Origin of the sequence: Nocardia yamanashiensis NBRC 100130, assembly GCF_001613325.1 — a bacterium.
Classification (GTDB): Bacteria; Actinomycetota; Actinomycetes; order Mycobacteriales; family Mycobacteriaceae; genus Nocardia; species Nocardia yamanashiensis.
This window is the reverse complement of record NZ_BDCD01000029.1, coordinates 56,018-113,688: the sequence shown is the minus strand read 5'-3', so window position 1 is coordinate 113,688 and position 57,671 is coordinate 56,018. Positions and strand designations below refer to the sequence as shown.

Annotated in this window: 46 protein-coding genes (1 of these 46 cut by a window edge); 25 read left to right on the top strand and 21 right to left on the bottom strand. The window is 69.1% G+C overall.

Annotation, left to right across the window (positions count from 1 at the left end; translation table 11 throughout):
- Both NY1_RS31525 and NY1_RS31520 read right to left on the bottom strand, forming a co-directional pair.
- A protein-coding gene (locus tag NY1_RS31525; protein WP_084535698.1) for a GGDEF domain-containing protein crosses the window boundary here: on the bottom strand, positions 1-138 show its 5' end (the start). It extends 960 nt beyond the left edge of the window; 138 of the gene's 1,098 nt are visible here — the first part of the coding sequence; the start codon lies at positions 136-138; its stop codon lies beyond the left edge, outside the window.
- A gap of 281 nt (positions 139-419) precedes the next feature.
- Positions 420-998, bottom strand: a complete 579-nt coding sequence (locus NY1_RS31520) for an RBBP9/YdeN family alpha/beta hydrolase (RefSeq protein ID WP_067720774.1) — start codon at positions 996-998, stop codon at positions 420-422.
- Positions 999-1,085: 87 nt separating this feature from the next.
- Between NY1_RS31520 and NY1_RS31515 the strand changes: the two genes are divergently transcribed.
- Positions 1,086-1,679: a TetR/AcrR family transcriptional regulator gene (locus NY1_RS31515; protein WP_084535696.1), complete on the top strand. Its 594-nt coding sequence runs from the start codon at positions 1,086-1,088 to the stop codon at positions 1,677-1,679.
- Here NY1_RS31515 and NY1_RS31510 read toward each other — a convergent pair.
- Complete coding sequence (locus NY1_RS31510; RefSeq protein WP_233434575.1) at positions 1,666-3,411, bottom strand: VanW family protein; 1,746 nt, start codon at positions 3,409-3,411, stop codon at positions 1,666-1,668. The genes NY1_RS31515 and NY1_RS31510 overlap by 14 nt on opposite strands.
- A gap of 338 nt (positions 3,412-3,749) precedes the next feature.
- Between NY1_RS31510 and gnd the strand changes: the two genes are divergently transcribed.
- From gnd to NY1_RS31490, 4 genes are all read left to right on the top strand, one after another.
- Positions 3,750-4,778 carry a phosphogluconate dehydrogenase (NAD(+)-dependent, decarboxylating) gene (gene gnd, locus NY1_RS31505; RefSeq protein WP_067720815.1) on the top strand — a complete coding sequence of 343 codons (1,029 nt, stop codon included), beginning with the start codon at positions 3,750-3,752 and terminating at the stop codon, positions 4,776-4,778.
- 139 nt (positions 4,779-4,917) lie between these two features.
- On the top strand, positions 4,918-6,087 hold the full coding sequence (locus NY1_RS31500; protein WP_067720772.1) for a glycoside hydrolase family 3 N-terminal domain-containing protein: 1,170 nt from the start codon (positions 4,918-4,920) through the stop codon (positions 6,085-6,087).
- 133 nt (positions 6,088-6,220) lie between these two features.
- On the top strand, positions 6,221-6,826 hold the full coding sequence (locus tag NY1_RS31495) for a TetR/AcrR family transcriptional regulator (protein ID WP_067720771.1): 606 nt from the start codon (positions 6,221-6,223) through the stop codon (positions 6,824-6,826).
- A gap of 114 nt (positions 6,827-6,940) precedes the next feature.
- Positions 6,941-8,116: a DUF5685 family protein gene (locus NY1_RS31490; protein WP_067720770.1), complete on the top strand. Its 1,176-nt coding sequence runs from the start codon at positions 6,941-6,943 to the stop codon at positions 8,114-8,116.
- Positions 8,117-8,330: 214 nt separating this feature from the next.
- Here NY1_RS31490 and NY1_RS31485 read toward each other — a convergent pair whose 3' ends face one another.
- On the bottom strand, positions 8,331-9,197 hold the full coding sequence (locus NY1_RS31485) for a MaoC family dehydratase (RefSeq protein ID WP_084535694.1): 867 nt from the start codon (positions 9,195-9,197) through the stop codon (positions 8,331-8,333).
- A complete protein-coding gene (locus tag NY1_RS31480; protein WP_067720768.1) occupies positions 9,197-10,552 on the bottom strand; it encodes a 3-oxoacyl-ACP reductase in 1,356 nt (451 codons plus the stop codon). Before NY1_RS31480 ends, NY1_RS31485 begins: the two co-directional genes overlap by 1 nt.
- A gap of 227 nt (positions 10,553-10,779) precedes the next feature.
- Between NY1_RS31480 and NY1_RS31475 the strand changes: the two genes are divergently transcribed.
- On the top strand, positions 10,780-12,102 hold the full coding sequence (locus tag NY1_RS31475; RefSeq protein ID WP_067720767.1) for an acetyl-CoA C-acetyltransferase: 1,323 nt from the start codon (positions 10,780-10,782) through the stop codon (positions 12,100-12,102).
- 78 nt (positions 12,103-12,180) lie between these two features.
- Here NY1_RS31475 and NY1_RS31470 read toward each other — a convergent pair whose 3' ends face one another.
- Both NY1_RS31470 and NY1_RS31465 read right to left on the bottom strand, forming a co-directional pair.
- Positions 12,181-13,575 carry an ADP-ribosylglycohydrolase family protein gene (locus NY1_RS31470; protein WP_218028482.1) on the bottom strand — a complete coding sequence of 465 codons (1,395 nt, stop codon included), beginning with the start codon at positions 13,573-13,575 and terminating at the stop codon, positions 12,181-12,183.
- A gap of 7 nt (positions 13,576-13,582) precedes the next feature.
- Positions 13,583-14,023, bottom strand: a complete 441-nt coding sequence (locus NY1_RS31465) for a hypothetical protein (protein WP_157762578.1) — start codon at positions 14,021-14,023, stop codon at positions 13,583-13,585.
- A 254-nt stretch (positions 14,024-14,277) separates the two neighbouring features.
- Here NY1_RS31465 and NY1_RS31460 point away from each other — a divergent pair, with 254 nt between their 5' ends.
- From NY1_RS31460 to NY1_RS31450, 4 genes are all read left to right on the top strand, one after another.
- A complete protein-coding gene (locus NY1_RS31460; protein ID WP_067720765.1) occupies positions 14,278-14,763 on the top strand; it encodes a universal stress protein in 486 nt (161 codons plus the stop codon).
- Positions 14,764-14,872: 109 nt separating this feature from the next.
- Positions 14,873-15,961 (top strand): isochorismate synthase, encoded by a 1,089-nt coding sequence (locus NY1_RS31455; RefSeq protein ID WP_067720764.1) that lies wholly within the window; start codon positions 14,873-14,875, stop codon positions 15,959-15,961.
- Positions 15,962-16,341: 380 nt separating this feature from the next.
- Entirely contained in the window at positions 16,342-16,512 is a 171-nt protein-coding gene (locus tag NY1_RS42265; RefSeq protein ID WP_084535691.1) for a DUF2613 domain-containing protein, read from the top strand.
- 1 nt (position 16,513) lies between these two features.
- Positions 16,514-21,034 (top strand): alpha-(1->3)-arabinofuranosyltransferase domain-containing protein, encoded by a 4,521-nt coding sequence (locus NY1_RS31450; RefSeq protein ID WP_439956054.1) that lies wholly within the window; start codon positions 16,514-16,516, stop codon positions 21,032-21,034.
- 1 nt (position 21,035) lies between these two features.
- On the opposite strand, the gene NY1_RS31445 is transcribed toward NY1_RS31450, so the two are convergent.
- Entirely contained in the window at positions 21,036-22,289 is a 1,254-nt protein-coding gene (locus NY1_RS31445; protein ID WP_084535714.1) for an acyltransferase family protein, read from the bottom strand.
- Between the two features lie 189 nt (positions 22,290-22,478).
- Here NY1_RS31445 and pgfA point away from each other — a divergent pair, with 189 nt between their 5' ends.
- From pgfA to NY1_RS31425, 3 genes are all read left to right on the top strand, one after another.
- Entirely contained in the window at positions 22,479-23,651 is a 1,173-nt protein-coding gene (pgfA, locus tag NY1_RS31440) for a cell envelope lipid trafficking protein PgfA (RefSeq protein WP_067720763.1), read from the top strand.
- A 217-nt stretch (positions 23,652-23,868) separates the two neighbouring features.
- Positions 23,869-25,266, top strand: coding sequence for a polysaccharide biosynthesis protein (locus NY1_RS44830; protein WP_233434577.1), 1,398 nt, complete (start codon positions 23,869-23,871; stop codon positions 25,264-25,266).
- Between the two features lie 9 nt (positions 25,267-25,275).
- Positions 25,276-27,267, top strand: coding sequence for an MmpA family trehalose lipid delivery protein (locus NY1_RS31425; protein WP_067720762.1), 1,992 nt, complete (start codon positions 25,276-25,278; stop codon positions 27,265-27,267).
- Positions 27,268-27,364: 97 nt separating this feature from the next.
- Here the strand turns inward: NY1_RS31425 and NY1_RS31420 are convergent, their stop codons facing one another.
- Positions 27,365-28,543 (bottom strand): glycosyltransferase family 4 protein, encoded by a 1,179-nt coding sequence (locus tag NY1_RS31420; RefSeq protein ID WP_067720761.1) that lies wholly within the window; start codon positions 28,541-28,543, stop codon positions 27,365-27,367.
- Between the two features lie 305 nt (positions 28,544-28,848).
- On the opposite strand from NY1_RS31420, the gene NY1_RS31415 reads away from it, so the two are divergent.
- Positions 28,849-29,706 carry a class I SAM-dependent methyltransferase gene (locus NY1_RS31415; RefSeq protein WP_233434574.1) on the top strand — a complete coding sequence of 286 codons (858 nt, stop codon included), beginning with the start codon at positions 28,849-28,851 and terminating at the stop codon, positions 29,704-29,706.
- On the opposite strand, the gene NY1_RS31410 is transcribed toward NY1_RS31415, so the two are convergent.
- Positions 29,668-29,970 (bottom strand): hypothetical protein, encoded by a 303-nt coding sequence (locus NY1_RS31410; protein WP_067720759.1) that lies wholly within the window; start codon positions 29,968-29,970, stop codon positions 29,668-29,670. The genes NY1_RS31415 and NY1_RS31410 overlap by 39 nt on opposite strands.
- A 212-nt stretch (positions 29,971-30,182) precedes the next feature.
- Complete coding sequence (locus NY1_RS31405; RefSeq protein ID WP_067720758.1) at positions 30,183-30,386, bottom strand: hypothetical protein; 204 nt, start codon at positions 30,384-30,386, stop codon at positions 30,183-30,185.
- A 269-nt stretch (positions 30,387-30,655) separates the two neighbouring features.
- On the opposite strand from NY1_RS31405, the gene NY1_RS31400 reads away from it, so the two are divergent.
- Both NY1_RS31400 and NY1_RS31395 read left to right on the top strand, forming a co-directional pair.
- A complete protein-coding gene (locus tag NY1_RS31400) occupies positions 30,656-32,086 on the top strand; it encodes an aldehyde dehydrogenase (RefSeq protein ID WP_067720757.1) in 1,431 nt (476 codons plus the stop codon).
- Between the two features lie 59 nt (positions 32,087-32,145).
- The gene (locus NY1_RS31395) at positions 32,146-32,445 is read left to right on the top strand and encodes a DUF4190 domain-containing protein (protein WP_067720756.1); all 300 of its coding nucleotides are present in this window, start codon (positions 32,146-32,148) and stop codon (positions 32,443-32,445) included.
- A 63-nt stretch (positions 32,446-32,508) separates the two neighbouring features.
- Here NY1_RS31395 and NY1_RS31390 read toward each other — a convergent pair whose 3' ends face one another.
- The 3 genes from NY1_RS31390 to NY1_RS31380 all read right to left on the bottom strand — a co-directional run bounded on the left by NY1_RS31390 (position 32,509) and on the right by NY1_RS31380 (position 37,216).
- Complete coding sequence (locus tag NY1_RS31390; RefSeq protein ID WP_067720755.1) at positions 32,509-34,335, bottom strand: phosphoenolpyruvate carboxykinase (GTP); 1,827 nt, start codon at positions 34,333-34,335, stop codon at positions 32,509-32,511.
- 244 nt (positions 34,336-34,579) lie between these two features.
- The gene (locus NY1_RS31385) at positions 34,580-36,511 is read right to left on the bottom strand and encodes a hypothetical protein (protein WP_084535685.1); all 1,932 of its coding nucleotides are present in this window, start codon (positions 36,509-36,511) and stop codon (positions 34,580-34,582) included.
- A gap of 6 nt (positions 36,512-36,517) precedes the next feature.
- The gene (locus NY1_RS31380; protein WP_067720754.1) at positions 36,518-37,216 is read right to left on the bottom strand and encodes a hypothetical protein; all 699 of its coding nucleotides are present in this window, start codon (positions 37,214-37,216) and stop codon (positions 36,518-36,520) included.
- Between the two features lie 259 nt (positions 37,217-37,475).
- Here NY1_RS31380 and NY1_RS31375 point away from each other — a divergent pair, with 259 nt between their 5' ends.
- The 4 genes from NY1_RS31375 to NY1_RS31360 are packed head-to-tail and all read left to right on the top strand — an operon-like array spanning position 37,476 to position 44,093.
- Positions 37,476-38,966: a lipase family protein gene (locus NY1_RS31375; RefSeq protein ID WP_084535683.1), complete on the top strand. Its 1,491-nt coding sequence runs from the start codon at positions 37,476-37,478 to the stop codon at positions 38,964-38,966.
- Positions 38,967-39,025: 59 nt separating this feature from the next.
- Positions 39,026-39,829 (top strand): tRNA (guanosine(46)-N7)-methyltransferase TrmB, encoded by an 804-nt coding sequence (trmB, locus tag NY1_RS31370; RefSeq protein WP_067720753.1) that lies wholly within the window; start codon positions 39,026-39,028, stop codon positions 39,827-39,829.
- Positions 39,826-40,575 (top strand): NYN domain-containing protein, encoded by a 750-nt coding sequence (locus NY1_RS31365; protein WP_084535681.1) that lies wholly within the window; start codon positions 39,826-39,828, stop codon positions 40,573-40,575. Before trmB ends, NY1_RS31365 begins: the two co-directional genes overlap by 4 nt.
- Positions 40,575-44,093 (top strand): MMPL family transporter, encoded by a 3,519-nt coding sequence (locus NY1_RS31360; protein WP_067720752.1) that lies wholly within the window; start codon positions 40,575-40,577, stop codon positions 44,091-44,093. The genes NY1_RS31365 and NY1_RS31360 overlap by 1 nt, the downstream gene beginning before the upstream one ends.
- 179 nt (positions 44,094-44,272) lie before the next feature.
- On the opposite strand, the gene NY1_RS31355 is transcribed toward NY1_RS31360, so the two are convergent.
- The 6 genes from NY1_RS31355 to NY1_RS31330 form a co-directional block, all read right to left on the bottom strand.
- Complete coding sequence (locus NY1_RS31355) at positions 44,273-46,489, bottom strand: DUF2339 domain-containing protein (protein ID WP_233434573.1); 2,217 nt, start codon at positions 46,487-46,489, stop codon at positions 44,273-44,275.
- A gap of 95 nt (positions 46,490-46,584) precedes the next feature.
- Positions 46,585-47,403: an alpha/beta fold hydrolase gene (locus tag NY1_RS31350; RefSeq protein ID WP_067720808.1), complete on the bottom strand. Its 819-nt coding sequence runs from the start codon at positions 47,401-47,403 to the stop codon at positions 46,585-46,587.
- 116 nt (positions 47,404-47,519) lie between these two features.
- Positions 47,520-48,143, bottom strand: a complete 624-nt coding sequence (locus NY1_RS31345; protein WP_157762580.1) for a DUF1707 SHOCT-like domain-containing protein — start codon at positions 48,141-48,143, stop codon at positions 47,520-47,522.
- A gap of 109 nt (positions 48,144-48,252) precedes the next feature.
- Positions 48,253-48,915, bottom strand: coding sequence for a response regulator (locus tag NY1_RS31340; protein ID WP_067720750.1), 663 nt, complete (start codon positions 48,913-48,915; stop codon positions 48,253-48,255).
- A gap of 64 nt (positions 48,916-48,979) precedes the next feature.
- A complete protein-coding gene (gene macS, locus NY1_RS31335) occupies positions 48,980-50,164 on the bottom strand; it encodes a MacS family sensor histidine kinase (RefSeq protein WP_067720749.1) in 1,185 nt (394 codons plus the stop codon).
- Positions 50,148-51,509: an AI-2E family transporter gene (locus NY1_RS31330; RefSeq protein ID WP_233434572.1), complete on the bottom strand. Its 1,362-nt coding sequence runs from the start codon at positions 51,507-51,509 to the stop codon at positions 50,148-50,150. The genes macS and NY1_RS31330 overlap by 17 nt, the downstream gene beginning before the upstream one ends.
- A 146-nt stretch (positions 51,510-51,655) precedes the next feature.
- Between NY1_RS31330 and NY1_RS31325 the strand changes: the two genes are divergently transcribed.
- The 5 genes from NY1_RS31325 (at position 51,656) to NY1_RS31305 (ending at position 55,981) form a co-directional block, all read left to right on the top strand.
- Entirely contained in the window at positions 51,656-52,285 is a 630-nt protein-coding gene (locus NY1_RS31325; RefSeq protein ID WP_157762576.1) for a VOC family protein, read from the top strand.
- A gap of 59 nt (positions 52,286-52,344) precedes the next feature.
- Positions 52,345-52,779: a YdeI/OmpD-associated family protein gene (locus NY1_RS31320; protein WP_067720748.1), complete on the top strand. Its 435-nt coding sequence runs from the start codon at positions 52,345-52,347 to the stop codon at positions 52,777-52,779.
- Positions 52,780-52,891: 112 nt separating this feature from the next.
- Positions 52,892-54,409, top strand: a complete 1,518-nt coding sequence (locus NY1_RS31315; protein WP_067720806.1) for an adenylate/guanylate cyclase domain-containing protein — start codon at positions 52,892-52,894, stop codon at positions 54,407-54,409.
- A 4-nt stretch (positions 54,410-54,413) separates the two neighbouring features.
- The gene (locus NY1_RS31310; protein WP_067720747.1) at positions 54,414-55,550 is read left to right on the top strand and encodes a lysylphosphatidylglycerol synthase transmembrane domain-containing protein; all 1,137 of its coding nucleotides are present in this window, start codon (positions 54,414-54,416) and stop codon (positions 55,548-55,550) included.
- Positions 55,551-55,603: 53 nt separating this feature from the next.
- Positions 55,604-55,981: a DUF3054 domain-containing protein gene (locus tag NY1_RS31305; protein WP_067720746.1), complete on the top strand. Its 378-nt coding sequence runs from the start codon at positions 55,604-55,606 to the stop codon at positions 55,979-55,981.
- On the opposite strand, the gene NY1_RS31300 is transcribed toward NY1_RS31305, so the two are convergent.
- Positions 55,978-57,528: an NTF2-like N-terminal transpeptidase domain-containing protein gene (locus NY1_RS31300; protein ID WP_233434571.1), complete on the bottom strand. Its 1,551-nt coding sequence runs from the start codon at positions 57,526-57,528 to the stop codon at positions 55,978-55,980. The genes NY1_RS31305 and NY1_RS31300 overlap by 4 nt on opposite strands.
- Between the last annotated feature and the right edge of the window lie 143 nt (positions 57,529-57,671).

Genomic DNA, 57,671 nt, shown 5'->3' with positions numbered 1-57,671 from the left:
GATGATCATCTTGACCGGGCCGAGCGTCCCGCGCGCGTCGAAAGTCCGCACCAGCCAGCGGTAGTCGACCGGGTCACGCCACCAGGCACGCACGAGCGCGCGCCGGTCACGTCCTTGTTCACCGCTAGCTGTCGACAATCGTGAGACCTTCTTCCCCAGGTTCTCCGGTCACCGCATACTCGAGGGATTTGCTGCCAGCAAGCCAAGTGTAGGCAAAGGGCGCAACTCCGGCAGCTCTCGTTTCCCCCGGTCGGCAGGCTATCCCCGGATTGCCCGCCGCGCCACCCCGGCATGCCGGAAGTTCGCTGATTCCCGCCGTCCCCGCGCGGAAATCTCGGTTCCACGAAGTATCCACAGCTGTCCCAAGATTTATCCCCCAATTGTGGATAGACAGCTCAGCTGTGGATAACCCCGAATACTCACCGGCCCAGCACTTCTCGCACCAGCCGCTCGGCCTCGGGCAGTTCGGTGCGGGTGTCCGGGGTGGTGGGGAAGTGCCCGCCGGTGGCGGTAACCGTTGCGGTGGCACCCAATTCGGTCACGAACTTCATGATGTGATCCGGGGTGGCCGCACCGGTGACCGGGTCGTCGGCGGCGTGCAGAATACGGAATTGCTTGGCGGCGGCCCGAATTCGCGGCCAGTCGAAGCCGCCTTCGAAGAACGCGGCCAGGGCGTCGTAGCCGACCTCGCCCGCCATGGAGGCGACCAGGACCACGCCCGCGAACTGCCCTTCGGACTCGGTGTCGTGCGCCTGCAGCAGTCGCAGCACGTTCACGCCGCCGAGGCTGTGACCGACCAGCACGGTGTCGGCCGCGGCATTGTCGCGGACCTCCTTCTGCAAGGCGGTGAGCCAGTCGGCCGCAACGGGATTCGCGGGATCGGGCAGCTGCGGGAGGCGGACCTCGTCGCCCGCGGCGCGGAACTGCCCGGCCAGGTGCGGGTACCAGTTCTCGGCCGGGGCCATGGCGTATCCGTGGTTCACGACGATGGTGCTCATTGGGATCTCCTCGGTGATGCGGTCGAACTGAATCGAAACGCTACGTCGCGTTTGAATTTATGTCAACCGCGCTGCTACCGTGGGCCCATGCCGATCACCGATCGTCCCGCCCGCACCGGCGGCCGGGTCCGCAGCCAGGACGCCCACGACGCCGTGCTCGCCGCGGCCGCCGAACTGGTCGAGGAGATCGGGTACCAGCGCGTCACCATCGAGGGCGTGGCGCAGCGGGCCGGGGTCGCCAAGAGCACCATCTACCGCTGGTGGAAATCGAAGGCCGAGCTGGTGATGGACGCCTACCGGCTGACGGTGGAAGAGCGCATGCCCGAACCCGATACCGGGGACGTGCGCGCGGACCTGATCGAATTCACCACCCGGCTGTACGGGATCAGCGCATATCCGGTGCGGGTCAAGGCACTTCGCGGGCTGATGGCCGAGGCGCAACTGGATGCCGGATTCGGAACGGCCTTCCGGGCCTGGGTGGACACCCGGCGGGCGGTGGTGGCGGGGCTGCTGGCGCGCGGGATCGAACGCGGGGAACTGGCGGCCGACATCGATCTCGACTACACGGCGGATCAGCTGTTCGGGGTGTTCTGGTACCGGCTGCTCACCGAACGAGAGCTGGCACCGGAACAGGCGGCCGACCATGTCGACCGCCTGCTCGAAGGGCTCACTCGCACTTGACGACCGGGACCGGATCGTATTTCACGGTCCGGGTCTTGCGGGAGATCTCCTTGCCGGTCTTGGCATCCCGGATGACCCGGGTATCGGAGGTGGTGAATCCGGGCGCGCCGTCGGAGGCGATGCAGTTCTTGCCCTTGGGCAGCGTCACCGTGGTCGGTTCGGTCGGCTTGGTGCGCTCGCCGCTGATCGATTCCACCTCGACGGTCTTGGTGCTCCACAACCGCACGGTGACCTCCGAATCGGTGGTCGAGGTCTCGATCAGCACGCCGTAGGGGCTGTTGTTGCGGAACTTCAGATCGATGGCGCCGTCGAACACGGTGGCCTCGCGCGCCGCCGGATAGCGCGAGATGTAGTAACTGTGCTCGGTGTGCCCGGCATCCTCCATGCCCGCGAAATACGAGGCGTTGTAGAGGGTGGTGGCGAACTGGCTGATGCCGCCGCCGACCGCGACGCCGGGGCGGCCGTGATCGATGATGCCGGACTCCACATAGCCCTGGTCGATACCGCGCGGACCGGTGTAGTCGTTGAGCGAGAAGGTGTCTCCGGGTTTCACCACCGCGCCGTCCACCTTCTTGGCCACCACGCGGATGTTCACGCCGGACGGGCCGCTGAAACCGGAGGTGGTGAAGGAACCGATCGGCTGCACCACGCCCAGCTTCTCGGCCTCGTCGGTGGCGAGCTTGGGCTTCACCTGCTCGTAGACGACGGCGCGGGTGCGGTCACCCGGCGAAACCAGCAGGGCGGCAAGCCCTTCGAAGGTCTTCTCCCAGTTGATGGTGTCGCCGGTGACCGCGGGCACCACGGTGGCGCGACCGCCGGACAATGCGAACGTCGCGTCCTTGGGCTCCACCTCGGTGCGCTTCAACTGCGGGTCCAGCGCGGCGATCAGGGCCTCGGTGTTGTACGAAAGGGTCAGTGCGCCTTGCCCGTCCGGTTGGAAGGTGAGCGCGCCGGCGATCTGGTCGGGTTCGAGCACCCCGTTGCCGCCCTTGCCGGTGAAGGTGACGGCGGAACGCACGGCGGGCTGCGCGGATTCGCGGATCGCCCGGTCCACCGCGTCCGCCCGCACCTGCGGTTGCTTCTCCACGGCGGGCAGGTCCAGCACCGAGCCGTCAGCCCAATGTTCGGCCAGCACAGCGCGGGCGGCGGTCACGTCGAGCACACGACCGGGCACCGGCTGTACCGGCACGGGTCTGGCCTGTTCGAAAACCACGCCGCCCTCGACGGGTTGGCGATCGTGGGCGGTCAGCGCCTGCAGCTGTTTGTCCATGGCGGCGGCATCGACGATGGGGGCGGGCTCCACGTCGCGGGTGCCGAAGAACGACCACAGCCGGGTGAACGGATTCACCGGCTGCCCGCCGACCCGGTCCCAGGTGCCGTCCCAGTCCACACCCAGGCCCGCGTCACGCGGCACCAGCGTGGTCTGCACATCACCGATCTCGACCGTCAGCGGTTGCGCCACACGCTGATTCAGCTCGGCTTCCAGGCGATTCTGCGCGACGGCGCGGTCCAGGCCGCCGATATCGATGCCCGCGACCTGCACGCCGCGCGGCACCTCGCCGGACGATAGCGACCAATCCAGCGCATAGGCGACCCCGCACGCGGCCATCAGCACACCCGCGGCGATCCCGGCTCGGCGGGCCGCGGTGGAGTTCAGGAACTGCCGTCCGGGCGTCGGTTCCTCGACGGGTCGGCGCGCATGCGCGTGACGTCCGGGACTACCGCTGGTCACGAACCATCCTCCCAATGGTCGACTGGCGAACCCGCACAGCGCGAATTCCCCGCCCACCATAGTGGGCCACACCGACATCGCGCGCTTTCCGGGTGCGACAGCAAACTTGCGGCAATGCTTCGGCCGGACATGAGAGAGCTCCGTGCGGTTGCCGGGTCGGGGGTCTGGCAACAGCACGGAGCCACCTCGTCTATCGGAGTGGGTTCGAGGGCGTTACACACCCGCGCGGCGCTGCCGGAAAAAACTTCCAGCGGGTAAGACTGGGACAATCGAGGCAAATGCCGTCAGGCGAAGCTCGAGGACCATGCCGCGGCTCCGGACTACTCGAGGAGATGAGCATGCAGCTCGGAATGATCGGGCTCGGCCGTATGGGCGCCAATATCGTGCGGCGGATCGCCGGGGACGGGCATACGGCCGTCGGCTACGAACGCAAGCAACCGCATATCGACGAGCTCTCGGCGGAGCTTGGTGACCGGTTCAGCGGGACCACGGATCTGCCGAAGTTCGTGGCGCTGCTCGCGAAGCCGCGGGTGGTGTGGGTGATGATTCCGGCGGGGGCGACCGGAGCGGTGATCGACGAATTGTCGGAACTGCTGGAGCCCGGGGACATCATCATCGATGGCGGGAACAGCCGGTACCACGAGGACATCAAGCGCGCTGCGATGTTGCTGCCCAAGGGGATTCACTATGTGGATATCGGGACCTCGGGTGGGGTGTTCGGGTTGAAACGGGGGTTCTGCTTGATGATCGGCGGGGAGGCGGACACGGTCTCGTATATCGAGCCGCTGCTGAAGTCCATCGCTCCCGGAGTCGATGCCGCGCCGCGCACGCCCGGTCGCACCGGTGAACCGTCCACCTCGGAACAGGGTTATCTGCATTGCGGGCCGGCGGGTGCGGGCCACTTCGTGAAGATGGTGCACAACGGCATCGAGTACGGGGCGATGGCGGCTTACGCCGAGGGGATGAACATCCTGCACCACGCCAATGTGGGGAAGCAGTCGGACGCGGAGCATTCCGCCGAGGTGACGCCGCTCGAGCATCCCGAGTATTACCGGTACGACATCGATCTACCCGAGGTCACCGAGGTCTGGCGGCGCGGATCGGTCGTCGCGTCCTGGTTGTTGGATCTGACCGCCGCCGAGCTCTACGCCGATCCCAACCTCGATTCCTTCGGCGGACGCGTCTCCGATTCGGGCGAGGGCCGTTGGACCGTCGACGCCGCCATCGACGAAGGCGTTCCGGCGCCGGTACTTTCGGCCGCGCTGTTCCAGCGCTTCGCTTCCCGGGGTGAGTCCCTGTACGCCGACAAGGTGCTCTCGGCCATGCGCCAGGCCTTCGGCGGACATCACGAACTGCCAGGGAAGTAACAACTCTCGCGGCGCTCGGGGGCAAGCTCCTGAAACCCCAGTGGAATTGATTCCCCCGGGCGTGCGACACGCGGCGTGGCGGTGCGCGAAGTTGGTGTCGGAGTGGGTTGCGCGCACATCGGCGGCTACCGTCGGACGCATGCGCCTTGCACCGGGGATCGTCCTCGCACTGACCGCCGTCGTGCTGACCGCCTGTTCGGGCAGCAACAGCGGCTCGTCCAGCGACTCCGCGTCCGGTTCGTCCACGTCCGGCAGCAGCAGTAGCGCCGTGCCGCCCACCACATCCGGGAAACAGGACTGCGCCGCAGGGTATTTGGCGCAGTTCACGCCGCGCCAGAAGCTGGCGCAGTTGCTCACGGTGGGTGTCACGGGGGCCGCGGACGCGGAGAACGTGATCAAGACCGAGCAGGTGGGCGGGATCTTCGTGGGCGGCTGGACCGACAAGTCCATCCTGACCGACCAGTCCTCGATGGCCAAGGTCAAGGCGGCGGCGCGGACCCCGCTCATGGTGACCATCGACGAGGAGGGCGGCCGGGTCTCGCGGGTCAAGGACCTCATCGGCCCGGCGCCCTCGGCCCGGGTCACCGCGCAGACCATGACCCCGGACGAGTTCTACAAGTTCAGCCTGGACCGGGCGCAGAAGCTGAAGGCGCTGGGCGTCACCGTGGATTTCGCGCCGGATGTGGACGTGAGCGCGCAGCCGGACGATTCGGTGATCGGCGACCGCTCCTTCTCCGATGACCCGGACGTGGTGGTCCAGTACGCCGATGCCCTCATCCGCGCCTATCACGAGGCCGGCATCGGCACCGTCATGAAGCATTTCCCGGGCCACGGCTCCGGGTCGGGCGACTCGCACACCGGTGCGGTGCGCACGCCGCCGCTGGCCGAACTCCAGGACAAGGACCTGGTGCCGTATCGCAAGCTGATCGACTCGGGGTCGGCGGTCATGGTCGGGCATCTGGACGTGCCGGGACTGACCGAGCCGAATGTCCCGGCCAGCATCAGCCCGCAGGCCATGGCGCTGCTGCGGCAGGGCACCGGCTACGATTCGGCACCCTTCACGGGTGTGATCTTCACCGATGATCTGGGCGGTATGGCGGCCATCACCGCGCGGATGAGCATCGCCGACGCGGTGGAAGCCGCCCTGGTCGCGGGGGCCGACAATGCCCTGTGGATCACCACCGACGCGGTGCCGCAGGTGCTGGATCGGCTGGAGCAGGCGGTGTCGAGTGGCCGGCTACCGGGAAGCCAGGTGGATGCCTCGGTGCTGCGCATGGCAAAGTTCAAGGGCACCGCGCCGCACTGCTGAGGGCCGCTCGATCACCCTCCTGGCAACTGATCCGGCGCGGTTTACCCGCCTGATCGGCGAATCACCGGCAATTCGGGGTCGCGGAACTTACCATGGAGTAAGATAAGGGCTTCGATATGTCCTAGGAGAGTGCATGGCTGGCGGAACGAAACGGCTTCCTCGCGCGGTGCGCGAGCAGCAGATGCTCGACGCCGCCGTGGAGGTCTTCTCCCGCAAGGGTTATCACGACACCTCCATGGACGCGATCGCCGCCGAGGCGAAGATCTCCAAGCCCATGCTGTACCTCTACTACGGCTCCAAGGACGAGCTCTTCCGGGCCTGCATCCACCGGGAGAGCATCCGGTTCATCGAAGCCGTCGCGGTGGCCGGCAACCCCAAGCTGACGCCGCACGAGCAATTGCGGGCGGGCCTGGAGGCCTTCCTGTCCTACGTCGACAACAACCGGCTGTCCTGGCAGGTGCTCTACCGGCAGGCGCTCGGCCAGGCGCCGTTCGCCTCGGAGATCGCCAACAGCCGGGACCGGATCATCGAGCTGACCGCGAAGCTGCTGGAATCCAGCGCCAAGTACGCCGAGCCCGGGACCAATTTCGAGGTGGTGTCGGTGGCCGTGATCGGCGCGGGCGAGGCCATCGCGGACCGGGTGGCGGCCGGGCAGATCGAAATGGCCGAGGCCGTGAACCTGCTCGACGATCTGGCCTGGCGCGGTCTGTCGGGCAAGAAGAAGGCCGAGACGGTCTGACCCGGGCCCGGCTGAACCGCCGGGTTGCCCGCGCCGTGGAACCCTGCGACAGTTCGCTCTGATCGTGTCGCTGGACCGCCCGGATCGGGTCGGGCGGGGAATGGGGAATTCGCTGTGTTCGGGCTGCTCAAACCGTGTACGCACAATGCCGGGAAGTACGGGCTCACCGTCTCGGACTTCCAGGCCCAGATGTGCGGGCTGTGCCTGGGACTGCGCGACGGTCACGGTCAGGTCGCCCGCGCAGCCACCAATACCGACGCGATTCTGCTCGGAATGCTCACCGAGGCACAGCAATCGGATCCGGCGGACCGGCGCACCGCCGGCCCCTGCCCCGCGCGCGGTATGCGCCGGGCGAGCGTGGCGGCCCCCGGCTCCCCCGGCGTGCGCCTCGCCGCGACGGCTTCACTCCTGTTGGGCGCGGCCAAGATTCGCGACCACATCGACGACGGCGACACCGGGAAGATGGCCGGGCTCCCGCTGGCCCGGGTCTCGAACCGCTGGCACAGCCGGGCGCGCGCGGCGGCGGGCGAGATCGGGCTGGATGTCGAACCGCTGATCGCCGCGATCGAATCGCAGGCGAGCCTGGAGAACACCCCCGGAACCACGCTCGACGCCCTGACCGCACCCACCCAGTTGTGCGCGGCGGAGTTGTTCGGGCACACCGCGATACTGGCTGATCGGCCCGAGAACGCCGACGCCCTGCGGGAAGTCGGCTGGCATTTCGGCCGGATCGCGCATCTGGCCGACGCGATCGAGGACCTCGAGGCGGATCGCGAGCACGGCCGGTTCAACCCGCTGACCGCGACCGGAACCTCCACCGCGGAAGCGTACGAGCTACTGCGGGAATCGAATTCGCTGCTGCGGGCGGCGCTGCTGCGTACCGGCTTGGAGAAAGCCGCCGAGGTGCGCTGGATGCTGCTCGATCCGCTGCGCAGCGTGGTGCGGCGGCTGGGGCAGGCGACCGGGTCGGTGCGAGCGTGCGGGATGCATGCTCAGCACGGCGTCGAACCGCCGCGAACTCCGTTCAGCCGCCCGAGGTTCTGGGAGGGCATCGGAATCGGGGTCACCCAGTACTGCACCGGTTACGCCTGCTGCGCCGAGCACACCAATCCGTGCACCGGTGAGCACAAGAAGTCGTGGCTCGAGCGGAATCTGCACGAGGTGTGCGATTGCGGCTGCGACGGCTGCTCGAACTGCTGCAGCTGCAATTGCGGCGATGGCGACGGCGGCTGCTGCGGTGATTGCGACTGCTGCGACTGTGATTGCTGCGGTTGCGATTGCAGCTGCTGACCCGCGACCCGCAACCAGCTCGGCGAACACGCCCCTGAAACCGAAAAACCGCGCACCGATTCGTGATCCGGATGTCGAAACCCCTGCGAGACGACATACGGTTCGCGAATCGGTGCGCGGCGGGCACTTCGCGGTGCCGATGCGGCGCCGCGGAGTGCGAACTCCCGGTGTCCGGGACGAGGTCTTGACGAACCCCGGGAGTTGGGCTCCTACCTTAGCGCAGGGTGGCGGTGAGGTGCGGGTAACCCTTCTTCGGGTTCCGCAGCGCCAGGTCCCAGCCGCCTTCGACGCGATCGGCGTACACGTTCACCGTGGACGGCAGGAAGATCGGCTTGCCGAACTTCACGTCGTAGGTGACCTGGCCGGGCACCCGCCCCTCGAGGTTCGAGAGGATGTTGGCCGCCGACCACATGCCGTGCGCGATCGGCTTCGGGAAACCGAAAGCCTTGGCGCCCAGCGCGGAAGTGTGGATCGGGTTGTGGTCACCCGACGCGGCGGCGTACCGGTTGATCATCTTCTGATCGACCCGGGTCTGCCGCAGCGGCGCGGGCGGTTCCTCCTCCGGCTTGGGCTCCGGCTTGGGGCCGCCCGAGAGCGAGGTGCGCTGCTGGTGCAGGAAGGTGGTGACCTGCCGCCACACCAGTTCCCGGCCCACGCTCACCTCGGTGATGGCATCGACCAGCAGGCCCTTGGGGTGCTCGCGCAGGTTCTCGATGTGGGTTTCGAAGTCCAGCGGCTCCGACACCGAGATGTCCCGGGTGCGTTCGATGGTGTTCTGCGCGTGCACCGCGCCGACCGCCACGAACGGGAAGTCCCGCGCCACCACCAGCTGCATGGCCAGCGGGAAGCTGAGCACGAACGGGTAGGTCAGCGGCAGGGCGTCGTCGAAGCGCAGCCCGGTGGCCCGGCAGTAGGCGGCCAGATGGTCGGGATCGACCTTCAGCCCCTCCAGCTTGATGACCCGGTCCGGCAGCTTGGACGGCCGCGCCGAAAGTCCCGGCACCGGCACCGCACCCAGCGCCGCCTTGACGAAAAGGCTGCTGTTCTTGGGGATTTCGCGCAGCGTGATGGTCTGGCTCATCATGCTCCGATCAGGGCCTGGCCGCAGACGCGAACGATATTGCCGGACACCGCGTTCGAGGCCGGGGAGGCGAAGTAGGCGATGGTCTCGGCGACGTCGACGGTCTGACCGCCCTGCAGCAGCGAGGACAGCAGGCGGCCGGCCTCGCGGGTGCCGAGCGGAATCGCGGCGGTCATGGCGGTCTCGATGAAGCCGGGGGCCACCGCGTTGATGGTGATGCCCTTCTCGGCCAGCTTCGGCGATTCGGCGTTCACCATGCCGATGACGCCGGCCTTGGACGCGCCGTAGTTGGTCTGGCCGCGGTTACCGGCGATACCGGCGATGGAGGACACGTCGATGACGCGGCCGCCGGACTTGAGCGCACCCGCGGCGACGAGGCCCTCGGTAATGCGGTGCGGCGCAGCCAGGTTCACGTTGATGACCGAGTTCCAGCGGCCGTCGTCCATGTTGGCGAGCAGCTTGTCCCGGGTGATGCCCGCGTTGTGCACGACGATGTCGATGCCGCCGAAGCGCTCGGTGGCGAAGGCGGCCAGCTTCTCGGCGGCGTCGGGGGCGGTGACGTCCAGCGCGAGGGCGGTGGCGCCGACCTTGTTGGCGGTCTCGGACAGCGCCTCACCGGCGGCCGGGATGTCGGCGACGATGACGGTCGCGCCGTCACGGGCGAAGACCTCGGCGATGGTGGCGCCGATGCCGCGGGCCGCGCCGGTCACCACGGCGACCTTGCCTTCCAGGGGCTTGTCCCAGGAGGCGGGGGCGGTGGAGTCGTCCTTGCCCACCTTGAAGACCTGGCCGTCGACGAAGGCCGACTTGCCGGAAAGGATGAAGCGCAGGGTGGATTCGAGGCCGGTGGCGCCCGCGGCGGCCTCCGGGTGCAGGTACACCAGGTTGGCGGTGGCGCCGCGCAGCAGCTCCTTGCCGACCGAGCGCGAGAAGCCTTCGAGGGCGCGCTGGGCGATCTGCTCGTCGACGGTCGCGGACAGTTCCGGGGTGGTGCCGATGACGAGCACGCGGCCGGACGGGGCGATGCTGCGCATGGCCGGCTGGAAGAACTGGAACAGCTGCTCGAGCTCTTCGATGGTCTTGATGCCGGTGGCGTCGAAGACCAGCGCGCCGAACTTCACGCCGGGGGTCACGCCATCGACGAAGGTGTAGTCGCCCAGCAGGTTTCGCACGGCGTCGGCCACGCGGCCCTTGCCGCCGACCAGCACCGGGCCGGGGAGCGCGGGCTCGCCGGCCTTGTAGCGACGCAGGGTTTCCGGCTGCGGCAGGCCCAGCTTCGAGGCCAGGAACGCGCCGGGGGCGGAGTGGATGAACGATCCGTACAGATTGGGAGCGCCCTTGCTCTTGGCAGCCACTGGTTCCTACCTTCTCTTCGTCTCGGGGGTCTACGCCTCGATTGTCGTGTCGTCTTCGCCGTTCGCCCACGTGCGCGCGCACAGTCCGAAGCGGTCTTGCGCACATCGAAGGGGTCCGGTGTCGACAAATGAACTTACTCCAGAGTAAGTTTAATGTAAACCGACAGCAGCGGGTCCCGCGGGATCGCGCGCAGGGGAAATCCACCGACGAGACACTGGAGACTCGAGTGACCACCAAAGCCCGTTCGGCGAAGACCGCGGCCAAGAACACCAAGCAGGCCCGCCCGGTAGCCATCCTCGGCGGTAACCGCATTCCGTTCGCTCGCTCCGACGGCAAGTACGCCCACGCCTCCAACCAGGACATGTTCACCGCCGCGCTGAACGGCCTCGTCAGCCGCTTCGGCCTGCAGGGCGAGCGCCTGGGCATGGTCGTCGGCGGCGCGGTGCTCAAGCGGGTCGGCGAGCACGGCATGATCCGCGAGTCGGTGCTCGGCTCCACCCTGTCCCCGTACACCCCGGCCCACGACCTGCAGCTGGCCTGCGGCACCGGCCTGCAGTCCATCGTCACCGTGGCCGACGGCATCGCGCTGGGCCGGCTGGAGAACGGCATCGGCGGCGGCACCGACACCACCTCCGACGCGCCCATCGGCGTGAGCGAGGGCATGCGCGAGTGGATGCTCGACGCCAACCGCGCCAAGAAGAACTCCGACTACGTGAAGCTGGTCGGCCGCCTGCGCCCGTCCATGGTCGGCATCGAGATCCCGCGCAATGCCGAACCGCGCACCGGACTTTCGATGGGCGAGCACGCCGCCATCACCGCCAAGGAATTCGGCGTCTCCCGCGAGGCCCAGGACGAGCTGGCCTACCTGTCGCACAAGAACATGGCCGCCGCCTACGACCGCGGTTTCATGGACGACCTGATCACCCCCTTCCTGGGCCTGACCCGCGACGACAACCTGCGTCCCGGCTCGACCATCGAGAAGCTGTCGACCCTGAAGCCGGTGTTCGGCACCAAGCTGGGCGACGCCACCATGACCGCCGGCAACTCCACCCCGCTCACCGACGGCGCGTCCGCGGTGCTGCTGGGCTCGGAGGAGTGGGCGGCCTCGCGCAACCTGTCGCCGCTGGCCTACCTGGTGGACTCCGAGGTCGCCGCGGTGGACTACATCCACGGCCCGGACGGCCTGCTGATGGCCCCCACCTACGCGGTGCCGCGCCTGCTGGCCCGAAACGGGCTGACCCTGCAGGACTTCGACTACTACGAGATCCACGAGGCGTTCGCGTCCGTCGTGCTCGCCACCCTGCAGGCGTGGGAGTCGGATCAGTACTGCAAGGAGCGCCTGGGCCTGGACGGCGCGCTCGGCTCGATCGACCGGTCGAAGCTGAACGTGAACGGTTCCTCGCTGGCCGCGGGCCACCCGTTCGCCGCCACCGGCGGCCGCATCATCGCCCAGACCGCCAAGCAGCTGGCGGAGAAGGGCGGCGGCCGCGCGCTGGTCTCCATCTGCGCCGCGGGCGGCCAGGGCGTCGTGGCGATCGTCGAGCGCTAGCCGCGTGGCGGCATAGCCGTCGCAATGCAGTTGTCCAGGGCGGTATCGGATTCCTCCGGTACCGCCCTTCGCCGTAGCTCACCTTTCCGGCAGCGAGGGAGTCGCGGGTTCGATCCCCGCCGCCGCGGCCCCCTGACCGATCAGCGCCGTCGTGCGCCGCGCCAGGTCCGTGATGCCGCTGCTGTCGTATCCGGAGACCGCGCTGCGCAAGCGGTCGTGCAGGGGTGCCGTCCAATGCGCCGGGATACCGGACGCCCCGGTCAGGATGCCCGCCACCGAGCCCACGGTCGCGCCGTTGGAGTCGGTGTCCCAGCCCGCTTGCACGGTGAGACCGACCGTCCGGGTGAAATCGCCTTCGCCCCAGAGCAGTCCGGCGGCGATACAGGCCGCATTGCCGATAGCGTGGACCCAGTTGTAGTGGCCGTGCCGGGCGCGGATCGCCGCGACGGCGTGGTCCCAGGGAAATCCCCGGCGATAATCTTCGGCTACCTCCGTGAGCGCCACCGCCAGGCGGGAGCGCGGCGGCAGCACCCGGTGCGCGACGGCCAGCGCGGTGTGCGGATCGGGAGCGGTGAAAGCGGCCGCCACCAGCGCGGCGGCCCACATGGCGGCCCATAATCCATTGCCCACGTGCGAGATCGAGGCGTCGCGGGCGGCCAGGGCGGCGGCGCGACGCGGATCGCCCGGGCTGACGTAGCCGTAGATATCGGCGCGGATGAGCGCACCTATCCACTCGCGGTACGGGTTTCGCCAAGTGGCGGTCTCGGGCGGCAGGTAGCCGTCGATGAGATTGCGGTAGGCGACGCGCTCGGCGGTGTACGTCTGCAAGAACGGGAGGCGTTCCAGCCAGAGGGCCGCGACATCCGCCACCGTGAAATCGGGGCCGTGCTGTTCGAGCAGGTGCAGGCCCAGCACCGTGTAGTCGAGGTCGTCGTCGCGGGGTGCGCCGTCGACGTGGCCGAGCGTGGATTCCGCCCAGGTCCAATGCAATCGGAGGTCGTCGGGCATGGGATCGCGGGCGGGGACGTAATCGCGCAGGGGGTAGGCGGCGGCGGGTTCCAGATAGGCGCGGATGCGGTCGGGTGTCCAGAGGAAACCGTTCTCCAGCGGCTTGCCGAGCGTGCAGCCGATGCAACGGCCCAGCCAGCCGCCGTGGATGCGATCGAGCAGTTCCGAATGCCGCAGGGCGACCGGGCTTTTCGCGGCGGCGGGAGCGTCGCGGGCGCGCGGCGGACCGATATCGGCCCATTCGTCGTAGGGCCAGCCGGGTAGCCGCGGCGCCGCTTCCACCCGGTCCAGCAGCTTCCAGCAGGAACCCGGCTGCGGTTGCGCGGTGTGGGTGAGCTCGCGGACCTCCTCCGCGAAATCGTCCACCGCGTAACCGGATTCCCGGCGCTGGCACCATTCGAAGTACAGCAGGGCGCGCGGATCGGCCTCGTGGTGGCCGAAGAACGCCGTCTCTATCGAATCCACCGAATCCTCACAGGACCGCCTGCGCGGCGGCCACCACCTCGGACAGCAGGGGCATTGATTCGTCACGCTGGGGAGCGCGCGCCCACCAGCGGCCCTCATGGGTGTGCCGGCCGAATCCGGTGGGCAGGATGACATTACTGCGATGCGGGCCGATATCGACGCTGTTGCGTTCGAGAATCTCTATGCACTCGTCGGAGGGGTAGCCGTCGAACACGGCCAGGAAGGTGCGGCGCGGCGGGCGCTCGCGCACCAGCACCGGGCCGGGCACGCCGATCCGTTCGAGTTCGTCGAGTATCAAGGCCCCCAACGGTTCCGGGGTGTTCAATGCCGCGATGGTGTCGATCAGCGGTAGTACGACGAAACCCGGGGTGGTCACGTGCACATACGGCAGTCCGAACAGGGAGCGATACACGCGCGCCCATTCCTGCGGAGTCGTCAGCTCGTCCAACCGCACAATCCACCCCTCGTTCGGGCCTTGCTCCAACGACGGCGATGTCGATCGTCGGCGAGAGCCGACACACTTACCAATTCTCAGTGAAAACCCCGCTGAGCGCGCGCACTACGAATTTGGGTGAATCGTTCGCAAACTGTGGACAAGCTGTATCTGATTCGGTCTCCATCCCGCGCGGCGGGTGCCGCGTAGCGAGGCCCCGGCGGGGTAGGCTCGGGACAGAGTCGGACGTACCCACCGGGAGGTTCGTCATGCCCTGCGATCTGATGCTCATCGCCTACGACGGCTCCGAGAACGCGCGCCGGGCCGTCGAATACGCCGGCCGGTTCCTGGCCGCGAACAGAGCCGTGGTGCTCACCGCGTGGGAGCCCATGGTGCGGCAGGCGGCGCGGCTGTCCGGGATCTCCGGGGTGATGCAGCCCGACTGGGTGACCGACGAGGAGATCGAGGACATCGCGTTCGCCGATGCCAAGACCATCAATGCCGAGGGCGTGAAGCTGGCCAAGCTGGCCGGGCTGAACGCCGAGGCGCGGACCGTGGAATGCACCACCACCATCTGGACGGCCATTGTCGAAGTGGCCGACGAACTGGATGTGGACATCATCGTGGCGGGCACCCGCGGGGCCACCGGCATCCGGGCGCTCATGCATTCCAGCGTTGCCGACGCGGTGCTCAAACACTGCCATCGGCCGGTGCTGATGGTGCCGCCCGGGCGGGAACCCGGGCCGAAACCCTGACGGCGCAACGACACTGGAAGATCGCTGGTCGGACGGGCCGCGGGCGGGTGCTGAGAGATGCGTCGCTCCCCTGCCGCCACCCCCGCGGGACCGGACTAGGGTCGGAAATATGGACGGTTTTCTGCTCGCGACACCCGACGGTGTCGTACGCACCAGCGGCACGCGACGCGCGTTCGACAGCGTGGCCGGTGCGAGCGCGGCGCTGCGGGACGGAACCGCCGAACTGATCGTCGGCGCACTCCCCTTCGACCCGGCCCGCCCCGCCGCCCTGCGCGCACCCGCCACAGCCCTCCACACCGCCGGACCCTGGCGGCCCACCGCGCTCCCGGCCCTGCCGGAAGTCCGCATCGTCACCGAGATCCCCAGTGCCGCAGAGCATGTCGCGCGCGTGACGAAACTGGTCGAACAACTCTCCGACCCGGGCCGGCCGCTGCGCAAAGTGGTGGCCGCCCGCTCCCTGCTCGCCACCGCCGACGCGCCCCTGGACCCGGAACTGATCGCCGCGCATCTGATCACCCGGCATCCGCGCGCCAACGTCTTCGCCGTCGACCTCACCCCCGCCGGCCGCCCCGGTGAAACCCTGCTCGGCGCCACCCCCGAAGTCCTGGTCGCCCGGCACGGCACCGCCGTCACCCTGCGCCCCCTGGCCGGCACCCTCCCGCGCCTCGCCGACCCCGCCGCCGATGCCGCCCAAGCGCGAGAACTCTTGGCCAGCACCAAGAATCAGGACGAGCACGCGTATGTGATCGAGTGGATCCGCGAACGCCTCGACCCCGTCTGCGACCTCGTCATCCCCGACGGCCCCGAACTCCTGCAAACCCCCGAGGTCTGGCACCTGGCCACCCCCATCACCGGCACCCTCCGCGACCCCTCGATCACCGCCCTCGACCTCGCGGTCCTCCTGCACCCCACCCCCGCGATCTGCGGCACCCCCACCGACCTCGCGCTGGAACTCATCACCGATCAAGAAGGCGACCGCGGCTTCTACAGCGGCGCCGTCGGCTGGTGCGACGACCACGGCGACGGCGAATGGGTGGTAGCCATTCGCTGCGCCGAACTCTCCGCCGACGGCCTGACCCTGCGCGCCTTCGGCGGCGGCGGCATCGTCGCGGCGTCCGATCCCCACACCGAACTCGTGGAGACCACGGCCAAACTCCGCACCTTCTTCAACGGCTTGAATTGCGCGGTGCCGGAGTAGCTCCGAGGGGATCCCGGCCGAAAGCACACCGGGATGACGAGGGGTGAGGTGCGCCCGCCGGATCGGCGCCGGAGCAGCGGCCGAATACCGCGGAGTTCGGCGAGCAACCCGGCCACTCTCAGCGCGGAGTTCGACGGACGAACGACCATCTCGCTTCGAGGTTCGGCGGGCAATCCACAGCCCTTTCGCCCCGGCGTTCGGGCAGGTCCCCTTCCCCCGATCGGGGGTTCGGGGGCTTGCCCCCGAGACTCTTCCCCAGGGAGTTCGGGGGGCGCAGCCCCTGGGAGTTTCGAGAGTTGATCGAACTCCTGTCGGCCGATCGGTGATCGACCTGCTAGGTTGGCCGAGTTACGCATGCGTCCGATGTTGGGAGTACCGCGATGAAGTTTGCCGTTCCTGGTGCAGCGAGTGCTGTCGGTGGAGCCCTGGTCGGGCTGGCGGCGGTCCTGGTCATCACGATGGCGGCCTCGCAGGACACGCGCCCCGACATCGATCGCAGTGGCGACTCTTCCTCGTCGCTGCTGAACAACGTTGAGTACGGCGCCCGCTGACCTGACTTCGAGCGACACCGCGACCGGTCCCGACGCGGACCGGTCCTCGGAGATCGCACCGCTGGGCCGCCGCTGGCTGCTCGGGACCATCCTCGCCGCATTCCTGCTGACCTTTCTGCAGGCGCCGGGGCGCACGGTCGCCGACACCAAATACGACCTGGCACAGAATCCGCTCGGATTCCTCGCGCGCGCCTCGCACCTGTGGAGCAGCCAGGCCCCGATGGGCCAGGTGCAGAACCAGGCTTACGGATACTTCTTCCCGCACGGCGCGTTCTTCTCCCTCGGGCACGTCCTGGGCCTGCCCGCCTGGATGATCCAGCGCGTCTGGTGGGCGCTGCTGCTGCTCGCCGGTTTCTGGGGCATCGTCCGGCTGGCCGAAACCCTCGGCATCGGCAGCCGCGGGTCCCGGATCATCGCCGCCACCGCTTTCGCGCTCTCCCCGCGCGTTCTCACCACCCTCGGCTCCATCTCCTCCGAGACGTTGCCGATGATGCTCGCGCCCTGGGTGCTGCTGGCCCCCGCCGCGCTGGGCGTCGCACTGCGCTCGGCCGGCCCGCATGACCCCCACGACGCGGCCGCCGCCACGCCCCCACCCGCGACAGGGAACCGGTGGCGGCGGGCCCTCGCACGATGCCGCAGTAGCTTCCTCGTCGCCGGTACCGGGCGCGCGGGCGCGGCCTCCCCCGCCGGCAGTGCGCTGGCGCTCGCCCTGATGGGTTCGGTGAACGCGGTCGCCACGGCCGCCGCGTTCCTGCCCGCCGCACTGTGGTGGGCGTCGTACCGGCCGAACCGCGCCTGGTGGAAGTTCACCCGCGCCTGGATTCCGCTGCTGGTGCTGGCCACCTGCTGGTGGGTGGTGCCATTGCTGTTGCTGGGCAAGGTGAGTCCGCCGTTCCTGGACTACATCGAATCCTCCGGCGTCACCACGCAGTGGGCGTCGCTGGGCGAGGTGCTGCGCGGCACCGACAGCTGGACGCCGTTCGTCTCGCCGGAGCGCATCGCGGGCGCGGTGCTGGTCACCCAGCCCGCCGCGGTGCTGGCCACCGGCATGCTGGCCGCCGCGGGCATGGCCGGATTGGCCATGCGCGCCATGCCCGGTCGCGGCCGGCTGGTGCTGATCCTGTGCGTCGGCCTGGTCGGCATCTGCGCCGGCTACGCGGGCCAGCTGGGCGGGCCGTTCGCCGAACAAGTGCGCATGTTCCTGGACTCCGGGGGCGCGCCGCTGCGCAATGTGCACAAGCTGGAACCGCTCATCCGACTACCCCTGGTGCTGGGCCTGGCGCATCTGCTGGGCCGGGTGCCGCTGCCCGCCGCGGTGCCGATGCCGGTGTGGCGCAGGGCTTTCGCGCATCCCGAACGCGATCGCATGGTGGCGCTGGGCGCGCTCATCCTCACCGCGCTGGCGCTGTCCACCTCGCTGGCCTGGACCGGCAAGCTCGCCCCGCGCGGGGATTACGACAAGGTGCCGGGGTACTGGCAGCAGACGGCGGATTGGCTGGAACGCAACGCCTCCGATACCCGTGCGCTGGTGGTGCCGGGCGCGCCGTTCGGCAGCCAGGTCTGGGGGCTGACCCGCGACGAACCGCTACAGGCGCTCGCGAGTACTCCTTGGGCCGTGCGGGATTCGATCCCGCTCAATCCGCCGGGCGCCATTCGCGCCATGGATTCGGTGCAGCGGCTCATCGCCGACGGCCGCCCCTCCACCGGCCTCGCGCCGACCCTCGCCGCCCAAGGCATCGGAATCCTGGTGCTACGCAACGACCTCGACCCCGACACCGCCCGCTCGACCCGGCCCATGCTCGCCCACCGCGCGATCGAGGGCTCGCCCGGCCTGGTGAAGGTCACCGAATTCGGCGAACCGTCCGAACCCCGCAAGGTGGACGGCCTCGTCGCGGACGGCGACCTGCGCCCGTCCTACCCCGCGATCGAGATCTACCGGGTGGAGGCCGCCACGCCCGGCACAGCCGTCGATAACGCGGCAGGCATCGGCGGGCACCAATCCGACAGCGGGAGCACATCCCATCCGGGCCGGGAGCGCGCCGGTGACGGAGGCGCGGTCGGTGTGCGGAGCGGAGCCGGTGCGCCGGAATCGTTCCCCGGGGCCTACACGGTGCCGTTGAGCGGGGTGCCCGTGGTGCAGGGCGGTCCGGAAGTGCTGGAACGGTTGCGGCGCAATGGTTCCAGCGATTCGGTGCTGCTGGCGGCCGATGCCGCGCGGGCCGGGCTGCCGGTGCGGGGCGTGACGGTCACCGATACGCCGATGGATCGGGAGACCGATTTCGGGCGGGTGGACAACCACAATTCGGCGCTGCGGGCAGCCACGGACGCACGGCGCACGCACAACCTGGTTCCCGATTACGCCGTGCCGGGTACGCCGCCGGTGGAGGGCGAATGGTCGGGGGCGACCGTGACGGCGTCCGGGTCGGCCGCCGACGCCACGCAGATCGGCGGGGCCGCACCGGGGAATTCGACCGCCGCCGCCTTCGACGGTGATCCGGCCACCGCGTGGATCAGCAATGGCGCGGAACACGCCGTAGGGCAATGGCTTCGGCTGGATCTGGATCAGCCGGTGAACAGCGCCGTACTGAAGATCACGACCAGCGCGGCGGCCATCGGCTCGCCGGTGAAGTGGCTGGAGGTGGCGACGTCCAAGGGCACGGTGTCGGCGCGGATCACCGAACCCGGTGCGCCGGTGAACGTCTCGCTGCCGCCCGGCCGCACCGAATGGATCAAGATCACCGCAGCGCGCACCGAAGACGGCAGTGCCGGTGGGCAATTCGGCATCAGCGAGCTGACCCTGGACGATTACGCGGACCGGGAGCATCCGGTGCGCGTCGATATCCGGCATCGCACCGTGCTGCCCGCGGCCCCGGCCGGCGCGCAGGTGGACGGCTGGGATCTGGGGCAGGAATTCCCCGGGCGCAGTGCGTGTTTCGATGCTCCCGACCGGGTGCGATGCAGTAAGGCGCTGGCGCTGTCGGCCGAGGAGCCGGGCGTTTTCCAGCGCACCCTGACCGTCCAGCAGCCGATCACGGTCGGCGCGGAACTCACCGTCCACACCCGGCCCGGGCCCGCCCTGGCGAACCTGCTCACCGATCGCGACCGCCCCGTCGCGCGCGGTCAGTCCGATGTCGGCGATCCGCGCGGCTCCGCCTTCGCCGCCACCGACGGGGATCCGCGCACCAGCTGGATCGCGCCGGAGACCTCGGTGCGCAATCCCACCGGCGCGAAACCGACCCTGGTCATCGATCTGCCCGAGCCGACGCTGGTCACCGGGCTGGAGGTGCTGCCGTCCCGGGGCGACCTGCCCGCGCACGCGAGCGCTGTCGCGGTGAATCTCGGCAACGGTCCGCAGGTGCGCGAGATCGATCCGGAGGCCACCGGGGCGACCCGGCTCGAACTGGAACCGTTCGTCACCGACCGCATCGAGCTGAGCATCAATTCCTGGAAGCCCGTACTCGACCAGACCGCACTGGGTTTCGCGGCCGAGCAGCCGCCGGGCCTGGCCGAGGTGAACGTGCTCGGCCCGGACTATCCGGCGCCCGCCGATCCGAACCGGCTGCTCACCGTCGACTGCGACAACGGCCCGACCATCGCCGCGGCGGGACGCACCCTGCACACCACGGTCACCGGCACCGCCGCCGAATTCCTGTCCGGCGCACCGCTGCCCGCCAAGGTGTGCGCGGTGACCGAGGACTCCGCCTCGGGTGCAAGCGATTCCGAACCGGTGACGCGGGCGATCGGCGACCCGGCCGACGCGGGCTTCGACCTGCTCGGCGGCCGCGTGGATGTCACCGTCGCAGCGACCAGCCTGTTCACGGTCGATGAGCTGGCGCTGACGCGAACCGGTGCGGGGGCCGCACCAGCGGAGCCGGCGATCGACGGCGGCCGCACGGACGGAACGCTCACGCCCGCAGCCGATCGCAACGCGGTGTCGGCCCCGGCCGGTACCCGGGTGCTCGTCCTACCCCTGAGCACCAATGTCGGCTGGCAGGCGCGGACCGCCGACGGGACCGAACTGCAGCCGATCGTGATCGACGGCTGGCAGCAGGCATGGCTGCTCCCGCCGGACGCGAAAGGACCGGTCACCGTGTCCTTCCCGGCCGACCGCTGGTATCGCTTCGCCATCTTCGGCGGCCTGCTGCTGCTGATTCCCTTGGCGGTGATCGCATTCCGCAGCGCGCGCCGGCCGCGGCCGGACAACGGGCCCGCACCGCGCACCTGGCGCAGCCGGACCGTCGGCGCGATCGGTCTCGCCGCCGCCACCGGACTCATCTGCGGCCCGGCCGGAATCGCGCTCACCGCACTGGGATTGATAGCCGACCGCTATTTGCTCCGCCGTCATCCGACCCTGCTGGTGTGGGTCGCGGGGCTCGGCACGGCGGTCTGCGCGGCCGCCCTCTCGACCGGTCCCTGGCGATCGCTCGATGGTTACCTGGGCGGTTCGCTGTGGGTGCAGTTCCCGGCCCTGGTCGCGATCGTCGCCGTCGGCATCGCCGCGCTGCCGTCCCGCGAGCGCTGATTCAGCCGAACCGGCGGCGGGTCCACACCCGCACGGGCTCCTCGATCAATGCGAACGAAGCCGCCGCCAGCGGCAGCGTGAAGGCGACCGTCAGCAGGTACACGATCACGAAATTGCCCCGGAACGGGACGATGCCGAACACCGGGAAGATGATCGACAACACCACCAGGTGCCAGATGAAAACGCCGTACGACCAGCGGCCCATGGTCGCCGCCACCCGGCTCTCCAGCCAGCGGTGCCGGACCTCGGGCCGCAGCACCAGCGGGGCGATCAAACTGAACGCGATGACCACGCCGAGCGCCATCTTGGTCACGTACTGCCAGGGCTGACCGTGGGTGAGCCCGCGCGGCCCGGCGAGTTCGGTGGTGGCGAAGACCATCGCCAGCGCCGCCGTCGACCACATGAGCCGGCGCTTGCCCGCGATACGCCGCCAGCGCGGCGCCTCCAGCAGCGAAAGCTCGGCCAGCAGCATGCCGACCGCGAACCAGGGCAGATAGCCGGGCAGCCAATTGTCGGCGTGGATGCCCTCTTTGGTCGGGACGGGCAGGAAGTTCCAGGCCAGGAACAGCAAGCCGAAGCCCAGCACCACCGGTACCCGCAGGCGAGCGCGCGGCCCGCGCAGCCAGGCGAGCGCGAACGCCAGCAGCGGCAGCAAAAGATAGAAGGCCACCTCCACCGACAGACTCCACATCTGGGTGAGGCCGTCGGTGAGGGTGTAGGGCACGAAGACCTGCAGCAGACCGAGATTCGATACCCACACCCGCAGGCCGGCGGTGTGCGCGGCGCTGGGCAGCATGATCAGCACCACGCACACCACCAGCCAGTAGGCGGGCAGGATGCGGGCGGCGCGATGCAGCAGGTAGCGCCCGGCGCGGGGTACGGTGCCGAGTCCCCACGCGGCGAGGGCGTGCGGCCGCCAGAGCAGGAAACCCGAGAGCGCGAAGAACACCGCGACCGCCATATCGAAGCGCTCCCACAGCGGGCCGAGAATCGGCTGGGCGGTGGCGCCGGTCTGGAAGGCCACGTGGGTGAGCACGACGCCGAGGGCCGCCAGGGCGCGCATGCCTTCGAGCGCGGGCACGAAACCACCGGACCGGTTCGGCGCAACGGCACCCGATGTCGTCGCCGTTCCCGATCGCTCATCGATAGCGCGCGCGTCCGGTCCGGGCCCCGCGGCCGCCGCCGCGATCCCGGCGCCCGGCGTCGGTTCTACCGGCGGCGCGGGGTCGGAATCGGGGCGGGCGGTGGTCGTCATCGCGGTCCAGTTTGCCTTGTAGCCCCCAACCGTGAGCATTCCGTGTTTGACTAACGACCGTTTCGCGATGTTTTCCTGCCTCGGCGAGTGGCATGACGGCCCTGGACTGTTAGTGTCGGGGCTCACGAGTGCTGTGCGGCGACCGCAGTACTCATCGGAACGACCTGTTCGACGACGAGGAGAACTTGCATGGCACTGAGTGCCGGTACCAGAAGGACGGTGGCCTGCCTGCTCGTAGGGCTGGGTGCGATGCTGCTCGTCGCCGCGATCATGATCCCCACCTATACGGTGAGTCGGCTCGCGAAGACCCCCCTCGACCTGGAGATCACCACCGTAGCGACCAATGCCGAGGGCAAGCCCAGCGAGGTGCTGGACTCCAAGTCGCTCACCGGGCCCGGGTCGGCGAAGGTGGATCAGAACGTCTCGCTGGTCTCGCAGCGTTTCCTCACCGTCGAGAACCCCTCCGATGCCAGCGAAATGACGGTTCAGGCCGGTCAGACGCTGCGCCGCATCGACAAGCAGGGCGACACCGGCCTGCTGACCGCGAGCATCGACCGCGTCACCATCGACCGTAAGACCGGTATGCCGGTGGATTCGGTGGACGGCGGCCCCAACGGCTCCGTCGCCGTCACCGTCGACAAGCAGGGCCAGTCGGTGATGGACGCGGTGCAGCACACCGGTCTGCAGTACCGCTTCCCGCTCGACACCGAGAAGAAGACGTACCCGTACTTCGACCTCAACGTGCGCAAGACCTTCGACATCAACTTCGTCGAAGAGACCGAGATCAACAACCTGAAGGTCTACCACTTCCAGCAGACCGTCCCGGTCACCGATCTCTCCACCGTCGCGAACACGGTCACCAACAAGCTGTCCCTGCCGGCCGAGAAGTGGGGCGTCGAGGGCGGCGAAACCCCGGTCACCATGACCCGCTTCTACACCAACACCCGTGACCTGTGGGTCGAGCCGCAGACCGGCACCGTGATCAAGGGCCAGGAGCAGCTCAGCCAGTACTACGCGCGCAGCGCCGACAAGCCCGAGGTGACGGTGCTCAAGTCGACCCTCGCGTTCGACGAGAACACCATCGAATCGCAGATCTCGGTGGCCAAGGAGAACATCGACAAGCTGTCGCTGTACGGCCGCACCCTGCCGATCGTCCTCGGCGTCGTGGGCGCCATCGCCCTGATCGCCGGCCTGGTCTTCGGCTTCCTCGGCGGCTCCGGATCCGGCCCGGCCCCCGCCCGCCGCGTCCCCGGCCGCGGCCCGGCCCCCGCCGGCCCCGCGCCGACCCGCACCGACAACCTGGCCGACGCCCCCACCCAGCAGATCGACATCAGCGGCATCGACCTCGACAAGAAGTCCTAGCCCGCTTCGATAAGCCGAGCGGCCCCGCACCAATGGTGCGGGGCCGCTGTCGTTTTCGCGGGCGGCAACGACGCGGGTCGCGGGCAGACCTCGGCTGAGAGTTGGGCCGAGGGGTGCGCTGCGGGGGCGGCGGGGGGTGGGTGGGAGCATTGCAGGCGTGTCCGTTGTACGCCGTCTGCCTGTGGTTGCGGACCTCACCCTGGTGACCGCGGGGGCTATGACGGCGAATGTGGCGGGGTATCTGCTGCAATTGCTGGCCAGCCGGTGGTTGGGGGTTTCCGGGTACAGCCCGTTCGCGAGTCTGCTGGCGGTGCAGTTGCTGTGCGCGGTGCCGGCGTTGGCGCTGCAGAACGTGGTCGCGAGAGAGGTTGTGCTGGGTGCGCCCGTTGCGGCGGCGCGGCGGCTGGCGTGGCAGTGCGCTGCTCTGGTGGCGGTGGTCGCGGTGCCGCTCATACCGATCGTGAGCGCTGTCCTGAAGGTGAGCGTGGCGGCTGCCGCGGGGGCCTTGATCGCCGCGCCCGTGCTGGTCCTGCTGTCCGGCGAGCAGGGAATCCTGCAGGGCCGTAGCCGATTCCGTGGCCTCGCCTGGGTACTCGGCGGCGCGGGAATCGCCCGCGTGACTCCGGCTATCGCCGTGCTGGCGGTCGGCGGCGGCACCACCGCCGCGTTGTGGGCCGCAGCGGCAGGTATCGCGGTCGCGGCAGTCGGCGCGCGCCGCATCGACGACTTCACGGAGCGCGCCGCAAGCGCCGCCGGGGCTCCGCCTGCGGCACCGGATTTCGGTCAGCGTGCGACGCCGGATCTCGGTGCGGATGTCCACGAGATCGAAAGCCACGGCAAGGCAGGCGAAGGCGCCGACGAACTCCCGGCCACCGCTTCCGCTCCGGGCCGCGTCCGACGATATTCCGGCACCGGCCCTTTCGGGCGGCGGATCGACTCCGGCGCGGTCCGGTCCGGTTCCGGGGGTGGCGGGGCGGGCGGGTATGCGGCGGAGGTGCTGCCGGTTTTTCGGGCGGCGCAGGTGCAGGCGGCGTTGATGGCTTTGTCGTCGGCGGATTTGATCGTGTCGCGGATTGTGCTGGGCGAGGACGATGCCGGGCGTTATGCGCTGGGGGCGATCGCGGCGAAGATCGCTTTCTGGTTGCCGCAGGCGGTCGGGGTGGTGCTCTATCCGCGGATGGCGCAGCCGCGGCATTCGGCGCGGGCGGTGCGGTCGGCGCTGGCGGTGCTCACCGGGATCGGGGCGCTGGCGGTCGCGGGGGCGGCGGTGGCCGCGCCATTGGCTCCGTTGTTCGCCGGGCAGGATTACGCGCCCATTCAAGGGTTGCTGTGGTTGTTCGCGCTGAACGGCGCATTGCTCGCGGTATTGCAGGGCGCGCTGTTGTCCGCGATCGCCGCCGACCGGACCGCTCCCGCCGCGATCACCTGGATCGGGCTCGCGGTCGGCGTCACCGTCATGCTGACCTGCGCCCACTCGGTCACCAGTCTGATCGTCATCGCCACCGCGACCTCGGCCGTGACGACTCTCGTCATCGCCGCCCTGGTACTCCGCACCGCCCGCGCCGACGACGAAACCCCTTCCAGCGTCCCCGATCCCGGCCCCGCCGGAACATAGGGTGCCGGTGTGAACGCGGCCCCCGCCCGGCGCTGGACCAGCCTGATCCCAGCCGGATACAGCCTGGCCCTGGCCCTGCTCGTCCTGGGCCCGCTGCTCGCCCCCGGCTACCTCCTGCTCCGCGACGCCGTCAGCACCCCGCGCTCCTACCTCACCGACTCGGCTCTCGGCCTGGGCGACGCCGCCCCGCGCGCCGTCCCCCAGGACGCCCTGATCGCCACCCTCTCCAGCGTGATCGACGGCGGCCTCCTGGTGAAAGCCATTCTGCTGGCCGCACTCTGGATGAGCGGCTGGGGCGCGGCCCGCCTGTCCCGCGAACTCCTCGGCGTATCCCTGGCCCCCCAACTCGTGGCCGCCACCCTCGCCATCTGGAACCCCTACATAGCCGAACGCCTCCTCCAAGGCCACTGGAGCCTCCTCACCGGCTACGCCGCCCTCCCCTGGATCGCCCTGCTGGCCAACCGTTTACGTACGCCGCGACCCGGCGTAGCGAGCGCCCCCGCAGCCGGTTGGTGGATGTGGGCGTCACTGGGCGGATTACTGGCGGCAGCCGGGCTCACGCCGACCGGTTCCTTGCTGGCGGGCTGCGTGGCCCTGCTGCTGGTCGGTCGGCGCAATCTGGTTCCGGCGCTGGGATTGTGGCTGCTGACGTCGGCGCCCTGGCTGGTAGCGACCGCGCTGGCGGGCGGCGGAGCCGAGACCTCGGATCCGGCAGGGGTGGCGGCGTTCGCGGCGCGGGCCGAACCGTGGCTGGGGACGCTGGGGAGCTTGGCCGGATTGGGCGGGATCTGGAACAGCACCGCCGTGCCAGGTTCTCGCACAACATTTTTCGCGGCGATCGGAACCCTGCTCCTGCTGACGCTGGTCGCCACCGGCATGCGCGCGACGCTCGGAGCTGCGGGCGACCGGGTGCGCTCGGATGTGGGCGACGCGGGTTCGAGTACGCTGCCGCGTTCCGAAGCCGGTAGCACCACGGTCTCGTCGGAGGTGACGCCGGGAAGCGTCGGGGCGATTGCCGCGCGGGGGGCCCGTGATTCGGGCCGGTATGCGCGGCGGGTGCTCGTGGGGCTCGCCGTGGTCGCGGTGGTCTGGCCCGCGCTCGGCGCGACCGGGTGGGGGCTGGCCGTCGGTGAGTTCCTGGTGGCGAATGTGCCCGGGGCCGGGCTGTTCCGGGATTCGCAGAAGTTCGTGGCGCTGGCGATGCCCGGGTATGTGCTGTGTGCGGCGGCCGGGTGTCAGGTTGTCGCGGAGTGGATTTCAGCGCGTCGCGGTCAGTCGGCACGGGCTGCGGCGGGCTCCGATGCTGTCGCCGAGGGGCGCGCGGCGGCGGGATCGCGGACGGACCTGCATGTTCGGACCGGCGGTGTGGCCGCGGTTTTCATTGTTTTGTTGTTGATCGCGCTGCCGGATTTGGCGTGGGGTGTGGGCGGGAAGTTGCGGCCTGTGCATTATCCGGCGGGGTGGGCGCGGGTGGCCGAAATGGTTGATGCGCCCGGGGATGTGGCGGTGCTGCCGGGTGGGATGTTCCGGAAGTTCCGGTATTCGGGGTCGGCTCCGGTGCTGGATCCGGCGCCGCGGATGGTGCGGCGGGATGTGCTGCAGACCGGGGAGTTGCCGGTGGCGGGCGGGTCGGTGGCCGGGGAAGGGGTGCGAGCGCGGGCGGCGGAGCAGGTTTTGCTGCGGGGTGGGTCCGCCGCGCGGCTGGGTGAGCTCGGCGTGGGGTGGGTGCTGGTGGAGGGCGGCACTCCGGGGCCCGTCGGCGATTCGAAAACTACGCTGGATCAGCTGATTCCGGTGTATGCGGATCGGGATCTGCGGCTTTACAAAGTGCCGGGCGTCATCGCAGATCATGATGCTTCGGCCAGAGATCGCCGGATCTCCGGTGCGGCGCATGTGCTGTGGGCCGTCCTGCTGTTCGGCGGAATCATCGCTGCCGCATGGCATTCGATGAGCGCGCGGGTCAATCGCGCGGGAACCCCACGGCGAATCCGATCGCGATGATGACGATGCTGACTGCCGCGATGACGGCGATTATCCACATGGATAGGAGCGTACGAGCGGCGGGAACCGGTCGGCGCGGATTCGAAAGAGAAAGCGGCTAAGGCTGATTCGCGGGCGTCAGCGCGACCAGACCGGACACCCGCCGGCCGCGGGCGACGGCCGACAGCACCTGGTGGACGCCGTTTCCGGTTTGCTCCCAGGAGAATTCGCGCGCCCGCATGCGCGCCTTCTCGCCGAGTTCGGTGCGCGCCTCGTGATCGGCGAGCAGATCGCCGGCGGCGGCGGTGAGCTGGGCGGCGTCGTCGACGAGCAGGCCGGTCACCCCGTCCACGATGGAATCGGTGAGCCCGCGCGAACTGCGATAGCCGATGGTCGGCACCCCGTGCTGCGCCGCCTCGATGACCGCGAGCCCCCAGCCTTCCTTGCGGGAGGGCAGCACGTGCACCCAGGCCCGGGACAGCAGCCGGTGCTTGTGGTCCTCGCCGACGTGCCCGTGGAAGGTGACGGCGTCGGCGATGCCGAGCTCGGCGGCGTGCGCGCGCAGATTGTCGGCCCACCAGCCGTCGCCGATCACATCCAGGTGCAGGTCCGGAATGCGCCCGCGCAGGCCCGCGACCGCGGTCAGCGCGTCCTCGATCTGCTTGTGCGGAACCAGGCGCGACAGCACCACCATGCTCGGATGCGGGGTGCGGGTGGCGTCGTCACCGGCGGGCACGTGCGCGGGCACCGGTTCCGCGCCATTGCGCACCACGGCGATCCGGGCGCTCTCGACCCCGAGCGCGGTCAGTTCCTCGGCCGACGGCAGCGACACGGTCAGGTACTGGTTGCCGCGATGCACCCGCGGCGACAGCCGCGATTCGATCCACCAGCCGATCCGCCCGACCAGTTTTCCGGCCACCGGCCATTGCTCCCGGTGCCCGTGATGCACCAGCACCACCGTCGGCGCGGCGCTCGCGGCGCGCGCGAAGAAGGGAATCCCGTTCTGGGTATCGATCACCGCGTCCGGCCGCACGTCCCGCAGCGGCCCGATCCCCAAGCGCCCCAAGGCAATGGCCGCGAGCGCCCGCGGATACACGGTGTACCGCCCGCCCCCGCGACTGATCTCGATCCCGTCGACCCGTTCCCGCCGCGCCGCCCCGGGGTAGCGCGCGGTCCTCAGAGTGACCTTCACGCCCCTGGCCGCGAGCTGCGCGCCCACCTGTTCCAGGTAGCGCTCGCTGCCCCCGCCTTGCGGATGCCCGGTGTCGCGCCAGCACAGCAGCAGCACTTCACGCACGGGCGGATCTCCAGGGTTCACTACGACGATCAACGGACAATGGGCTCCACCCTATAGCCCCACGTCAACCCCCACCCCCTTAGTGGTCATCCGACCCGCTCCGATCGCCGCGCATAGCCACCGTGCCGTGATCCGGAAGCGACCGGGAAACCCGGCGAAGGAGGCCGACCGGCCCGCACCGGCCCAGGGCTTCGTCCGGATGCCTTACGGCGTGGCGCGCGACCCGCCGCGACAGGCCCGGGTGGGGGTGCGCGAGAGTACGGGCGGCGGGGATGGGGGTGGCCGGTTGTGCGAGACTTTCCGCCGTGCTTCGAGCTGAACAGATCGCTTCGCGCTGGGCCGGGCGCCGCCCGCGGTTCGCCGGGCGGGCGACGCTGCGGCGGTCGTGGCGGTTGCTGTCGAGTTTCCGGTTCGAGCAGACCGATCCGGCCGTCTTTTATGGCGGGGTGGCCACGGATACCGCGGAGCTGGTGGCGGATTTCTATCGGGATCTGACGGGGCGGTCGCTGCGCGGGACCATCGTGCTGGACGTGGGCGGCGGGCCCGGGTATTTCGCGGACGAGTTCGGCCGGGCCGGGGCCAGGTATCTGCCCGTGGAGCCCGATCCTTCGGAGATGCACGCGGCCGGGCTGAAGGTCGCGGGTTCGGTGCGCGGGTCGGGGATGGCGCTGCCGTTCCGGGACGATGCGGTCGAGGTCTGTATTTCGTCGAATGTGGCTGAACATGTACCGCAGCCGTGGGTGATGGCCGAGGAGATGCTGCGCGTCACCAAACCCGGTGGGCTGATGGTGTTCTCGTACACGGTGTGGCTGGGCCCGTTCGGCGGCCACGAGACGGGGCCCTGGCATTACCTGGGCGGGGAGTTCGCGGCGCGCCGGTATCTACGCAAGCAGGGCAAAGAACCCAAGAACCGTTTCGGGCGTTCGCTTTTCGCGGTGCGCGCGGTGGACGGCCTGCGCTGGGCGAACTCGACTCCGGACGAGGTGGAGATCCTGGCCGTGTTCCCGCGCTATCACCCGTGGTGGGCCTGGTGGATGGTGCGGGTACCGGGCCTGCGCGAGCTGCTGGTCAGCAATCTGGTCGTGGTGGCCACCAAACGGGCCGGGGCGCAGGCGGATCGGCGTTCAGCGCTCGAGCCGGCCGCGACGCCAGAATCGGCGTAGACCGTCCGTCCGTTCGGGTTCGCCCCAGGGTGACTCCTGGGTTGCCAGCCCCACCGTCTCCAGCGCGGTCAGCCCGACCTGACAGGCCAGGGCATTCACCGCGGCAACCGCTTCCGCGGCCTGCAGGGCGGCGGTGGCCTGCTCGGTGGTGAGGGTCCGGCCTGGCAGAAATGACACCACCCAGCCACCGAAACCGACGCTTTTCGCCTGGTGCGGCGTGAGATCGCTGGTCATCAGCGACCGGTCTACCACTTGCACCGCCATGACTCGGACTCCCCTGTGTGGCAACGGTTCATGTGTAGCGCGAGCTATCCACGGTAGCTATAAAGCATGCTCGCTACGCCTGCGGAATGCAATAGTGCGTTCCCCGAAAAGCGAACCGACAGGTCGGGATTCGATTTTCCCGAGTGCTCCCGGTTTGCCGACCGGATGCCGAAGCCCTTGCGCCCCAGCGCGTCCGGCGGCCCGGGCGAACCTCACATGTCCGACACGACCAACCGCATTACCGGCTGCCCCGAGCGGCCGGCCTCGCGTGGACCCTCGACGACCTCCACCCGCCACCCCGGCGGCAGCACCCGCTGCAACTGACTCGCGGCCCGATGCATCGGCGTGGTCGCCGACACCTGGGCGAGCCCGGTGATCTCCGGGAAAAGGAAAGGATCGATGTCCACAGCGGTCATGCCATTCGCCTACCCTTCGCGTATCGAACCAGCAGTCGGCCGCGGGCGGCATTCCGCGCACGGTCGAGGCATCAAACGTACCAATAGCTAATTTCGAGCAACCGGCCAGATCGGCGGCGGAACAAGAATCACGCAGAGCATAAGCCACCGATAGGCAAACCGAATTGCGAACCGGTTAACTGTGCGCGATTAAATGAGTCCCGTTCAGCGGGACGCGAATCCGGACTGGAGTCCAGACAACGATCCCCGCAAAACTGTAACGTGTTCTCATGGATTACCAGAGCCTGTTCATCGGCGGCCGCTGGACCGCGCCCACCAGCAGCGATACCCTCGCCGTCGTCTCGCCCGCCACCCTCGAAACCGTGGGTAGCGTGCCCGTTGTCACCCGCGCGGACGTCGACGCCGCGGTCGGCGCCGCCCGGCATGCCTTCGACCACGGGACCTGGCCGTCCACCCCGCCGGAAGAACGCGCCCAGCTGCTCGCCCGCGTGGTGGAATTGCTCGATCGGAAAGCGGGCGACCTGACCGCCGCGCTCTCCGCCGAAATGGGCGCGCCCACCATGGCCGCCAGCACCTTGAATTACGTCCCGGCCCGCGCCACCCTCGATTTCTATGCCGGACTCGGCAAGGCATTCCCGTGGACCGAAAGCCGTACCGGCCTGTTCGGCACCAGCCGGGTGTCCCGGGAACCGATCGGCGTGGTCGCCGCCGTCATCGCCTGGAACGTGCCGCTGTTCCTGGCCGTCAACAAGCTCGCCCCCGCCCTGCTGGCGGGCTGCACCGTGGTGCTGAAGCCGGCGCCGCTCACCCCGCTCGCCGCTAACCAGCTGGCCGAACTCTTCACCGAGGCCGGACTGCCCGAGGGCGTGCTCTCGGTGCTCCCCGCCGAGGCCGACGCGGCCGAATACCTGGTCTCGCATCCGGACGTCGACAAGGTGACCTTCACCGGCAGCACCGCGGTCGGCCGCAAGATCGCGGCGATCGCCGGCAGTCAGCTCAAGCGCTGTTCCCTGGAGCTCGGCGGCAAATCCGCGGCAATCCTGTTGCCGGACATGAATATCGAGGACATGCCGAAGCTCGCCTTCGCCGGTCTGATGAACTCCGGGCAGGCGTGCGTGGCGCAGACGCGCATCCTGGCGCCGCGCAGCCGCTACGACGAAATCCTGGACGCGCTACAGGCTTCCATCGGATTCTTCCCCGTCGGCCTGCCCGACGATCCGGCGGCGCAGCTGGGCCCGCTCATCTCCAAGGCGCAGCGCGAGCGCGTCGAGGGGTACATCGCCAAGGGCAAAGACGAAGGCGCGCGGCTGATCTCGGGCGGCGGGCGTCCCGACCTGCCCGGCTGGTACGTCGAGCCGACCGTGTTCGCGGACGTGAACAACGGCATGACCATCGCCCGCGAGGAGATCTTCGGTCCCGTGCTGTCGGTGCTGCCCTACGACACCGAAGACGAGGCGGTGGCCATCGCCAACGACTCGGATTACGGTCTGGCCGGCTCGGTCTGGACCACCGATATCGAACACGGCGCGCAGGTCGCCTCGCGCGTCCGCACCGGCACCTACGCGATCAACTGGTACGCCTTCGACCCGTGCGCCCCCTTCGGCGGGTACAAGACCTCCGGCATCGGCCGCGAGAACGGTCCCGAGGGACTGGAGGCGTACTGCGAGACCAAGTCGCTCCTGATGCCGATGGGCAGCTGAGCCCGAATCCCCACGGCCGGATCATGATTCAGTCATGGTCCGGCCGCTGTACTACGGCCATGAACTACCAGCCGCCGCTCCAGCCGAACCACCCGGCCCAGCCCGCGAAGAAGAACACCCTCGCCATCGTCACCCTGATCACCGGCCTGCTCGGCTTCTGCGTGCTCCCCGTGATCCTCGGCTTCGTCTCCCTCGGGCAGATCAAGAAGACCGGCGAATCCGGGCGCGGCATGGCCATCACCGGCATCGTCGCCAGCATCATCTGGACCGTCGTGGGCATCGCGGTCGGCGTCCTCTCCGCCGCGGGCTCGGAATCCGCCGAAAGCCTCGGCGTACTCGCCCGGACCCTGGCCGTCTGACAAGACGAAAAAGCCCGCTCGCACCTCGATGGCGCGGGCGGGCTTCTTTCGTTGCGGGGCTACTTATCCCAGGCGCTCCTTGAGGGCCTCGAACTCGTCGCGCACGCCGGAGGGCAGCTTGTCGCCGACGAACTCGAACCACTCTTCGATCATCGGGATCTCACGCTTCCACTCCTCGACGTTCACCGCGAGCGCCTCGTCGACGTCGGCGGCATTGACGTCCAGGCCCTCCAGGTCGAGGTCGGCGGCGTGCGGCACGGTGCCGATCGGGGTGGTCTCGCCCTCGGCGGTGCCTTCGATGCGGCCGACGATCCACTCCAGCACGCGGGAATTCTCACCGAATCCGGGCCACAGGAAGCGGCCGTCGGCGCCGCGGCGGAACCAGTTGACGTAGAAGATCTTCGGCAGCTTGTTCGCGTCGGCGTTCTTGCCCAGCGTCACCCAGTGGTTCATGTAGTCGCCCACGTGGTAGCCGAGGAACGGGAGCATGGCCATCGGGTCGCGGCGCACGGTGCCGACCTTGCCCTCGGCGGCGGCGGTCTGCTCGGACGACATGGTGGCGCCCATGAACACGCCGTGCTGCCAGTCGCGGGACTCGGTCACCAGCGGCACGGTGGTCTTGCGGCGACCGCCGAACAGGATGGCCGAGATCGGCACGCCCTGCGGGTCGTCCCATTCCGGCGCCAGGGTCGGGCACTGCGACATCGGGGTGCAGTAGCGCGAGTTCGGGTGCGCGGCGAGGGTTTCCGACTCGCGCTCGTACCAGTCGTTGCCCTTCCAGTCGATCAGGTGATCGGGCTGGCCCTCCAGGCCCTCCCACCACACGTCGCCGTCATCGGTGAGCGCCACGTTGGTGTAGACCGTGTTGCCCGCGTCGATGGTGGCCATCGCGTTCGGGTTGGAGGAGTGGTTGGTGCCCGGCGCGACGCCGAAGAAACCGAACTCCGGGTTGACGGCGTAGAGGCGGCCGTCCTCGCCGAAACGCATCCACGCGATGTCGTCGCCGAGGGTTTCGGCGCGCCAGCCCGGGATGGTCGGCTGGATCATGGCGAGGTTGGTCTTGCCACAGGCCGACGGGAAGGCGGCGGCCACGTAGTAGTTCTTGTTCTCGGGCGAGATCAGCTTGAGGATGAGCATGTGCTCGGCCAGCCAGCCCTCGTCGTGCGCCATGGCCGAGGCTATGCGCAGCGAGTAGCACTTCTTGCCCAGCAGCGCGTTGCCGCCGTAACCCGAACCGTAGGACCAGATCTCGCGGTCCTCGGGGAAGTGGGTGATGTACTTGGTGTCGTTGCACGGCCACGGCACGTCGGCCTGGCCCTCGGCGAGCGGGGCGCCCACGGAGTGCAGCGCCTTCACGAACGCGCCGTCGGTGCCGAGCTTCTCCAGCGCGGCGGCGCCCATGCGGGTCATCACGCGCATGGAGACCACGACGTACTCGGAGTCGGTGATCTCGACGCCCAGCTTGGGGTCGGCCGCGCCGAGCGGGCCCATGCAGAAGGGCACCACGTACATGGTGCGGCCCTTCATGGAGCCGCGGTACAGCTCGGTCATGGTGGCGCGCATCTCGGCCGGGTCGACCCAGTTGTTGGTCGGGCCGGCGTCGGCCTCGGTCTTGGAACAGATGTAGGTGCGCGACTCGACGCGCGCGACATCGGTGGGGTCGGACAGCGCCAGGTACGAGTTCGGCTTCTTCGCCTCGTTCAGCTTCTTGAAGGTGCCCGCGGCGACCAGCTGCTCGGAGAGACGGACCGCTTCGGCTTCGGACCCATCCGCCCAGACCACGCGGTCGGGCTGGGTGAGTTCTGCGACCTCCTGTACCCAGGCAAGCAGTTCCTTGTGCTCGGTGGGCGCGGTGCCATCGTGAAGACCAGGAATGGTCGCTGAGGTCATGAAAACTCTCCTGAGATGGGCGGCTTCGCTGTATGTCACCTCACGACGGCGTGAGGCTCCCGACACCGAGTGCCACCAATTGCGGCAAGGCACCCACCCGCCTTGCCGATAGCACGCCCCGGATGGACGGCGTACAAGGACCAAGCGGACGCCCAGGTTCCTGCCACACAGGTTAACGCCATATATCCCGAGGGATGGAATCGGGTTGTCCAGTCGGTACCGGGTCGAAACCTCCGACCAGCCGCTATGCGAATTCGAGTGCGGCAAGGTCACGTTCGCATGCCGCCGTCAAGCCGGGTCGCCGCTGCGCCGCCGAGCGCAGGTCGGCCTCCAATTCCCCTACCCTCCGGTTTGTTTCGACCATCCGCGCGGCACAGTCCTGGACCACCCGGTCGGTGAGCCGCTCCTCGGTCTCCACCAGCGCCGTGGCGACCCGTTGTTCCAGCTGCGCCTTGACGTTGACCAGGGCATCTGCCACCCACTGCCGTAAATGAGCGCGCTCAGCCAATTGGCCGCGCGCCCGCACCACCCAGGCCGCGGCCACGACACCGAGAACCAGACCGACCGGGAGGAGCGCGTATTCGAGCCCCTCGAACAGGCTCATCGGCGCCATCACCAGCCGCCCCAAACCGGTTCCGGCCGACGCCCCGACCGCGAACACCAGATGATCTTCGACACCCCGGCGGCGCGGCCCCGGATCCGGTCCGACCTCGGGCGGTCGCGCCGCCCGCCGCACCGCACCCCGGAACTCGCTGTCCACCGCGAGCTCCCCGCCCCGCCCCGATCCGGTTCCCGCCCCGGACGATTCGGCCGGGCCGTCCTGGTCCGGCCGACCGGCCCACTCGCCGAGCGCGGCCGATCGAGCGGCCCGCACCACCTGGTCGAGCTGCGCCGAGACCTCGGCGAGGCGCTGCCGCACCGCGCGATCCATCTCATAGGTGAGTTTGTCCACAGCACACTGCAACCGCTGTGGAAATCCGCCGCGCTCACCCGCCGGCAGCCGCTCCAGCTCGACCCGCACCGCCGCATTGAGCGCCCGCACCCGCGCACCCGTCTCGTGCAGCAGATCGACCCGCGCCAGCTGCACCCGATTCCGCACCGTCGCCATGGCCGCCCCGCGCCCGCCGTCCCCCACCGCCAGCAAGGTCGCCCGCTCCTCCCGCAGCGCTGCCACCTCCCGCCCCGACCGCACCTTCTCCAGCTCCGCCGCGATCCGCCGGCGAGTCTCCCCCAGCACCCGCTCCCGCACGATCGCCCCCTGATCGGCCACCGCCCCCGCCCCCGCCGCGGCCACCAACCGCGCATGCAGCAACCCCACCCCCGACCGATCCAGCAGCGCCGCATCCCCGTTCGCCCGCGCCGCCATCGCCATCCGCGCCGACACCGGCACGATCTCCGCCGCCATCTTCTCCGCACTCAGCAACTCGCAATCCAGCCGCCTGACCTCCCGCCATTCGGCGTGCGCGTGAATCCCGTCCAACGCGAACACGATCCGCGTCCCCTCCGCGATCAACCCCCGCAACTCCTCCAGCAGCCCCGCCCCGATCGGCGCCCCGCCCTCCAGCACCACGAGCGCGACCGGCACCGGCAGCCCGGCGTCCCCGCAACCCGGCTCCCGCGCAACCAGATCCACATGCGGTGCGAACCGCGCCAACTCGGTACGCAAAAGCGTCATATTCACATCCGCGCCACACCCGATCAGCGCCACCTGTCCCGCCCCGGCCGTCCCCGCCGCCCGCACCAACGTCATCCCGTTCGGATTCCACCGCTCGACGATCCCCGCGACTCGCTCGGAGAACCCACACCCCGATCCCACACCCGGCCGCGCCCCACCGCAATTGTGTATTGCCACATCGACTTCCGGCCCCGCCCCGGATTCCGCACTCCCGGCCTCGGCCACCCCGTGCGTCGATGAGCCGATGCCGCCTGCCGAACGCTGCATCGACGGCGCGACCGCGCGGACGGCTTCCGGCCGGGAAGCAGTTGACGACGAAGGAGCCGAAGCCTCCAGTGCGAAGGCAACTTCGGGCCCCGCCGTGTCGTGCTCCGGTGCGGCGGCGGGCCGGGCCGCCGGCGCCTCCGGTTCACGTGCCACGCCGGTCGGTTCTGGCAGGTCGAGGGAACCGGCCGGGCCGTGGAATCCCGGCTGGCGCGTGTCGTCGAACTCGCTGTCCACCGATACTCATTCGTTCTCCACGCCCAGTTGGCTTGCTTCACCCCGTAGTTCGAGAGATACCTCCTGGTAGAGGCGGTGGAGGTGCTGATGGACGGGATCTATTCCGCTGGCGCAGTGGAGGATCTGGAGCAGGGCGCGGGCATCGAGAGCCGGGGCGTGGCGGAGGGCGGCCAGGGCGTAGGTGATGGCGAGCAGTCCCCAGCGGTCGAGGAGGGTGCGGCGGGCGGGCGCGTCGGGGCCGATGGCGGGGTGGGTGAAGCGATCGGGGGTGAGGGTGAAGGCGGGGTCGGTGTGGTCGCGATGGGTGCGCAGGGTGTGGAGGTCGGCGGGGGTGAGGATGCCCGCGCGGGTGCGGGCGGCCAGGTCGGCGATGATCGGGTAAACGGGGAGAGACAGTGTGGCGGAATGGTTTTCGGCGGCGACGGCGGCCTCGCGGCAGTGGATTCCGATGGAATCGGCCTTGTTGAGTAGGACAAGGGTGCGGGCGCGCGGGAGGGATTCCAGGAGGTCTCGGTCCGCGCGTCGCAGGGTGCCGGGGAGGACATAGAGGAACAGGTCGGCGTCGAGGGGCGGGTTGGGTTGCCCGGGCCGGTCGACCGCGGGCGTTTCCTCGGCGGAGATGAGGGACAGTGCAGTTCGGATGGTGGTTTTGCCCGCGCGGGCGCGGCCGGTGACCTGGATGCGCGGGGATCGCCCTGGCGGCACAGCGGCAGCCTAATGGTCGCGGACGCGGGTGGGTGGAGATTCGGATTCGGCATGACCGCAGGTCAGCTCACCGGATGTGAGTGGTGACTGTGCGTTCGCGGTCCACCTGTGCGACAGCACAATTCGGTGCAACAGCTCTTCACATGTACCCGGAATTCACCTACCGTTTTGATCCGGTCGGCAAGTGCGCCGATACGCGGCGTCAGCGTTCGGCTCCATCCGGTCCGGCCCTGCCCGCAAGCTGAGCAGGGAGGTTGCGATGAGCGTCAATGCCGACGTCATCGGATACGGGGAGGCGGACAGCACCGCATACCGTTCCGGACAGCACACCGAAGCGGTGCGGCCGGTGCGCGGCACGGCGGGCAGCATCGCCTTCAGCGCGATCGGGCACAGTGTGCGCGGAAATCGGGACGCCGGACGGGAGTACGACTCGTGGTCGGCCGCCGCCGGCGAATTCGGTGACGAGCGCCCGCTGCCGCCCAGCCTGGATCCCTTCCTGCGCGCTCCCGCCGGCTTCGCCGCGCACGCGCCCGGCACCGTCCTGCGCAGCCGCGAAGTGGAGGTGGCGCTGTTCGGCGTGGTCCCGCAGCACGTCACCGCCTGGCAGCTGCTGTACCGCTCCACCGACCTGAACGGCCGCGCCGAGGTGGCCATCACCACCGTGCTGCTGCCGAAAGGCGCTGAGCCGGACCCGGATCGGCCGCTGCTGGCCTTCCAGTCCGCCATGGACGCGGTCACCGACCGCTGCGCGCCGTCGTATGCCCTGCGGCGCGGCGCGCTCGCGCCCGGCTCCATCACCCAGCTGGAATGGATTCTGGTGGCCAATGCCCTGCGCCGCGGGTGGGCGGTGAGCATCGCGGATCACGAAGGGCCGCACGGCAATTTCGGCGCCGCCCGCGAACCCGGCTATCGCGCCCTGGACGGCGTGCGCGCCGCCCTGCGCTTCGCCCCGCTGAGCCTGCGCCCGGACGCCAAGGTCGCCGTCTGGGGTTATTCCGGTGGCGGCATGGCCAGTTCGTGGGCGGTGGAGATGGCCCCCGAATACGCGCCGGAGCTGAATATCGTGGGCGCGGTGCTGGGCGCGCCGGTCGGCGATCCGCGCGAGGTGTTCCTGAGTCTCGACGGCGGCCTGTTCGCGGGTTTCCCGGCCATCGTGATCGCCGCGCTGCGCCGGATCTACCCGCAACTGGCCGAGGTGATGCGCGAGGACCTCACCGAGGCGGGCCACCGGCTGCTGGAGCGCGCGCAGAGCATGGGCCCGATCGCGGTGCTGCCGCTGCTGGTCGGCCGGCGCATGGACGACTACCTGCGGCGCCCGCTGGCGGAGATCCTGCCGCGGCTGGAGCCCATGTTCGACGACATCCGCCTCGGCAATTCCACCCCGGCCTGCCCGGTGCTGGTGGTGCAGCCGGTCAACGATCAGGTCATTCCGGTCGCGGGCATCGACGGTCAGGTGGAGCGCTATCGCGCGGGCGGCGCGGCGGTCTGGTACCTGCGCGATCGGCTGAGCGAACACTTCTCGCTGCTGCCGCTGTCGACCCCGCTGAGCCTGGATTGGCTGGCCGATCGGATCGCCGGCAAAACTCTCACAGAACCCACAACCAAGACTGTCTGGTCGGTAGCACTGGCTCCGGCCCAGTGGCGCAGCATGGTGGAAATGGCAACTACCGCAATGCGAGTCACGCTCGGCCGCCCCCTGCGGCAGGCGTCCGCGCAGGTCCCCGGGGAGACGACGGAGCTGGCGGCCTGACCGCAGGCGCATCCCGCATCGCGTGGTCGATTGCTGCGCTAATCATCCAATACTGGACAATGGACGCCGTGAACGACGCCGCGAACCACACTGCCGAGCCAGTTCCCGGGGCGGGGTCCGCCGACGCCGCCGGTGACGCCGATCACCCGACCGGGCACCGGCTCTTCCCCCGGGTCACCAGTTTCCGCTCCCGCCGCGGCGCCATCTCGGCGACGCAGGAGGCGGCCTGGGACCGGATGTGGCCGGTCATCGGCCGGGACGTGTCGGACGACAAGCTGGATGCCGACGCCTGGTTCGGGCGGTCGGCGCCGCTGATCATCGAGATCGGCTGCGGCACCGGCACGGCGACGGCGGCCATGGCACAGGCCGAGCCGCAGTTCAATCTGATCGGCATCGAGGTGTACCGGCCGGGCCTGGCCCAGCTGGTTCAGCGGGTGGAACGCGAAGGCATCGACAATATTCGGCTGCTGCGCGGCGATGCCGTGGATGTCCTGGAAAATATGATTGCTCCCGAATCGCTGACGGGTGTCCGAGTGTTCTTCCCGGACCCGTGGCCGAAGGCGCGTCATCACAAGCGGCGGCTGTTGCAGCCCGCCACCCTGTCTTTGATCGCGAGCCGGCTGCGGCCGGGCGGCGTGTTGCATGTCGCCACGGACCACGCCGATTACGCGGAGTGGATTGCCGAGGTGGGTAAGGGAGAATCCCAGTTCATCGGCATGAATGAAGCCACCGGCGGCGATCCGGAGGCCTATCGCGAAAACGCACCGATCGGTTTTGAACGTCCGATTACCAAGTTCGAAAGAAAAGGACTCAGCGCGGGCAGCGCCATCACCGAGTTCATCTGGGGGAAGATCGAATCATGAGCGTCAGTGAAATGGCCCGCGAGGTCGCGGATGTTGCCGAAATAATGCACGGCACCTCCTCGTCGGCGGAACTAACGGGCACTCCGAGCCTCGGCGGCAGCAATACCGATGTGCGCCGCGTCCTGCTGGTCTGGGATGCGCCGAACCTCGATATGGGCCTCGGCGCCATCCTCGGCGGCCGCCCCACCGCCGCCTACCGTCCGCGTTTCGACGCGCTCGGCCGTTGGCTGCTGGCCCGCACCGCCGAATTGTCGGTCGGCAGCGTCACCCGGGTCGAACCCGAAGCCACCGTTTTCACCAATATCGCCCCCGGCACCGCGGATGTGGTGCGGCCGTGGGTGGAAGCGCTGCGCAATGTCGGCTACGCCGTCTTCGCAAAACCCAAAATCGACGAGGATTCCGACGTCGACAACGATATGCTGGCCCATATCGAGCTACGCCGCCGTGGCGCGGGGCTGGCCGGCATCATGGTCGCCTCCGCCGACGGGCAGGCATTCCGCGCACCGCTCGAAGAGATCGCCAGTACGGGTATCCCGGTTCAGGTGCTCGGATTCCGCGAGCACGCGAGCTGGGCGGTCACGTCGGATATTCTCGAGTTCATCGATCTCGAGGACATCCCGGGCGTGTTCCGTGAACCGCTGCCCAGGGTGAGCCTCGATTCGCTGCCCGACGAGGGAGCATGGCTGCAGCCGTTCCGGCCGCTGTCGGCACTGCTCACCTCCCGCCCCGCTCAAGGAGTCGCTTAGTGTTCACCCGCTGGGGCGACCTGGTCTACAAGCTGCGCTACACCGTCTTGGGGGTGACGGTGGCTGCTTTGCTCTCACTCGGATATTTCGGGCTGGGAGTAGAAAACCACCTCAGCTCCAGCGGATGGTTCGATCCGAATTCGGAGTCGACACAGGCTGCGGTGCTCAAGGATTCGGTGTACACCCGCGACCACAACAGTGACGTGGTGCTGCTGTACACCGCACCCGACGGGCAGACCGTGGATGATCCGGCGTGGAATCAGAAGATCATCGACAGCCTCAACTCGCTGCCGAAGAACTACCCGCAGATCACCAAGGTCAATGTCGCGCCGTGGAAGACCGAGACGGGTCAGCAGGTCGCGCAGGCGGTCAGCCCCGATCGCAAGAGCGCGTTCGCGACGGTCGCGCTCAACGGCAATAACGACACCGAAATGCTGGCGGCGTATGGCGCGGTCCAGAACGCCTTCGCCATTCCGGGCGTGAAAGTCGAGGTCGGTGGTCTGCAACCGGTCGCGTACACGCTGAACAACACCATCGCCAGCGACGTCAAGCGCATGGAGCTGATCGCGCTGCCCGCCGTGGCGGTGCTGCTGTTCTTCATCTTCGGCGGAATCGTGGCCGCCGCACTGCCTTTGATCATCGGCGGTCTGACCATCATCGCCGCCAACGGCATGATCATGGCGCTGACCAAGTACACCGAGGTGAACTCGTTCGTCTCGGCCGTGGTGTCGATGATCGGCTTGGGTCTGGCCATCGACTACGGCCTGTTCATAGTCAGCCGGTTCCGTGAGGAATTGGCGGAAGGCTATGACACGAAAGCCGCCGTACGCCGGTCGGTGATGACCGCCGGGCGCACGGTGAGCTCCTCGGCCACCATGATCATCGCGGCCAGTGCGGGCATGCTGCTGTTCCCGCAGGGCTTCCTCAAGTCCGTCGCCTACGGCACCATCGCCGCGGTGCTGCTGGCCATGATCACCTCGCTGACCGTGCTGCCGGCCCTGCTGGCGATTCTCGGTCCGCGCGTGGACAGCCTGAGCCTCAAGTGGATTCGCAAGACCAAGACGGCCGAAGAGGTCGAGGCCGGATTCTGGGGCAAGCTCACCGCGTGGGTGATGAAGCATCCGCTCAAGGTCGCGATCCCGCTCACCATCGGGCTGTTGCTGCTCATCATTCCGGTGAAGAACCTGCAGTTCGGCGGTATCTCGGAAACCTATCTGCCGCCGGACAATCCGGTGCGCCTGGCGCAGCAGCACTTCGACGAGACGTTCCCGCTGCGCAAGTCCGATCCGGTGCAGCTGGTCATCATCACCGACAATTCGCGCGATATCGGGCCCATCCTCACCGAGGCAAATCAGGCTCCGGGGCTGGTGAAGAACGCGCAGTTCGGCATTCCGGCCAAGCCGCCGAACGGTTCCAACGTGTGGGTCTCCGACGCGACCGTCGAGGACAGCGCGCATCCGGAGGCGACCATCGACTATCTGCGGTCGATGGAGGTACCGGACGGCGCGGAGGTGCTGGTCACCGGTCAGCCGGCCATGCAGATGGACAGCCTCGACACGCTGCTCGATCGCATGCCGTGGATGATCGGCATCGTTCTGCTGGTCACCACCATCCTGATGTTCCTGACCTTCGGTTCGCTGGTGCTGCCGTTGAAGGCCGCGCTCATGAGCGCGCTCGGCCTCGGCTCCACGCTCGGCATCCTGACCTGGATCTTCATCGACGGGCACGGGGCGTCGCTGCTGAACTTCACGCCGCAGCCGATCACCGCGCCGGTGCTGGTGCTGATCATCGCGATCATCTACGGCCTATCCGTGGACTACGAGGTATTCCTGTTGTCCCGCATGGTCGAAGCGCGCACCCAGGGCGCGAGCACCACCGAGGCGGTGCGCGCGGGAACCGCCCAGACCGGGCGGATCATCACCGCGGCCGCTTTGATCCTGCTCGTCGTCACGGGTGCGTTCGCCTTCTCCGATCTGGTGATGATGCAGTACATCGCCTACGGCATGGTGGCGGCGCTGTTCATCGACGCGACCGTGCTGCGCATGCTGCTGGTGCCCGCCACCATGAAGCTGCTCGGCGACGACTGCTGGTGGGCGCCGGCCTGGATGAAGAAGATCCAGCAGAAGATCGGGCTCGGCGAGCCCATCCTCGATGACGAACGCCCCGGCAACGAAGAGGTCGTCGACCTGGTCAAGACCACCCCGGTCACCGACCCGGTCACCATGCAGATCCCGATGCTGGCCGACGGTTCCACCCCGGCCCGCCCGGCCCGCAAACCGCGCCCGGTCCGCACCGTGGACAGCGAAGCGCCCACCCAGCGCATCGCCGACGCGGCGCCGACCATCCCGGTGATCTCGTCGACCACCCCGCCCAAGCCCGAAAACGTCTCCGCCCCGGCCGATCCCGAACGCAAGAGCGGCTTCGGCTCCACCGCAGGCGATTCGGCGACCAAGAGCTTCGGTTCCGCCGGGGATGATTCGGCGGGCACGGGCTTCGGCTCCGCGAGTAGCAGTGCGAGCGGCTTCGGGTCCGCGCCAGGCGGATTCGGTGCGGCACCGAGCGGTGCCAGTGGCTTCGGGTCCGCCGGCGGCGGTACGACGGGCTTCGGCTCCGCGCCGAGCGAGGCGAGTGGTTTCGGTTCCGCGACCGGCGCTGCCGGTGGCCGGGATCGTGCGGACGACGGGGCGTTCACGCCGTCCGGACTCGGGACGCCCGGTGGCTCGGTACGCCCGGCGGAGAACGGTCCGGATGCGGCGACCGTACGCGGTGGCGATGGGGCGTTCGCGCCGGAGGCGAACCAGCCGACGCCACCCGGCGGACCGGCGACGCCGCCGAGTGGGCCGGTTTCGCTGCTCGGAACTCCGCCCGGGACCGGCAAGCCGTCCATCCGTCCGAACAGCGGTGCGACCGGACACCCGAAGCCGCTGCCGTCGATCTCGCAGCCGCCCGCGCCGCAACAGGATTCGGCCGAATCCGACGCCCCGAAGCCGATCGGTGCGGAGCGCGTGCTGCCGCCGCCGTCGATGAAGGTGCCGCCGCATCCGGCGACGCGCGCGCAGCTGTATCAGCCGAATCCGCCTGCGGGCGAAGGGCAGAGCCAGGTGCCGGCGTCGAACCCGGCAGCGGCACCGAACCCGGTTCCGGAGCAGAGCTCGAACCAGGCTCCGAGCCAAGGTCAGAGCGCGAACCAGGCGGCGCGGCCGGGCCCGAGCCCGCTGCCGAACCGCGGTCAGCATCCGGCGCCGCGGCCGATCGCGAGCCAGGATTCGAGTCCCGAGACGGAACCGGTCGCGGCTCAGGAGCCGGTGGAAGGGGATGCGACGGAGCATCATCCGACGCATCACTCCGTGGACGATGCTCCGCAGGGCGGGCGCAGCAGCAATATCGAGCAGTGGATGTCCGATCTGCGCTCGGCCCGCCGCCGGCCCGAGAAGACCGATGACGAGGGCAAACACCGTGGTGGTGAGGGCCGTACGGTCAGCGTGAACGAACTGCTCCGTCGTCAGAACCACGACTGAGCGTCCACGCATTCGAACGCAGAAGGCCCCGCTGGGAAAATCCCAGCGGGGCCTTTCGCTGTTTCACGCCGGCCGTTCTGACGTTCCAGAGCCGCTAGTTGGCCTTTCGTGTCGCCGGTTCGACTCTCGTCTCGCCGGTTGGACCTCTCGTGCTGTCCCCAGGCTGTGTGCGCTGGGGATTAATGCGAAGGGGCCTGGGTGTCTGCGGCTTCGGCCGCTTCGGCGAAGGCTCGCGCGTAGCGGGTGCCCACCACGAGGAGCAGAACGCCGACTACCAGGAAGGCGCCCGCGCGGACCAGTCCGTCCAGGGTCGCCAGGTCGAACAGGAACAGTTTGGCCAGGGCGGCGGCGGTCAGCAGTAGACCGGCGGCCAGGGAAACCTTGGCGGACTGCGGGGTTCGGGCCAGGCGGCGCAGGCCGTACAGGAGCGCGGTGGTCGCGGTCGCCATCCACGCGATGGTGGCGATGCCGTGGCCCGCCAGGAAGCCGTCCGGGTTACCAGTGGCGATACCGAGCGAAACCGTCAGGGCGGTCAGGGCGTAGAGCGCGGCCAGTCCGGCGACCACCGCGACGGCGGCCACATCGGATTCGCGATCGGCGAGGCCGAGGCGGCGGGCGCACCGGAACGCGGCGCCCAGCGTGGCCAGCGCGGCGATCGCCGAGAGGGCGGTCGCGATGCTCAGATGCGCTTGCGCGGTGCTCTTGTCGGCGAGCATCGCCGGCGTGGCATTGCTCAGGAACACCATGCCGCCGAGCACCAGGAACGCCGCACCGAGCGCCGCGGCCACCCGCGAGCGCTGCTGCCCGCCCACGGCCAGGAAGCCGCTCGCCACCAGGAACAGCGCGATGGCCAGGGTCCGCACCGTGGTCACGCCGAAGCAGGTTTCCAGCAGCGCGCAGGCTCCCGCCACCGCGGAAACCACCGCGAGATGCGCCGGAATCCGCACCAGCCCACCGAGTTTCGGAACCCAGGGCAGCGCCGCCACGGTGAGCAGTACCGCCGCGAACACACCCGAGACGATCGCACCGGTATGCGCCTGGAACAGCGTCGGAGCCGCCAGCAGCGGAACGGTGGCCGCCCCGAAGGTGAAGCTCGCCGTGCTGTCCGTAGGCCGCCGGCGCACCACCAGCACGGTTCCTACCAATCCCACGACGGCGACCGCGACCGCCGCGGCCAGCACCTGATTCCGCTCGATCGCGGTCGACGAATCCAATGCCGTGGCCACCACCGCGACGAACGTGGCGAGCGCGGCCGGAACGGTCCGCACGATGTGCAGATACGGCCAGTCCCGCACCAACTGCACAGGGAGCGCGGCAATCTGGAGCACGATCAGGAACGCGAGCAACGCCAGCTCGGTGGTCACCGCGGGCGATAGCAACGCCGCACCCAGCACCACCAGCACGGCCAGCGCCTCGGACTTCCACCGCATGGCCAAAGCCACACCCCCGGCCGCGATCCCCAGCGCAACCACATACCCCACAACAGGATTCAGCCACCCATAGAAGGAAGTCACCGCGACGACATCGAGATATCCCCCAGCGATACCCGTAGCCGCCAACGCGATCGCCCCCACCTGTCCCCCGGCCCGCCCGTGCACCCGCGCCGCCACAGCGACCAGCGCACCCGAGAAAGCAGCCCCGGCAACAACTCTCGGCACCGGCCCGAAGAACCCCGCCTGCGCCGCCAGCACCAGCAACATCACCACACCGATCAAGGTGACCCCGACACCGGCAACTGCCAGCACCCGGCTGATCACTCCTTCCCGCTGCCACCACGGCGTCCGCGGAGTCCGCCCCGGCACCGGCCGCCGCGGCGAAACCGGCGCCATAGCACCGTAATTCGTACGATTCACCCCCGGCATCCCGGGCATGCCCGGCCCCGGCACGTACCGCGGATCCACCCCGCCCGGCGGCAGCCACGCCCCCGCACCCGGCACCGGCGCCCCGGCGGCCGGGAACCCACCGGGAAGCGGCGCGGCGGGAGTTGCGCCCCAAACGGGCGCGGCAGGCGGCACAGCCCCAGCCGCACCGGGCCGAGCACCCGGGTAACCCATTGCCGCGGAAGGAGAACCGGCCTGCGGCGCTCCGGCAATGCTCGGCTCTGCCGCGCCGACGGGCATACCGCCGGTCGGGATCGGTCCGGTGGGTGCGCGGTCAGGTTGTCCCGGTCCGGCCGGGAGAGGTTGACCGGTTTCGAAGGGGTTCCAGGCGGCCGGGCGCGCGGAACCGCCCACCTCCGGGGCGGGGGTGGGCGGGGTCGCGGTGCGGGTGGTTTCGGCGACGACCTGATCGCGCAGTACATCGAGATCACGGCCGAGGACGCTCATGGTGTGGCTGAGCGACGTGAATTCGGTCGACAGCCGTGCGATCAAGCGGGGATCGAGGGCGGTATTCATGCTGGTCATCCTGTCCGCCGAGCAGGGGCGGAGGGATGAGTAGAAACACCCGGGTGGTGGTCGATTCCTACGCGAATCGACCAGGTGGGAGCCCGTCAGGCGGACTGAGCGGCGGCGGCGCGGGCCACGGTGGCGCGGATGGCGGCGGTGACGCGGTCGGGGGTTTCCAGCATGGGGACGTGGCCGACGCCGTCGAGGTGGTGGACCTCGCGGGTGGGGGTGGTGGTGAGGGGGGCGTAGAGGTGAGGTGGGAGGACGCGGTCGTATTCCGGCATGAGGATGGTGACCGGTACGGGGAGGTCGTCCAGGGCGGTGAAACCGGCGGGGAGGCCGGGGTCGTGGGCCAGGTCGTCGATGACGAGGCAGTTGGTGGCGGCGGCGGTCATGAGTTTGGCCAGGCGGTGGTCGACGGTGGCGGGACGGTGGGCCAGCAGCGGCAGCAGCAGGCTGCGGATCATGGAGGGCATGGCCGAGGGGCGTTCGCTGTCGATGCCGACCAGGGGGCCGAGGGCGCGGAAACGGCGGATGAGGGAGGCCGCGGAGGAGGGATCGGCCCAGAGTCCGGCGGGGGCGAGGGCGGTCACCGAGCGGGCGCGGCCGCGGGCGGCGAGTTCCAGGGCCAGCCAGCCGCCGAGCGAATTGCCCGCGATATGGGCTGTGTCCCAACCGGTTTCGTCGAGCAGGGTTTCGATGTAGTCGGCGAGGGAGGCGACGGTGGCGGGACGTTTCGGCGCGGGACCGCCCCAGTGACCGGGGAGGGTGGCGGCGAGGACATCGTGATCGGCGGCCAGATCGTCCAGGACCGGGAGCCAGGACTGCCAGGTCAGCACCACGCCGTGCAGGAGCAGCAGCGGTTCGCCCTGGCCGATCCGATGCCAGGGTGCCGGGATCGAATCTGCCGTGACGTCCTCCATGGCGGTGACGATACCCGGCCGGACGCGGTGTCGCGGCGGCTGCTTCACGTGAGATCGGCAACCCGTCGCTGCGCGCCGAGTTCACAAGCGCGGCAAGCGATTACCGGTGTCGTGGTTCACGCCCCGTTGAGGAAACGCTTCCAGTGGGTGCCGAAGGGGTGCTTGGCGGTGACCGACCCGAACCAGAGCTGACCGTGCACCACCAGGTGCAGCGGCCCCATGGGCGGACCGGTGCGCACCTTGTTGTTGATGCTGGATCCGTTGAGGTTGAGGCTGTTCAGATCCACCGTGGCCGCGGGCGGCACCACCAGGGTGAGCGAGCTGAGCGTGCTGCGCACCCGGATCTCGACCACCTGGGTGGACATGACGGCCTGGGTGAAGTCCAGGGTCACGCCGGAGAGGGTGTTCTCGAGTTGCAGCACCGGCGGCACATGCCAGACGCCCTTGCGTTCGACGCCGGACAGAAAGGCCCGGACCACGTTCGAGGGTGCGCCCGGCTGCGGCACCCGCTGCGCCTGCACGAATCGCGGCGGCGCGGCCGCGGGCTGCCCGATGAGCCGGACCCCGGGCAGATCGATCAGTACGGCATTGAGTTCGCCGCGGGTCTTGGCCGCCAGTGCGGTATCCATGCGTTCGGTGAATTCACCCAGCGACAGCATGCCCAGCCCGACCGCGCGCTGTAGTAACCGTCCGACGTGTTCGCGTTCGACATCCGATACCCGTAGATCGCGGTCGCCGATGACGGCGGCGCCGGTCTCGAGGCCGGAAACAGATTCAGGACCTCCCATGATTCGAGGTTAGCGAGCACCGGGGCGGATTCACATCAGGGCAATCCCTGAAACCGGCCCCCTACTCCAGTCCCTGTTCGATGGCGTACCGGGTCAATTCGACGCGATTGCCGAGTTGCAGTTTGCGCAGCGTGGATTGCACATGGTTCTCCACGGTGCGATGGCTCAGGCTCATCCGCGTGGCGATCTGCTTGGCGGACAACCCTTTCGCCACCATGCGCAGCACCTCGGTCTCGCGTTCGGTGAGCGCCGGCCGATGCGGTTCGTCGCGTTCGGGCGGTGCGCTGGCGATGCGCCGGTACTCCCCGAGCACCAGCCCGGCCAGCCCGGGCGTGAACACGGCCTGCCCGGCGGCGGTGGCGCGCACGGCGTCCACCAGTTCGGTGGCCGAAGCGCTCTTCACCAGATAGCCGATGGCCCCGGCCTTGATGGCGTCGAGCACATCGTCGCGTTCGGCGGAGGCGGACAGCACCAGCACCCGGCTGTGCGGGGACACCCGCAGCACTTCGGCGGTGGCGTCGGCCCCATTGCCGTCGGGCAGTTGCATGTCCATGAGCACGACGGCCGGCTGCACCGCCGCAGCCCTTCGCCCGGCGGCGCCGACCCCGTCGGCCGTGGCGACCACGTCGAAGCCGTGTTCGGCCAGGTCCCGGGCCACACCATCGCGCCAGATCGGATGGTCGTCGACCACCATGATCGAAATCCGCTCGTCCGCCTCGGACATCTCCACCTCCAGCCGTCGTCTCTCATTCTCGCCCCTCGCCCGGGCGCGGGCGCGGACCACCCGCTCAGGTGCGCGGGATCCGGAACTCCCATTCCGCCCCGGGACTCTCCTCGCCATCCCCGGCCGCCTCGGCTTCGAACAGCAGCGCCGCCTCGCCCCCGATCGCGGCGATCCGGCCCATGATGGAACGCGAAACCCCCATGCGGCCTTGGGTTTCGGCTTCCGCCAGCCGCCCGGGCCGGATGCCGGGCCCGTCGTCACGCACGCTGATCACGATCTCGTCGCCGGTATCCTCCAGCAGCACATAGGCTTTCGCACCCGGCTCGGCATGCTGCACCACATTGGCGAGGGCGGCCGCGACCGCCGCGGCGGCTTCCCGGGCTTCCCAGCGGCCCAGCGGCACGGGTTCGCCGGGCGTGGAGACGAATACCGACGGGGTGGCCTGTGCGGTCAGCAGCGGCCGCAGATCCTCCTCCGCGCCGCCGGTCTCGGCGCGCCCGCCCTGTTCGGAGATGAGCACCCGCAACGCCACTTCCTGCTCGCCCGCCCGTTGCGCGAGTTCGGCTGTCGGCCCGCCGATTTCACCGCCCCGGCGTTTGATGTAGCTGAGCACTTGAAGCACCCCGTCGTGCACTTCGCGGGCCAGCCGTTCCCGTTCCTCGGCGGCGGCGGTCAGCCGGACGGCCCGTTGCAGCTGTTCGTGGGCTCGCCGGGCGGTATTGGCCGCGAGCCCGATGGCCAGGCCGACCGACACCAGCACCGGCACGGTGGCATCGCGCCAGACGTCGAAGCCCCATTGCGAGCGCGCGGTGAGAATGGCCGCGGCGATCAGGATCCCGGAGCTGACGCCGCCGAACGGCCCCCACAGGATGGCCGCCGACATGACGGCGTTGGCGGCCCACAGCGTGGTGGGCAGGGTCTGATGTCCGTGGTACCAGTCGTAGTCCGAGACCAGCCGGGTGGCGAAGACCAGCAGGATGACAACGAGGTGGTCGCCGAGCACCACGATGGTCCGCACTCGTTTGAGATGCCGGATCCGCCACTGCGACAACAACAGTGCCGAAGCCCCCGACCACACCGCCATGAGCGCGATGAACATCCAGCTGAGCCGCTGATTGGTGTAGTACTGCACCGAGGCGAACTGCTGTCCGATCGCATAGATCAGCGTGACCAGCCGGAATGCCTGGGCGGCGCGCCACAGCGGGGCCGTGGCGGCATCGTCGGAGTCGGGTTCAGTCCGCGTCGTCATCGGCGGAAGGCGTTGGGGCGGAAGGATTCACCTCGGAAGCGCCGGATCCGGCCGGGGCCGGTTTGCCGACGGACGCGCTCCCCGTGACCGACTTGCGGGCGGCGGCGCTGCCGACCTCGGTGACCTTGCCGCTCGCCCCGGTGGGCAGCGGCAGCTGGTAGCGCGCCGGATCGGGGTCCTCGTCGGGTTCGGCGCTGAACATGGGTTTGTGCGGATCCCCCGTGTGCAGGTCCTGGTACAGCTCTTCGGGCGAGTCCGCGAGCAGCGAGCGAATCGCGGTATTGAGGACCGCGACGAACGGCACCGCGAGCAGACCGCCCGCGATACCGGCCAGCACCACGCCCGCGGTGATGGCCAGCACCACCGCCAGGGGATGGATCCGCACCGCCCGCCCGAGCAGCAGCGGCTGCAGCACATGGCCTTCCAGCTGCATGATCGCCACGGTGATGCCGAGCACGATGAGCGCGGTCACCAGACCCTTGGTCATGAGCGCGATGAACACCGCCACCGAGCCCGCGATGAACGAGCCGATGATCGGGATGAAGGCGCCGATGAACACCAGCGAGGCCAGCGGAAGCGCCAGCGGCACATTGAGAATCGCCAGGCCCGCGCCGATGCCGATGGCGTCCACGCCCGCCACCATGACGGTGGCGCGCACGAATCCGGTGAGCGTGCCGAAGCCGAGTTTGCCCGCGGTGCGCACCTTTTCGCGCTGCGCGCTGGGGATGACCTTGGTGATGAAGGCCCAGATCTGATCCCCGCCGTAGAGGAAGAAGATCAGGATGAACAGCGTCAGGAAGGTGCCGGTGAGGAATTCGCCGATCACGGTGGCGGTGGTGAGCGCACCGCTGGTCAGCGTGTCCTGATTGTTCTCGATGGTCTTGACGATGGTGTCGCCGGCATTGCGGATCTGCTCGTTGCTCAGGTGCAGCGGCCCGTTGATCAGCCAGTCCTGGATCTGATGCACCGAGGTCTTGAACTCGTCCGACAGCTGCGGCACACCGGTGACGAACTGCTCGATCACGAAGGTCATCACCCCGGCGAGCAGCCCGAGCGATCCCATCAGCGCCACGAACACGCCGATGGACCGCGGCACGCCCAGCCGCTGCATGAGGTCCACCAGCGGCGCCAGCAGCGCCGCCCCGAGCAATGCGATCGACATGGGAATCGTCACCGTGGACAGCCGCTGCGCCAGATACGCCACCGCGAGCACCGCCGCGAAGATCAGCAGCAACCGCCACGACCATTCGGCGGATTTGCGCACCAGCGGATGCACGGCGTCGGAGTCCCGGCGACCTTTCTCCTCCGGCGTCCCGATCGGTAATGCCCCCGCGTCCTCGCTCACGCGCCCGAGCCTACTGTGCAAATCCAGCTTTTCGCCGTGCCCGAAACGCGCGCGGCTCCCGGTATTGGCCCGTAGTCATTACTCAGTGGTGGGTTCCGTGGTCGGCACGGATGGCAGCGGGGCGGGGCGAATCTAGCTTTATGAGCATGGAAATCAACGCGAACATCAGCACCGGCATCAACGTTCAGCTCGAGGTGGCCGATCCACAGGCCGCCGCCGCGATCTACGAGACCGCGTTCGGGCTCGGGGACCGGATCGGGTTCCGCACCGCGACCGCGCCGGCCACCGGGTTCCACGGGTTCATCCTGTCGCTGGTGGTCGCGCAGCCCTCCACCGTGGACAGCCTGGTCGGGACCGCGCTCGAGGCCGGGTTCACCGTGCTCAAGGCCGCGAAGAAGAGCCTGTGGGGATACAGCGCGGTCATTCAGGCCCCGGAGGGCACCATCTGGAAGATCGCCACCTCCAAGAAGAAGGACACCGAGCCGTTCACCCGGGCGGTCGAGGACGTGGTGCTGCTGATGGGCGTGTCGGATGTGAAGGCCAGCAAGCAGTTCTACACCGAGCGCGGGCTGACCGCGTCCAAGAGCTTCGGCGGCAAGTACGCCGAGTTCGCGCAGGAGGGTTCGCCGGTGACGCTGGCGCTGTACCCGCGCAAGGCCGCCGCCAAGGAGGCGGGCGTGTCCATCGAGGGCAGCGGGTCGCACGGTCTGGTGCTGCACAGCGGCATCGGCTCGTTCGCCGACCCGGACGGCTACGTGTGGGAGACGCGGGCCTGAGCCCCGGCTGGTCCAAGATCGTTGTAAGTCCTCCGCCGAGAATCGAACAGGAGCAGGTCATGAAGTTTCGGTCCCACGTCGAGCCGCCCGAGCCCATGCGGGGCCTGGAAGTTCCGCCGGAAGTAGTGGAAGCGCTGGGTGAGGGCGCGCGCCCGCCGGTGACGATCACCATCAACGGGCATTCCTGGAAGAGCCGGATCGCCCTCATGCGCGGCCGGCATCTGATCGGCCTGAGCAAGGCCAATCGCGAGGCCGCGGGTGTGGAGATCGGCGAGGACGTCGAGGTGGAGGTGCAACTCGACACCGAACCGCGCGTGGTCGTCGAACCCCCGGACTTCGCCGCGGCACTGAACGCCGACCCGGCCGCCCGCGCCGCCTACGACAAGCTCGCGCACAGCCGCAAGCGGGAGCATGTGCACGCCATCGAGAGCGCGAAGAAGCCGGAGACGCGGCAGCGGCGCATCGAGAAGGCCATCGCCGCCCTGCACGGCTGAAACTTAATACCGGGCAGTCTCGTTCCACAGCTCATCCGCGCCGACGCCTCGGAGCGGCCGGGAAGCTAGATTGGTGATCGTGTCAGCGCCCCTGGAAGCGGTCAAACAGACCATGCGAACCCGCTGGCCGCTGTACCTCGCATCGATGCTCGCGGCCAATGCCTTCGGTGCCGTCCTGGTGTGGGCGTTCATTCAGTACGGACTGCCGGTGCCGGAGGGCAAGTCCAGCGCGACCCAGCAGACCGGATTGCTGATTCCGGGCGTGGTCTTCGTGGTGGCCGGCATCCTGAGCCTGTCCGCGTCCGCGCTCATGCTGCGGCCGGTGATGCGCTGGCAGGTGCGCGGCGGCCCGCCCAGCCGCCAGGAGCAGATGGCCGCCCTGCACGCCCCGCTGCGCCAGGCCATCGTGCACCTGGTGCTGTGGATTCTGGGCGGCAGCGTGCTGGCCTCGCTCATCATCGTGCGCACCCCGGAGCTGGCGGCGGCGGTGATCGTCACCGAATGTATGGCCGCCACCATCGTTTTCGGCTTCACCTACATGCTCGGCGAGCGGATCCTGCGCCCGGTCGCGGCCGAGGCGCTGACCGTCGGCGCCTTCGATCACACCCTCACCCCGGGCGTCGGCACCCGGATGGCCATGACCTGGGGCATGGGCACTTTCGCCCCCGTGATCGCCATCGTGCTGCTGTGCGTCACCCAGATTTCCGCGCGCGTGCAGTTTTCCGCGCAGTCGCTGGCGGTCTCGATTCTGCTGTTGTGCGGGGTGGTGATCATGCAGGCGCTGGCGCTTTCCATGCTCACCGCGGCCAGTATTTCCGATCCGGTGCGCCAGCTCAGCCAGGCCATCGATCGCGTGCAGGAAGGCGCGCGGGATGTGCGGGTGGAAGTTTTCGACGGTTCCGAAATAGGGCTGCTGCAAGTTGGCTTCAACCGAATGATGGGTGAAGCGGCCAAGCGGCGCGAACTCCAGGAATTGTTCGGCCAGCACGTCGGCGAGGATGTGGCGCGGCGGGCGCTGGAATACGGCACCGAACTCGGCGGGGAAACCCGGTTCGTGGCGGTGTTGTTCGTGGATATGGTCGGTTCGACCGCGACCGCGGCGGAACGCCCGCCGACCGAAGTGGTCAGTCTGCTCAATGAGTTCTTCCGCGTCGTGGTCGATGTCATCGACCGGCACCACGGCCTGATCAACAAATTCATGGGCGATGCCGCATTGGCCATCTTCGGTGCGCCGCTGGATCGCCCGGATGCCCCGACCGCGGCCCTGTCCGCCGCTCGTGAGCTGCGCGAAGCCCTCAAGGAGGTGCCCGGGCTGGATATCGGAATGGGCGTTTCGGCGGGTCTGGCGGTGGCCGGGAATATCGGCGCGGCGAATCGCTTCGAGTACACCGTGATCGGCGATCCGGTGAACGAGGCGTCGCGATTGACCGAACTCGCGAAAGAACAGCCGGGCCGGGTACTGGCCTCGAGCAGTGCGCTGTATTTCGCCGACGAGTCCGAACAACGCCATTGGCGCACCGGTGACGAGGTGCAACTGCGCGGCCGCCGCCGGAAAACCCGATTGGCCTGGCCGGCGGAATCCCCCGGGGAGTCGGGTGCAGACGAGGCGGCGGCCAGTTCGTTAGGCTGACGACGTGACGGCCCATGGTGATCTGGCCGGCGAACCCGCGCCGCCCACTGATAACGCGCGCCGTCGCAGGTTCTGGTGGGCCAAATGGGTTCTCGGCGTCGCGCTGCTGGCCCTGCTCATTTCCGAAGGCGCGTATCTCTATCCGCGACTCGCCGATTCCTGGCAGAACCTGACCGAAATCCATTGGGGATGGGTGGTCGCCTGCGTCCTGATGCAGGCGGTTTCGATGAGCGGATACGGCCGCATTCAGAAACAGCTGCTGCACGCCGGCGGTGTGGACGTCTCGCAGCGGAAATCGGTGTCGGTGGTGTACGGCTCGACCGGCATGGCCTTGACGCTGCCCGCCGGGCAGGTCTTCTCCACCGCCTTCACCTATCGGCAGACCCGGCGCTGGGGCGCGAGCCCGCTGGTGGCGTCCTGGCAGCTGGTCATGTCGGGGGTGGTGGCCGCGGCCGGGCTGGCGCTGCTGGGCCTGTTCGGGGCGATGCTGGCCGGGGACCGGATCGGGCCCACCAAGGTGATCCTGACGCTGGGCGCGGTGGCGCTGCTGGTGTGGGCGGGCAATTACGTGTCCAACCATCCCGACGGCGTCGAAGGGGTGCTCCGGCGAATCCTGCGGCTGGTCAACCGGATTCGGCACCGTCCCGCCGACGCGGGCATGGACAAGGTGGCCGAGCTGCTGGCCCAGCTGGAGTCGGTGGATCTGGGTAAGCGAGACGGCGCGTGGGTGACGGCGTTCGCCCTGATGCATCGCCTCGCCGACGTCGCCTGCCTGGGCGCGGCCTGCTACGCGGTCGGGGCCGAGCCGCGACTGGCCGGGCTGATGCTGGTGTTCGCGGCCGGAAAGGCGGTCGGCACCATTCCTCTGGCGCCGGGCGGCATCGTCTACGTGGACGCCACCCTGATCTACTCGCTCACCGCGGTGGCGGGACTGCCCGCCGCGCAGGCGGTGGCGGCGGCCTTCCTCTACCGGCTGGTCAGCTTCATTCTGGTGGCCATCGTGGGCTGGATCGTGTTCCTGTTCCTGTTCCGGAAACCGCAGGCCGGGGACACCGAGCTGGAAAAGGAGTTCGAGCAGCGCAATTCGCTGGTCGCCGAACGCCGCCGCCCGGGCGGGCCGCCGGATCCGGCCGCGACCTGAACCGACCGGGTGTCCTCCGCGGTCGGCCGGGACCGGCCGATTACCCTGTGCCCGTGAAGAAACTGGTGCCGTTCGTCGTCGATGCCGTCCTGGTGATCGTGTTCTGCGCGATCGGCCGCCGCAGTCACAACGAGGACGTGCTCACCGGCCTGCTGCGCACCCTCTGGCCCTTCGCCACCGGCCTGGTGCTCGGCTGGGTGATCGCGGTGGCGGTCGCCGCGGGCCGCGAGGGCGCTTCCGCCGCAAAGCGATTCGACGGCCGGCGGCTGTGGCCGACCGGCGTCATCGTCTGGATCAGCACCCTGGTCACCGGCATGCTGCTGCGCGTGGTCTCCGGGCAGACCATCGCCTTCAGCTTCGTACTGGTCGCCGCGAGCGTGCTCGCGCTGTTCCTGCTGGGCTGGCGCGCGGCGATGAAAGCCCTGCGCTAGTCCGGCGTCGCCAGCGACTGCAACAGCCGCGCCGCCATGCGGGCGGTCATATCCCCGGAATCCACATCGTCGATGTGAATCGCGAAGGCCAGATCGCCCATGGTGGCGATGAGCCAGCCGTTGTTGCCCGCCGTCGCGGCGATGGCCTGCACCCCCGCGTACCGGGTGAGCGAGGCGAGTTCGGGTGCGCCCGAACCCTCCCGGAGCAGGGTGCGCACCCGATCGGTGACATCGCCGGGGAGCGCGGGCAGGTCGGCTTCGGTGGTGGCCGGGCTGCCGATCACCATCATGGGCTTGGGCACCTGACCGTTGGCGATGGCCGCCGCCGCGATCGCCATACCCCACGGGCTGGCGAGCAGCGAATCGCCGGCATTGCCGCGGCTGACGGTCTCCGCGCCGTTCTTGCCGGTGGGCAGCCGTCCGGTGGTCTCGTCCAGCCCGGGCACCTGGAAGTCCAGACCGACGCCCAGCATGGTCGCCGCCTCGGCCGCATCGTTGACCGAGACATCCTGCGGCGCTTTGTGTTTCGACACCGCGGCCATGTTCTTGAACAGCTCGATCATGCCGCCGACCGGATACAGCCCGGTGAAGGCGACCGATCCGTGCGCACTGGCCTGGCTGTTCTGCGCCGCGGCCACCAGCGCCCCGGAGGACGGCTGAATGGCCACGATGGACGCGGGCGTGCCCACGCTCACCACGGCGTCCTCGGTGGCGCGCTGCAGGCGCTGATCCATGGTGGCGGCGATATCCGGTCCGGGCGGGCCCTGCTCGCCGGCCAGCTGGGTGACGAATTTGCCGTCCGGGTCGAACAGCTGCACGCCCCATCCGGCGCGCGCGTCATTGTTGTCCTGCCACACCTTTCGCAGCGCGTCGAGCATGGGCGACCAGACGCGGCGATCGGCGGAGATGAGCCGGGGCTGCTTCTCCAGCACCACGCCCGGGATGGGCGCGAGCCGGGATTCCAGGATGGCGAAGTCGCCCTCGCGCAATTGCACGGCGGTGATGGACTTGCCCTGCGCCGCCGACACCTGTTGCACCAGACTGGGTCCGGTGATGAGCGGCGCGACCGGTTCGATGGCGTCGGCCAGCGCATTGGCCGAGCCGGTCAGGTCGCCGGTGCGGGCCGGGTCCAGCTTCACCACATTGATGACCTGCTCGGTCATCAGCGGCGCGCCGACGATGTCGTTGACCTTGGGCGAGGGCTGGGCGTAGGTGCGGACCAGTTTGGCATTGCGCTTCGAGTCGAGCTGCGGCATGACCAGGGCCGGATCCCACGAGATGCGCCAGCCGACACTGAGTTTGCGCACCGTGCCCTGGAGATCGTATTTCCAGTCCTTCTTGTCCCCGAAGTTCCAGGCGCCGGTCATGCTGAACAGCCCGGTGTTCCCGTCGAGTCCGATGAACTGGGTCATCTCGTAGTCCGGCTTACCCGGATCGAGCCCCGCGAAGACTTGCTTCAACGTTGCCGAGGCACCGCTCGGGTAGGACGTCAGCCGCGCCGCGCCCTCGTAGTCCTTTTTGTCGAGCAGCGTGGTGAACCGTTCCACGACGGCCTCGGCCCCACCTGTCCGCTCTCGAAAAGAGCATGACCCCATCGCGATCGCGATCGCGGCTACCCCCGCGAGCGCGATTGTGCCGCGCACCCGGAAGCGGCGGGATCCCCACACATCCATATCGCCCACTCTTCACT

Bases quoted from the DNA above. Each gene is read 5' to 3' on its own strand.
- NY1_RS31520 (WP_067720774.1), bottom strand. From the start codon at position 998: ATGAGCACCATCGTCGTGAACCACGGATACGCCATGGCCCCGGCCGAG.
- NY1_RS31515 (WP_084535696.1), top strand. From the start codon at position 1,086: ATGCCGATCACCGATCGTCCCGCCCGCACCGGCGGCCGGGTCCGCAGC.
- gnd (WP_067720815.1), top strand. From the start codon at position 3,750: ATGCAGCTCGGAATGATCGGGCTCGGCCGTATGGGCGCCAATATCGTG.
- NY1_RS31500 (WP_067720772.1), top strand. From the start codon at position 4,918: ATGCGCCTTGCACCGGGGATCGTCCTCGCACTGACCGCCGTCGTGCTG.
- NY1_RS31495 (WP_067720771.1), top strand. From the start codon at position 6,221: ATGGCTGGCGGAACGAAACGGCTTCCTCGCGCGGTGCGCGAGCAGCAG.
- NY1_RS31485 (WP_084535694.1), bottom strand. From the start codon at position 9,197: ATGAGCCAGACCATCACGCTGCGCGAAATCCCCAAGAACAGCAGCCTT.
- NY1_RS31460 (WP_067720765.1), top strand. From the start codon at position 14,278: ATGCCCTGCGATCTGATGCTCATCGCCTACGACGGCTCCGAGAACGCG.
- NY1_RS31455 (WP_067720764.1), top strand. From the start codon at position 14,873: ATGGACGGTTTTCTGCTCGCGACACCCGACGGTGTCGTACGCACCAGC.
- NY1_RS42265 (WP_084535691.1), top strand. From the start codon at position 16,342: ATGAAGTTTGCCGTTCCTGGTGCAGCGAGTGCTGTCGGTGGAGCCCTG.
- NY1_RS31445 (WP_084535714.1), bottom strand. From the start codon at position 22,289: ATGACGACCACCGCCCGCCCCGATTCCGACCCCGCGCCGCCGGTAGAA.
- pgfA (WP_067720763.1), top strand. From the start codon at position 22,479: ATGGCACTGAGTGCCGGTACCAGAAGGACGGTGGCCTGCCTGCTCGTA.
- NY1_RS44830 (WP_233434577.1), top strand. From the start codon at position 23,869: ATGACGGCGAATGTGGCGGGGTATCTGCTGCAATTGCTGGCCAGCCGG.
- NY1_RS31410 (WP_067720759.1), bottom strand. From the start codon at position 29,970: ATGGCGGTGCAAGTGGTAGACCGGTCGCTGATGACCAGCGATCTCACG.
- NY1_RS31405 (WP_067720758.1), bottom strand. From the start codon at position 30,386: ATGACCGCTGTGGACATCGATCCTTTCCTTTTCCCGGAGATCACCGGG.
- NY1_RS31400 (WP_067720757.1), top strand. From the start codon at position 30,656: ATGGATTACCAGAGCCTGTTCATCGGCGGCCGCTGGACCGCGCCCACC.
- NY1_RS31395 (WP_067720756.1), top strand. From the start codon at position 32,146: ATGAACTACCAGCCGCCGCTCCAGCCGAACCACCCGGCCCAGCCCGCG.
- NY1_RS31390 (WP_067720755.1), bottom strand. From the start codon at position 34,335: ATGACCTCAGCGACCATTCCTGGTCTTCACGATGGCACCGCGCCCACC.
- NY1_RS31375 (WP_084535683.1), top strand. From the start codon at position 37,476: ATGAGCGTCAATGCCGACGTCATCGGATACGGGGAGGCGGACAGCACC.
- trmB (WP_067720753.1), top strand. From the start codon at position 39,026: ATGGACGCCGTGAACGACGCCGCGAACCACACTGCCGAGCCAGTTCCC.
- NY1_RS31365 (WP_084535681.1), top strand. From the start codon at position 39,826: ATGAGCGTCAGTGAAATGGCCCGCGAGGTCGCGGATGTTGCCGAAATA.
- NY1_RS31355 (WP_233434573.1), bottom strand. From the start codon at position 46,489: ATGAATACCGCCCTCGATCCCCGCTTGATCGCACGGCTGTCGACCGAA.
- NY1_RS31350 (WP_067720808.1), bottom strand. From the start codon at position 47,403: ATGGAGGACGTCACGGCAGATTCGATCCCGGCACCCTGGCATCGGATC.
- NY1_RS31340 (WP_067720750.1), bottom strand. From the start codon at position 48,915: ATGTCCGAGGCGGACGAGCGGATTTCGATCATGGTGGTCGACGACCAT.
- macS (WP_067720749.1), bottom strand. From the start codon at position 50,164: ATGACGACGCGGACTGAACCCGACTCCGACGATGCCGCCACGGCCCCG.
- NY1_RS31325 (WP_157762576.1), top strand. From the start codon at position 51,656: ATGGAAATCAACGCGAACATCAGCACCGGCATCAACGTTCAGCTCGAG.
- NY1_RS31320 (WP_067720748.1), top strand. From the start codon at position 52,345: ATGAAGTTTCGGTCCCACGTCGAGCCGCCCGAGCCCATGCGGGGCCTG.
- NY1_RS31315 (WP_067720806.1), top strand. From the start codon at position 52,892: ATGCGAACCCGCTGGCCGCTGTACCTCGCATCGATGCTCGCGGCCAAT.